Origin of the sequence: Prosthecomicrobium pneumaticum (assembly GCF_014199915.1) — a bacterium.
In the GTDB taxonomy this organism is placed as follows: Bacteria; Pseudomonadota; Alphaproteobacteria; order Rhizobiales; family Kaistiaceae; genus Prosthecomicrobium; species Prosthecomicrobium pneumaticum.
The window spans coordinates 1-54,770 of record NZ_JACHOO010000005.1 but is presented as its reverse complement, the minus strand read 5'-3'; the positions used below and the strand labels follow the sequence as shown (position 1 = coordinate 54,770).

54 protein-coding genes and 1 tRNA gene (1 of these 55 running past the window's edge) are annotated in these 54,770 nt (G+C 69.9%); 26 read left to right on the top strand and 29 right to left on the bottom strand.

All coding sequences use genetic code 11. The features are described from left to right. Positions 1–249: the beginning of a 2-oxo-tetronate isomerase gene (otnI, locus tag GGQ63_RS12505; protein WP_183856325.1), read on the bottom strand. 531 nt of this gene lie to the left of the window's left edge; the window shows 249 of its 780 coding nt (coding positions 1–249); the start codon lies at positions 247–249; the stop codon falls past the left edge of the window. Then, on the bottom strand, positions 249–1,175 hold the full coding sequence (gene ltnD, locus GGQ63_RS12500) for an L-threonate dehydrogenase (protein WP_183856323.1): 927 nt from the start codon (positions 1,173–1,175) through the stop codon (positions 249–251). The genes otnI and ltnD overlap by 1 nt, the downstream gene beginning before the upstream one ends. A 232-nt stretch (positions 1,176–1,407) precedes the next feature. On the opposite strand from ltnD, the gene otnK reads away from it, so the two are divergent. Both otnK and otnC read left to right on the top strand, forming a co-directional pair. Further along, the gene (gene otnK, locus GGQ63_RS12495) at positions 1,408–2,673 is read left to right on the top strand and encodes a 3-oxo-tetronate kinase (RefSeq protein ID WP_183856321.1); all 1,266 of its coding nucleotides are present in this window, start codon (positions 1,408–1,410) and stop codon (positions 2,671–2,673) included. Beyond that, positions 2,670–3,314 (top strand): 3-oxo-tetronate 4-phosphate decarboxylase, encoded by a 645-nt coding sequence (otnC, locus tag GGQ63_RS12490; RefSeq protein ID WP_183856319.1) that lies wholly within the window; start codon positions 2,670–2,672, stop codon positions 3,312–3,314. The genes otnK and otnC overlap by 4 nt, the downstream gene beginning before the upstream one ends. 49 nt (positions 3,315–3,363) lie before the next feature. Here otnC and GGQ63_RS12485 read toward each other — a convergent pair whose 3' ends face one another. From GGQ63_RS12485 to GGQ63_RS12450, 8 genes are all read right to left on the bottom strand, one after another. Then, on the bottom strand, positions 3,364–4,113 hold the full coding sequence (locus GGQ63_RS12485; RefSeq protein WP_183856317.1) for an SDR family oxidoreductase: 750 nt from the start codon (positions 4,111–4,113) through the stop codon (positions 3,364–3,366). 43 nt (positions 4,114–4,156) lie between these two features. Then, complete coding sequence (locus GGQ63_RS12480; protein ID WP_183856314.1) at positions 4,157–4,918, bottom strand: SDR family NAD(P)-dependent oxidoreductase; 762 nt, start codon at positions 4,916–4,918, stop codon at positions 4,157–4,159. A 25-nt stretch (positions 4,919–4,943) separates the two neighbouring features. Beyond that, the gene (denD, locus tag GGQ63_RS12475) at positions 4,944–5,930 is read right to left on the bottom strand and encodes a D-erythronate dehydrogenase (RefSeq protein ID WP_183856312.1); all 987 of its coding nucleotides are present in this window, start codon (positions 5,928–5,930) and stop codon (positions 4,944–4,946) included. Positions 5,931–5,954: 24 nt separating this feature from the next. Next, the gene (locus tag GGQ63_RS12470; RefSeq protein ID WP_183856310.1) at positions 5,955–7,892 is read right to left on the bottom strand and encodes a D-apionate lactonase family protein; all 1,938 of its coding nucleotides are present in this window, start codon (positions 7,890–7,892) and stop codon (positions 5,955–5,957) included. Then, positions 7,889–8,866: an ABC transporter permease gene (locus tag GGQ63_RS12465; protein ID WP_183856308.1), complete on the bottom strand. Its 978-nt coding sequence runs from the start codon at positions 8,864–8,866 to the stop codon at positions 7,889–7,891. Before GGQ63_RS12465 ends, GGQ63_RS12470 begins: the two co-directional genes overlap by 4 nt. 17 nt (positions 8,867–8,883) lie before the next feature. After that, complete coding sequence (locus tag GGQ63_RS12460) at positions 8,884–10,782, bottom strand: sugar ABC transporter ATP-binding protein (RefSeq protein WP_183856305.1); 1,899 nt, start codon at positions 10,780–10,782, stop codon at positions 8,884–8,886. Positions 10,783–10,882: 100 nt separating this feature from the next. Further along, a complete protein-coding gene (locus GGQ63_RS12455) occupies positions 10,883–11,866 on the bottom strand; it encodes a substrate-binding domain-containing protein (protein WP_183856303.1) in 984 nt (327 codons plus the stop codon). Positions 11,867–11,942: 76 nt separating this feature from the next. Then, positions 11,943–12,674 carry a FadR/GntR family transcriptional regulator gene (locus tag GGQ63_RS12450; RefSeq protein WP_183856301.1) on the bottom strand — a complete coding sequence of 244 codons (732 nt, stop codon included), beginning with the start codon at positions 12,672–12,674 and terminating at the stop codon, positions 11,943–11,945. Positions 12,675–12,938: 264 nt separating this feature from the next. Here GGQ63_RS12450 and GGQ63_RS12445 point away from each other — a divergent pair, with 264 nt between their 5' ends. The 11 genes from GGQ63_RS12445 (at position 12,939) to GGQ63_RS12395 (ending at position 23,819) form a co-directional block, all read left to right on the top strand. After that, entirely contained in the window at positions 12,939–13,202 is a 264-nt protein-coding gene (locus GGQ63_RS12445; RefSeq protein WP_246429766.1) for a hypothetical protein, read from the top strand. Positions 13,203–13,346: 144 nt separating this feature from the next. Beyond that, entirely contained in the window at positions 13,347–14,900 is a 1,554-nt protein-coding gene (locus GGQ63_RS12440; protein ID WP_183856299.1) for a sugar ABC transporter ATP-binding protein, read from the top strand. After that, entirely contained in the window at positions 14,897–15,898 is a 1,002-nt protein-coding gene (locus tag GGQ63_RS12435; protein ID WP_183856297.1) for an ABC transporter permease subunit, read from the top strand. Before GGQ63_RS12440 ends, GGQ63_RS12435 begins: the two co-directional genes overlap by 4 nt. Next, positions 15,895–16,914, top strand: coding sequence for an ABC transporter permease (locus GGQ63_RS12430; protein ID WP_183856295.1), 1,020 nt, complete (start codon positions 15,895–15,897; stop codon positions 16,912–16,914). The genes GGQ63_RS12435 and GGQ63_RS12430 overlap by 4 nt, the downstream gene beginning before the upstream one ends. A gap of 91 nt (positions 16,915–17,005) precedes the next feature. Continuing rightward, complete coding sequence (locus GGQ63_RS12425) at positions 17,006–18,226, top strand: sugar ABC transporter substrate-binding protein (RefSeq protein ID WP_246429765.1); 1,221 nt, start codon at positions 17,006–17,008, stop codon at positions 18,224–18,226. Positions 18,227–18,289: 63 nt separating this feature from the next. Then, on the top strand, positions 18,290–19,579 hold the full coding sequence (gene hisD, locus GGQ63_RS12420) for a histidinol dehydrogenase (RefSeq protein ID WP_183856293.1): 1,290 nt from the start codon (positions 18,290–18,292) through the stop codon (positions 19,577–19,579). Positions 19,580–19,645: 66 nt separating this feature from the next. Continuing rightward, positions 19,646–20,647 carry a substrate-binding domain-containing protein gene (locus GGQ63_RS12415; RefSeq protein WP_183856291.1) on the top strand — a complete coding sequence of 334 codons (1,002 nt, stop codon included), beginning with the start codon at positions 19,646–19,648 and terminating at the stop codon, positions 20,645–20,647. Continuing rightward, the gene (locus tag GGQ63_RS12410; protein ID WP_183856289.1) at positions 20,640–21,233 is read left to right on the top strand and encodes a hypothetical protein; all 594 of its coding nucleotides are present in this window, start codon (positions 20,640–20,642) and stop codon (positions 21,231–21,233) included. Before GGQ63_RS12415 ends, GGQ63_RS12410 begins: the two co-directional genes overlap by 8 nt. Before the next feature lie 5 nt (positions 21,234–21,238). Then, positions 21,239–22,129: an N-acyl homoserine lactonase family protein gene (locus GGQ63_RS12405; RefSeq protein WP_183856287.1), complete on the top strand. Its 891-nt coding sequence runs from the start codon at positions 21,239–21,241 to the stop codon at positions 22,127–22,129. Further along, positions 22,129–23,079, top strand: a complete 951-nt coding sequence (locus GGQ63_RS12400) for a 3-hydroxyacyl-CoA dehydrogenase (protein ID WP_183856285.1) — start codon at positions 22,129–22,131, stop codon at positions 23,077–23,079. The genes GGQ63_RS12405 and GGQ63_RS12400 overlap by 1 nt, the downstream gene beginning before the upstream one ends. After that, complete coding sequence (locus GGQ63_RS12395) at positions 23,076–23,819, top strand: SDR family NAD(P)-dependent oxidoreductase (protein WP_183856282.1); 744 nt, start codon at positions 23,076–23,078, stop codon at positions 23,817–23,819. Before GGQ63_RS12400 ends, GGQ63_RS12395 begins: the two co-directional genes overlap by 4 nt. 3 nt (positions 23,820–23,822) lie before the next feature. Here GGQ63_RS12395 and trmD read toward each other — a convergent pair whose 3' ends face one another. The 11 genes from trmD to GGQ63_RS12340 all read right to left on the bottom strand — a co-directional run bounded on the left by trmD (position 23,823) and on the right by GGQ63_RS12340 (position 31,720). Continuing rightward, positions 23,823–24,512, bottom strand: coding sequence for a tRNA (guanosine(37)-N1)-methyltransferase TrmD (trmD, locus tag GGQ63_RS12390; RefSeq protein ID WP_183856281.1), 690 nt, complete (start codon positions 24,510–24,512; stop codon positions 23,823–23,825). Beyond that, positions 24,509–25,075 (bottom strand): ribosome maturation factor RimM, encoded by a 567-nt coding sequence (rimM, locus tag GGQ63_RS12385; RefSeq protein ID WP_183856279.1) that lies wholly within the window; start codon positions 25,073–25,075, stop codon positions 24,509–24,511. Before rimM ends, trmD begins: the two co-directional genes overlap by 4 nt. Before the next feature lie 20 nt (positions 25,076–25,095). Continuing rightward, a complete protein-coding gene (rpsP, locus tag GGQ63_RS12380; protein WP_183856277.1) occupies positions 25,096–25,449 on the bottom strand; it encodes a 30S ribosomal protein S16 in 354 nt (117 codons plus the stop codon). A 45-nt stretch (positions 25,450–25,494) separates the two neighbouring features. Continuing rightward, positions 25,495–27,048, bottom strand: a complete 1,554-nt coding sequence (ffh, locus tag GGQ63_RS12375) for a signal recognition particle protein (RefSeq protein ID WP_183856275.1) — start codon at positions 27,046–27,048, stop codon at positions 25,495–25,497. A gap of 225 nt (positions 27,049–27,273) precedes the next feature. Next, positions 27,274–27,624 carry a hypothetical protein gene (locus tag GGQ63_RS12370; RefSeq protein ID WP_183856273.1) on the bottom strand — a complete coding sequence of 117 codons (351 nt, stop codon included), beginning with the start codon at positions 27,622–27,624 and terminating at the stop codon, positions 27,274–27,276. Between the two features lie 129 nt (positions 27,625–27,753). Beyond that, entirely contained in the window at positions 27,754–28,260 is a 507-nt protein-coding gene (locus GGQ63_RS12365; protein WP_183856271.1) for an invasion associated locus B family protein, read from the bottom strand. Positions 28,261–28,560: 300 nt separating this feature from the next. Continuing rightward, entirely contained in the window at positions 28,561–28,929 is a 369-nt protein-coding gene (locus tag GGQ63_RS12360) for a YkvA family protein (protein ID WP_183856269.1), read from the bottom strand. 70 nt (positions 28,930–28,999) lie between these two features. Next, positions 29,000–29,296: a 4a-hydroxytetrahydrobiopterin dehydratase gene (locus GGQ63_RS12355; RefSeq protein ID WP_183856267.1), complete on the bottom strand. Its 297-nt coding sequence runs from the start codon at positions 29,294–29,296 to the stop codon at positions 29,000–29,002. Positions 29,297–29,318: 22 nt separating this feature from the next. Next, complete coding sequence (thpR, locus tag GGQ63_RS12350; RefSeq protein ID WP_183856265.1) at positions 29,319–29,861, bottom strand: RNA 2',3'-cyclic phosphodiesterase; 543 nt, start codon at positions 29,859–29,861, stop codon at positions 29,319–29,321. Between the two features lie 129 nt (positions 29,862–29,990). Then, positions 29,991–31,037: an aldo/keto reductase gene (locus GGQ63_RS12345; RefSeq protein WP_183856263.1), complete on the bottom strand. Its 1,047-nt coding sequence runs from the start codon at positions 31,035–31,037 to the stop codon at positions 29,991–29,993. A gap of 35 nt (positions 31,038–31,072) precedes the next feature. Further along, a complete protein-coding gene (locus tag GGQ63_RS12340) occupies positions 31,073–31,720 on the bottom strand; it encodes an arylesterase (RefSeq protein ID WP_183856261.1) in 648 nt (215 codons plus the stop codon). Between the two features lie 66 nt (positions 31,721–31,786). Here GGQ63_RS12340 and GGQ63_RS12335 point away from each other — a divergent pair, with 66 nt between their 5' ends. The 4 genes from GGQ63_RS12335 to GGQ63_RS12320 all read left to right on the top strand — a co-directional run bounded on the left by GGQ63_RS12335 (position 31,787) and on the right by GGQ63_RS12320 (position 36,629). Further along, positions 31,787–32,509, top strand: coding sequence for an ABC transporter ATP-binding protein (locus GGQ63_RS12335; protein ID WP_183856259.1), 723 nt, complete (start codon positions 31,787–31,789; stop codon positions 32,507–32,509). Next, entirely contained in the window at positions 32,509–35,049 is a 2,541-nt protein-coding gene (locus GGQ63_RS12330; RefSeq protein WP_183856257.1) for an ABC transporter permease, read from the top strand. The genes GGQ63_RS12335 and GGQ63_RS12330 overlap by 1 nt, the downstream gene beginning before the upstream one ends. Positions 35,050–35,255: 206 nt before the next feature. Beyond that, positions 35,256–36,029 (top strand): Bax inhibitor-1/YccA family protein, encoded by a 774-nt coding sequence (locus GGQ63_RS12325; RefSeq protein WP_183856255.1) that lies wholly within the window; start codon positions 35,256–35,258, stop codon positions 36,027–36,029. Positions 36,030–36,092: 63 nt separating this feature from the next. Next, a complete protein-coding gene (locus GGQ63_RS12320; protein ID WP_183856253.1) occupies positions 36,093–36,629 on the top strand; it encodes a GNAT family N-acetyltransferase in 537 nt (178 codons plus the stop codon). 184 nt (positions 36,630–36,813) lie between these two features. On the opposite strand, the gene GGQ63_RS12315 is transcribed toward GGQ63_RS12320, so the two are convergent. Beyond that, positions 36,814–37,230: a DUF2794 domain-containing protein gene (locus GGQ63_RS12315; protein WP_183856251.1), complete on the bottom strand. Its 417-nt coding sequence runs from the start codon at positions 37,228–37,230 to the stop codon at positions 36,814–36,816. 464 nt (positions 37,231–37,694) lie between these two features. Here GGQ63_RS12315 and htpG point away from each other — a divergent pair, with 464 nt between their 5' ends. Beyond that, complete coding sequence (htpG, locus tag GGQ63_RS12310; protein ID WP_183856248.1) at positions 37,695–39,587, top strand: molecular chaperone HtpG; 1,893 nt, start codon at positions 37,695–37,697, stop codon at positions 39,585–39,587. An 18-nt stretch (positions 39,588–39,605) separates the two neighbouring features. Here the strand turns inward: htpG and GGQ63_RS12305 are convergent, their stop codons facing one another. Next, a complete protein-coding gene (locus GGQ63_RS12305; protein WP_183856246.1) occupies positions 39,606–40,355 on the bottom strand; it encodes a DUF1223 domain-containing protein in 750 nt (249 codons plus the stop codon). 249 nt (positions 40,356–40,604) lie between these two features. Here GGQ63_RS12305 and GGQ63_RS12300 point away from each other — a divergent pair. Further along, positions 40,605–40,694 (top strand) — tRNA-Ser (locus GGQ63_RS12300). 71 nt (positions 40,695–40,765) lie between these two features. Here the strand turns inward: GGQ63_RS12300 and GGQ63_RS12295 are convergent. The 3 genes from GGQ63_RS12295 to GGQ63_RS12285 form a co-directional block, all read right to left on the bottom strand. Beyond that, complete coding sequence (locus GGQ63_RS12295; protein WP_183856244.1) at positions 40,766–42,094, bottom strand: hypothetical protein; 1,329 nt, start codon at positions 42,092–42,094, stop codon at positions 40,766–40,768. A 296-nt stretch (positions 42,095–42,390) separates the two neighbouring features. Beyond that, positions 42,391–42,783, bottom strand: coding sequence for a glycosyltransferase family protein (locus tag GGQ63_RS12290; RefSeq protein WP_183856242.1), 393 nt, complete (start codon positions 42,781–42,783; stop codon positions 42,391–42,393). Beyond that, entirely contained in the window at positions 42,780–43,016 is a 237-nt protein-coding gene (locus GGQ63_RS12285) for an O-methyltransferase (protein WP_183856240.1), read from the bottom strand. The genes GGQ63_RS12290 and GGQ63_RS12285 overlap by 4 nt, the downstream gene beginning before the upstream one ends. A 605-nt stretch (positions 43,017–43,621) precedes the next feature. Here GGQ63_RS12285 and GGQ63_RS12280 point away from each other — a divergent pair. Further along, the gene (locus GGQ63_RS12280) at positions 43,622–44,824 is read left to right on the top strand and encodes an MFS transporter (protein WP_183856238.1); all 1,203 of its coding nucleotides are present in this window, start codon (positions 43,622–43,624) and stop codon (positions 44,822–44,824) included. Here GGQ63_RS12280 and GGQ63_RS12275 read toward each other — a convergent pair. Continuing rightward, a complete protein-coding gene (locus tag GGQ63_RS12275; RefSeq protein WP_183856236.1) occupies positions 44,790–45,689 on the bottom strand; it encodes an amidohydrolase family protein in 900 nt (299 codons plus the stop codon). The two genes, GGQ63_RS12280 and GGQ63_RS12275, sit on opposite strands and share 35 nt — an antisense overlap. A 1-nt stretch (position 45,690) precedes the next feature. Continuing rightward, entirely contained in the window at positions 45,691–47,343 is a 1,653-nt protein-coding gene (locus GGQ63_RS12270; protein WP_183856234.1) for a beta-N-acetylhexosaminidase family protein, read from the bottom strand. 163 nt (positions 47,344–47,506) lie between these two features. Between GGQ63_RS12270 and GGQ63_RS12265 the strand changes: the two genes are divergently transcribed. From GGQ63_RS12265 to GGQ63_RS12245, 5 genes are all read left to right on the top strand, one after another. Next, positions 47,507–48,577, top strand: coding sequence for a Gfo/Idh/MocA family protein (locus GGQ63_RS12265; protein WP_183856232.1), 1,071 nt, complete (start codon positions 47,507–47,509; stop codon positions 48,575–48,577). A gap of 65 nt (positions 48,578–48,642) precedes the next feature. Continuing rightward, positions 48,643–49,950, top strand: coding sequence for an ABC transporter substrate-binding protein (locus GGQ63_RS12260; protein ID WP_246429764.1), 1,308 nt, complete (start codon positions 48,643–48,645; stop codon positions 49,948–49,950). Between the two features lie 127 nt (positions 49,951–50,077). After that, positions 50,078–50,953 (top strand): carbohydrate ABC transporter permease, encoded by an 876-nt coding sequence (locus GGQ63_RS12255; RefSeq protein WP_246429763.1) that lies wholly within the window; start codon positions 50,078–50,080, stop codon positions 50,951–50,953. After that, positions 50,950–51,837 (top strand): carbohydrate ABC transporter permease, encoded by an 888-nt coding sequence (locus GGQ63_RS12250; RefSeq protein ID WP_246429762.1) that lies wholly within the window; start codon positions 50,950–50,952, stop codon positions 51,835–51,837. Before GGQ63_RS12255 ends, GGQ63_RS12250 begins: the two co-directional genes overlap by 4 nt. Continuing rightward, positions 51,834–52,181, top strand: a complete 348-nt coding sequence (locus GGQ63_RS12245) for an L-rhamnose mutarotase (protein WP_183856226.1) — start codon at positions 51,834–51,836, stop codon at positions 52,179–52,181. Before GGQ63_RS12250 ends, GGQ63_RS12245 begins: the two co-directional genes overlap by 4 nt. Before the next feature lie 425 nt (positions 52,182–52,606). Here GGQ63_RS12245 and GGQ63_RS12240 read toward each other — a convergent pair whose 3' ends face one another. Continuing rightward, on the bottom strand, positions 52,607–53,488 hold the full coding sequence (locus tag GGQ63_RS12240) for an IclR family transcriptional regulator (protein WP_183856224.1): 882 nt from the start codon (positions 53,486–53,488) through the stop codon (positions 52,607–52,609). Positions 53,489–53,591: 103 nt separating this feature from the next. Between GGQ63_RS12240 and GGQ63_RS12235 the strand changes: the two genes are divergently transcribed. After that, the gene (locus GGQ63_RS12235; protein WP_183856222.1) at positions 53,592–54,680 is read left to right on the top strand and encodes a succinylglutamate desuccinylase/aspartoacylase family protein; all 1,089 of its coding nucleotides are present in this window, start codon (positions 53,592–53,594) and stop codon (positions 54,678–54,680) included. Positions 54,681–54,770: the final 90 nt, after the last annotated feature.

Sequence of the window (54,770 nt, the reverse complement as noted above, 5' to 3'; positions counted from 1 at the left end):
AAACTCCTCGCTCCGCCCCTCGAGCGCGGCGAGACCGCGTTCCCCCTTCGCCCAGTCGCCCGGCGGCAGGTTGAAGAGCGCGATCTCGATGCCGGCGGCGGCGGCCCGCTCGGCGACCGTCTCGGCCGGGAAATCATAGGGGAAGAGGAATTCGACGGCCGGGAAGCCCGCCGCCGCGGCCGCCGCGAAGCGGTCGAGGAAGGCGTGCTCGTTGAACATCATCGAGAGGTTCGCGGCGAAGCGCGGCATCAGCGGGTCTCCGTTCCGGGGGGCGTTTCGCCGGGCAGGTCGAGCCCGGCAATGCGAGCATAGAGCCGGGCGACCGAGGCGTCGTCGTCGCGCGCCATGCCGGCGGCGGCGGTGGCGACGAAGAGCTGCAGCGCCGAGGCGGCGATCGGCAGCGGGAAGCTGCCGCTGCGGCCGATATCGGAGACGATGCCGAGATCCTTGGTGAAGATCGAGACCGCGCTCTTCGGCCGGTAGTCGCCTTCGAGGATGTGCGGCACGCGGTTCTCGAACATCCAGCTCGTGCCGGCGGATTGCGAGATCACCTCGAACACCCGGTCGAGATCGAGGCCGAGGCTCTTCGCGAACACCATCGCCTCGCAGGCGGCGGCGATGTGGACGCCGGCGAGCAGCTGGTTGACGATCTTGAACGAGGCGCCGATGCCGGCCTCGCCGCCGAGCTCGTGGACGGTGGCGGCGATCGCGGAGAGGAGCGGCCGGGCCGCCTCGAAGGCCGCGGGACTGCCCGAGGCCATCACGGTGAGGGCGCCGGCTTCCGCCTTCGCGGCGCCGCCGCTGATCGGCGCGTCGAGATAGTGGAAGCCCGCCTCCTCCGCCCGCGCGGCGAAGCGGCGGGCATCGGCAGGCGCCATGGTCGCCGAGGAGACGATCAGCGCGCCGGGCGCGAGCGTCGCGGCCGCCCCTTCGGGGCCGAACAGCACCGCCTCGGTCTGCGCGGCATTGACGACGACGACGAGCGCGGCGCTCGCCCCGCGCGCGGCCTCGGCGGGCGTCGCGGCGGCGTGGCCGCCGGCGGCGGCGAGCGCGGCGCGACCCGGTTCGGCGATGTCGCAGCCGGCGACGCGGTGGCCGGCGCGGACGAGCGACAGCGCCATGCCGAGGCCCATCGAGCCCAATCCGATCACCGCGACATCGAGTGGGGAGGCCATGACGGACGATCCTTTGTGAATGACAGCGCTGTCATGCTTTTCTCGCATGCCCTCTGGCGCTCCGCAACGGCAATGTGTTAGCGCTGTCATACCCGGATTGCGAGGCGACCGCGAACCCGCGCAGGCGTCCGGCGCCGCTGCGGCGGGCCGAACGCCATGCGAGCCGTGCGAGACCGCGGAAATTCCGGCGGGTGGGCCGCGGGTCCGGCTCCCTTCCGCGAAGGAGGACAGAATGCTCTTGGGCGCGATCGCCGACGATCTGACCGGCGCCACCGACCTCGCCTTGATGCTCGCGCGCGAAGGCATGAAGACCGTGCAGGTGGTCGGCACGCCGCCGCCCGGCTTCGATCTCGGCGACGCCGAGGCGGTGGTGGTCGCCCTCAAATCGCGCACCATTCCGGCCGCCGAGGCGGTCGCGCTGTCGCTCGAGGCGGCGCGGGCGCTGCGCGAGGCCGGTGCCCGCCAGCTGATCTTCAAATATTGCTCGACCTTCGATTCGACCGAGAAGGGCAATATCGGTCCGGTCGCCGAGGCGCTGATGGATTTCCTCGGCGTGCCGCTGTCGATCGCCTGTCCCGCCTTCCCGGCCAACAAGCGCACCGTCTATCGCGGCCATCTCTTCGTCGGCGACCAGCTGCTCTCCGACAGCCCGATGAAGGACCACCCGCTGACGCCGATGCGCGACGCCAATCTGGTGCGCGTGCTGCAGGCGCAGACGCGGCTGCCCGTTGGTCTCGTGCCGCGCGAGGTGGTGGCGAAGGGCGCCGAGGGGATCCGCGCCGCCTTCGCGGCCGCCGTCGCGGAAGGTCCGCGCCTGATGATCGTCGACGCCATCGAGGACGACGATCTGCGGGCGATCGGTGCCGCAGCCGCGGAGATGGCGCTCGTCACCGGCGGGTCGGGCATCGCGATCGGCCTGCCGGAGAACTTCCGCCGCGCCGGCCTGATCGAGGGCCGAACCGGCCCCGCGAAGCTCGAGGCACCGGCCGGCCGCCCGGTGATCCTCGCCGGGTCCTGCTCGGCCGCGACACGGCGCCAGGTGGCGGCGGCGATCGCCGCCGGCCTGCCGGCCCTGAAGATCGAGCCGCTCGCCATCGCCGAGGGCCGCGAGACGGCCGAGACCGTGCTCGCCTTCATCGCGGCGGCGGGCGATGGGCCGGCGCTCGCCTATGCGAGCGATACGCCGGAGGCGGTCGCGAAGGCGCAGGCCGCGCTCGGCGTCGAGCGCGCCGGCGCGCTCGTCGAGCACCTCTTCGCCGAGGTCGCGACCCGGCTCCGGGAGAAGGGCTACACCCGTTTCCTCGTCGCCGGTGGCGAGACCTCGGGCGCGGTCGTCCAGGCGCTCGGCGTGCCGGCGCTCGCGATCGGCCCGGAGATCGATCCCGGCGTGCCGTGGACGCTGAGCCTCGGCGACGACCGGCCGGTGGCGCTCGCCCTCAAATCGGGCAATTTCGGCACCGACGATTTCTTCCTCAAGGCGTGGGGGCTCCTCGTATGACGGCGACGATCTCCGAGGAGACCCGGCTGCGCGACGCGATCGTCCGGGTCGGCGCCTCGATCTTCGACCGGGCGCTGACCTTCGGCTCGACCGGCAATATCAGCGCCCGGCTGTCGAACGGCGAACTCCTGATGACGCCGACCAACGCCTCGCTCGGCGATCTCGATGCGGCACGGCTGTCGCGCTTCACGGCGGAGGGCGTCCATGTCGACGGCGACAAGCCGACCAAGGAGGCGTTCCTGCACCGCTGCATGTATTGCGAGCGGCCGGGCGCCGGCGCCGTCGTCCACCTCCACTCGACCTATTCGGTGGCGGTCAGCATCCTCGCCGATGTCGATCCGGACGATGTCCTGCCGCCGCTCACCGCCTATTACGTGATGCGGGTCGGCACGCTGCCGCTCATCCCCTATTATCCGCCGGGCGACGAGAGCCTCGCCCGCGCGGTCGGCGAGAAGGCGAAGCACCACGGCGCGGTGCTGCTCGCCAATCACGGGCCGGTCGTGTCGGGCGCGACCCTCGCCGAGGCGCAGTATGCGACGGAGGAACTGGAGGAGACGGCGAAGCTCCATCTCCTCCTCGACGGCCGGGCGATCCGGCCGCTCACCCCTGCGCAGGTCGAAGCGCTCAAGACGAAGCGCTGAGGCGCAAGGGTTCGAAGCGGCGCCGGGGGCGCCGCCTCGGATGGATCGATCAGCCGCGGCCGACGAGCGGCATCTTGGTCGCCATGATCGTCATCTGCAGAATGTTGGTGTCGAGCGGCAGATTGGCCATGTGGACCACCGCGTCCGCGACATGGGCGACGTCGAAGGTCGGCTCGACCTTCACCGAAAGATCGGCCTGCAGCACGCCGTGCTTCATCTTCGCCGCCATCGGTGTCTCGGTGTTGCCGATGTCGATCTGGCCGCAGGCGATGTCGTATTTGCGCCCGTCGAGCGCCGTCGACCGGGTCAGCCCCAGCACGGCGTGCTTCGAGGCGGTGTAGGGCGCCGAGTTCGGCCGCGGCATCGAGGCCGAGATCGAGCCGTTGTTGATGATCCGGCCGCCGCGCGGATCCTGGTCCTTCATGATCCGGAAGGCTTCCTTCGTGCACAGGAAGACGCCGGTGACATTGGTATCGATGACCGCCTTCCATTGCTCGAAGGGCAGGTCCTCGATGTTGACGTTGGGGGCGTTGGCGCCGGCATTGTTGAAGAGCACGTCGAGCCGGCCGAAGCGGGCCGTCACCGCGTCGAAGAGGGCGCGCACCGAGTCCGGATCGCGCAGGTCGGCCGTGTGGACGAGCACCTCGCCGGCCGCTTCGTTCGCCACCTCTTCGAGCGGCTCGGCGCGCCGGCCGGTCACCGCGAGGCGGTAGCCCGCGGCCGAGAGGGCGAGCGCGACCGCCCGGCCAATGCCCGTTCCGGCGCCCGTGACGAGCGCGATCTTTCCATGGTCCGCCATCGGCGTCCTCCCCGTTCTGTTCGCCGCGCTTCGGCGGCGGCTCTCATTGCGCCAGGAAGCCGCCGTCGACCGGCAGCGTATGGCCCGTGATCATCGATGCGCCCGGCCCGGCGAGGAAGAGGATCGCCGCGGCGACCTCCTCGGGTCTGGCGAGCCGGCGGAGCGGCGTCATCGCGTGGATCCGCGCGACGAGCGCCGGATCGGCGACGAGCGGCGCGATGAAGGGGGTCTCGACATAGGTCGGGGCGACCGCATTGACCCGGATGCCGGCCTCCGCCCATTCCACCGCGAGCGCCCGGGTCATGTTGACGATCGCGCCCTTGGTCGTCTGGTAGGAAATGTTCGGATAGAGGCCGCCGCCCGAAAAGCCCATGATCGAGGAGACGTTGACGATCGCCCCGCCGGAGCCGGTGGCGATCATGTGGCGCGCGGCGATGCGGGCGGCGAGGAAGCTGCCCGTCATGTTGACCGCGACCACCTTTTCCCAGTCGGCGAGCGACAGTTCGACCGCCGACCGGCGGATCGCGATGCCGGCGCTGTTGACGAGCACGTCGAGCCGGCCGGCGCGCTCCATCACCGCGGCGAAGGCGGCTTCGAGCGCCGCCTCGTCGGCGACGTCGGCGCGGACGGCGAACGCCTCGCCGCCGATCGCCGCGAGCGTCTCGGCCGCTGTTTCGCCACGGTCGAGCACGGCGACACGCGCGCCGGCGCGGGCGAGCGCGGTCGCGCTCGCGAGGCCGATGCCGCTCGCCCCGCCGGTCACGACGGCGACCCGCCCGTCGAGCGAGAACGGATGATCGGCCATCCCTGCCTCCGCCGCGCCGCCCGGATCAGCCGATCGTGCCGCCGAGCTCGTCCTCGACATGGGCGCGGATGATGTCGTCGAACGACGTCTCCGCGACGAAGCCGAGCGATTCCGCGCGGCTCGCGTCGAAGTCGCGCGCCCAGCCGTCGACGATCTTGATGATCGTCTCGTCCGGCTCGTGCCGGATGCGCTTCACCGCCGCCTCGCCGGCGACCCGGCGCAGCGCCTCGATCTCCTCGCCGACGGTGGCGGAGAGGCCGGGCAGGCTGATGTTGCGCCGCCAGCCCATGCGCGACAGGTCGAGCGTGCCGGCATGGACGAGGAAGCCGACCGCGGCGCGCGGGCTCGCAAACCAGTGCCGCACGTCGGTCGATACCGGCAGCACGGCCTCCTGGCCGGCGAGCGGCTCGCGCAGGATGTTGGAGAAGAAGCCCGAGGCCGCCTTGTTCGGCTTGCCGGGGCGGATGCAGATCGTCGGCAGGCGAATGCCGATGCCATCGAAGAAGCCACGGCGCGAATAGTCGGCGAGGAGGAGTTCGCCGATCGCCTTCTGGGTGCCGTAGCTCGTCAGCGGCGTGGTGAAGAACTCGTCGCCGATCTTCTCGGGGAAAGGCGCGCCGAACACGGCGATCGACGAGGTGAAGACGACACGCGGCTTGTAGGGGCCCTTCAGCCCCTCCTGCCGGATCGCCTCGAAGAGATAGCGCGTGCCGTCGAGATTGATCCGGTAGCCTTTGTCGAAATCGGCTTCGGCCTCGCCGGACACGATCGCGGCGAGGTGGAAGATCACGTCCGGCCGCCTCGCGACCAGCGCCGGCGCCGCCTCGGGCACGGAAAGGTCGACGGTGAGCGTCTCGACCGCGCCCGCGAAGCCGGCCGGCGCCTGCGGCGCGACGACGTCGACGAGGGTCAGCCGTTCGATCTCGCGATCGCCGAGGCGGCCGTCCGCGGTGAGCCGGTCGGTGAGCTTGCGGCCGACCATGCCGGCGGCGCCGATGATGAGAATGTGCATGACGAGATGTCCGTGTCTGACCGATCAGGCGAGCCGCAGGCGGGCGACGGCGTAGGGCGAAAGGGTGATCTCGGCGCGGCCGTAAGGCTGCGTCGAGCGGTCGAGGGCGTCGGCGTCCTGCGCGGCGGCGACGAAGCGGTCGGCGTCGAGCAGGAAGAGATCGCGCGCAACCCCCGGCAGCGTCACGGTCTGCACCGTGCCGGTGCGGTTGGCAAGCCAGAGTTCGGTACCGTCCGCGCCCTCCGCCGCGAGCCCTTCGATCGCGCGGCCCGCCTCGACGGCGAGGAGCGGCCGGCCGGCGAGCCGGGCAAGCCCGGCGAGCACGTGGAACATCGGATAGACGCCGCCCGCTTCGTCGAAATAGGGCTGCGGCCAGGGATGCGGCCGGGAGACGAGACCGAAGGCGCCGGTCGTGCCGCCGAGCGTGATCGTCTCCGCTCCGCCGGTCGCGAAGCGGGCGAAGAAGCCGAGCACCCAGGCGGCACCGAGCAGGCCGCGATGGCGCGGGTCGTTGAAGTTCATCGCCTGGCGGATATTGCCGGGATTGGCGAGCGGCGCCTCGCCATAGGGGTTCATCCGCATGCCGATGGCGCTCGGGCCGACGGCATAGGGCGTGTCCCCGGCGATCGCCGCCGCCGACAGCGCGATCGCCGGCAGGGCTTCGAGCCCTTCTGTGATCGAGTGGTCGTCGCCGGCGTGCAGCGTCGCGGTGGTGGTGAAGCTCACGAGGTCGATCAGATCGACCGGCGGCCGCTTGCGGTTCATCTCGGTGAAAAGGCTGAACATGCCGCCGCCGAGCCGGGCACCGGGAAAGGCGGCCCGCGCCGCCGCGAAGAAGGCGCGGGGCGGCGGCGCCGGCGGCCAGACGCTGCCGGGGAGCGTGCATTTGAGGTCGGGGGCGGGCGAGACGAGCACGGTCGGAAACGGCGCGCCGAGTGCGGCGACCGTCCGACCGAGCGCGGCAATCTCCTCCGCGTAGCCGTCGACCGACTGGATCACCGCCTCGAGCCACGGCTCGGCGCCGATCGCCCGCGCCGCCGCGACGATGCCCTCGAGGGTCGCCCCGTCATGGCCGCGGGCGGGATCGTGGAGGCCGATCAGGACGCGGGCGCCGACGCGCCGCAGCACATCGGCCGCGGCGAGCGTATCGGCAATCTCGTCCGGATCGAGACCGAGGCCGAGCGGGGGCACGGTGCGGCCCGTCGGCGCGAGCGTGACGGCCGTCGGCCCGTCCGCGGTGACGCCCGCGGCGAGCGCGCCCGACACCGTCACCCGCACCGCCTGTTCGATCCGGCTGCCTTCGGCGAGCGTGTAGGGCCAGGGCAGGGCGAGCGGCCGGACATAGGTCTTGTAGGAGGCGTCGGTCCAGTTGCGCTGGTCCTCCATCTCGTAGGTGTCGCCCTCCATCCGGCAGGTGACGGAGAGGCCGGGCGCCGCCTCGTGGGTGAGCGCCCGAAGATTCATCATCGGCTGGACGGGATCGATGATCTCGGGAAAGCGCGAGGGTTCGATGGTACCGTCGACATGCTCCACCGTGACCGGGCGGCCCGAAACGCCGACGATCGGATGGAGCACGACAAAGCCGGTGCGGTTGGTCAGGAAGTCGGTCTCGGCGATGCCTTCGGCGGAGAAGGCGAGCGACCCGTCGGCCGAGCCTTCGATGCGCGCGGCATAGCGGAAGGACTGGCCGGCATCGCGGGCGAGCGCCGAATAGGTGACCGTGAAGCCGTCGGCCCGCTCCTCGACCGCGAGATCGCGGATTTCCGGATTGTAGGTGCCCCAGTTGCGGTCGCGCACGATGAAGGAGACGGCGCGGATCAGCTCCACCCCGCGATAGCGGATGTGGCGCAGATTGCCGGTGTCGAGTTCGGCGGTCAGCGGACCCGCAGCGAGGAGGCGCGGCGGGGTGACCGGCTCCTCGGTGCCGAACAGGCGGGCGGAGAGGGAGGGTCCGGCGTTCATCGGGCGGCCCTCGCGGACAGGAGGCGTTCGACGAGAAGGGCGAGGATGATGATCGTGCCGATCGCCGAGCCCTGCCAGAAGGGCGAGACGCCCATCAGGTTGAGGCCGTTGCGGATCATCACCATGATGAAGACGCCGATCAGCGTGCCGATCATCGAGCCGCGGCCGCCATAGAGGCTCGCCCCGCCGATCACCACGGCGGCGATCGCGTCGAGCTCCATCGCATTGCCCATCAAGGGGTCGGCGGAGAGCAGCTGGCTGATCGAGAAGGTGATCGCCACCGCCGACAGCGCGCCGGACAGCACATAGGGCAGGATCGAATAGAAGAGCGTGTTGAGGCCGGCGGCGCGCGCCGCCTCCTTGTTCGAGCCGACCGCATAGATCGTCCGGCCGCCCTTCGTATAGGTGAGGTACGCCCAGGCGAGGGCGTAGAGCACGACGAGGAAGAGGACGTTCGACGGCACGCCGAAGACGTTCGTGTAGACGATGTCCTGCATGCCCATCGGGATGTTGGAGATCGCCGTCTGGCCGGACAGGATGTAGGCGAGGCTGCGGCCGATCGCCATCACGCCGAGCGTCACGACGAAGGGCGCGAGGCCGAAGAAGGCGATCAGCACGCCGGAGACGAGGCCGATCCCGCCGCCCGCCGCGACCGCGACGGCGATCGCCGCCGGGATCGGCATCTGCTGGACGGCGAGGCCGAGGATGATGCCGGTCAGGCCGGCGACCGAGCCGACGGAGAGATCGATGCCGCCGGTCAGGATGACGAAGGTCATGCCGACCGCGACGATGCCGATCACCACCGACTGGTCGAGCATGTTGAAGACGTTCGCCCGGGTGAGGAAATAGGGCGACAGCAGCGACAGCGCCACGGCGATGACGAGCGCGAGCAGCAGCATGCGGACCTCGAGCCGCCGGCCGAGCGATTTCAGCCGGAAGCCGGACGGCCGATTTTCGAGGGGGACGGAGGCCATGGGCTTGGGATCCTTGGTCAAAGCGTTGCGGCCATGGTGTCGATGCGGGCGCGGATCGCTTCCGGCGACGGCAACGCCTCGCCGGAGGAGAGCGACAGGCCGACCCAGCCGAGATCGTGGCCGCGCGGGCTGGTGATCGGCACGACGAGCGTGGTGCGGCCGCCCGACGGTTCGGGTACGAAGATCGGGGCGCGCTGCGCGAGCGCGGCCGGAATGCGGGTCTCGCCGATCGCCCGCGCCTCGCCGGCCTTGAAGCCGGGATCGGCGGCGGGGTCGGCGACGACGGCGTTGAGGCAGATCAGCCGGTCGTCCTCGATCAGCGCCCAGAAGCCGGCGCCGCGATGTTCGCGCGCGAGCGCGTTGAGGAGCTCGGTGTTGCGCGCCATCGAGGTGCGCGGCGCGGCGAGCAGCGTCAGCTTCTCCTCGTCGAGCATGGCGCTCGGCAGATCGGCGATCGAGCGGCCGTCGCTCATCACCACGATCCGGTCGGAGAGGCCGAGCAGTTCCTCGAAATCCGACGACACGACGACGACGGCGACGCCGCGTGCCGCGATGTCGCGCAGCATCTGGTAGATGCCGGCGCGGGTGCCGATGTCGACGCCCTTGGTCGGCTCGTCGAGGATGAGGACGGAGGGATCGAGCAGCAGCCAGCGGGCGATGATGATCTTCTGCTGCATGCCGCCGGAGAAGTTCAGCATGGACGAATCGAGCAGACGCTCCTGCGGCAGGCCGAGGCCGGCGAGGAGTTCCTCGACCTTCTTCTCCCGTGCGCCATAGCCGCAGAGGAAGCCGCGCCGCGCCCCGAGATGGGCGAGCAGGAGGTTCTCCTTGACCGAGAGGTCGGGCACGATGTTCTGCGTCCGGCGGTCCTCGGCGACGAAGCCGAGCCCGGCGCGGATCGCCGTCTTGGGGCTCTCCGCCTTGAGCGGCCTGCCGTTGAGGCGGACCGTGCCGCCGGTCCGCGGCCTCAGTCCGAACACCGCCTCGACGGTCTCCGACCGGCCGGCGCCGACGAGGCCGCCGAGGCCGAGGATCTCGCCCTTGCGGACGCTGAACGAGACGTCGCGGACGGCCGGCGCGGAGGCGAGATGCTCGACCTCGAGCGCCACCGGAGCGGCGACGGCGGGCTTCGTCTCGGCGCGATCATAGATGCCGCCGAGCTCGGCGCCGACCATGGCGCGGATCAGCTCGGCCTGGGTGAGCTCGGCGGTCGGCTTCGCCGCCATCACGGTGCGGCCCTCGCGCAGCACGGTGACGCGGTCGGTGATCGCGAACACCTCCTCGAGGCGGTGGGAAACGAAGACGAGACCCCGGCCGGAAGCGCGCAGCCGGCTCATCACGTCGAACAGGCGCTCGACCTCGCCGGGGCTCAGCGACGCGGTCGGCTCGTCGAAGATCAGGAGTTTCGCCCGCACGCCGAGCGCCTTGGCGATCTCGACGAGCTGCTTCTGCGCCGAGGAGAGGCGGCGCACCTCCCAGTCGAAGGGCAGGCTGTCGGCCTGGCCGAGCGAGGCGAGGATCTCCTCGCCCGAGCGGCGCATGGCGCGGCGGTCGAGCCGGCCGGAGCGGCCGAGTTCGGGCAGGAAGATGTTCTCGAGCACCGAGAGATCGGGGACGAGGCTCGTCTCCTGCATGACGATGCCGATGCCGATGCGCAGGGCATCGCGCGTGCCGCGCAACCGGATGTCGTGGCCGCGATAGCGCATCGTGCCGTCCTCGAAGGCGTGATGGCCGGCGATCACCTTGGAGAGCGTCGACTTGCCCGCACCATTGGCGCCGAGCAGGCCGTGGATCTCGCCTTCGCGCAGCTCGAAATCGGCGCCGCCGAGCGCACGCGTCCGGTCGAAGGTCTTGGTGATCCCCCGCATCACGAGGAGCGGGGAAGCATCCGGCGCGGCCTGGCTCTCTGCGACCATTCGGGGCTCCTGCGGGGGAAGGGCGGCGGGCCTCCGGCCCGCCGCCATCGTCTCATGACGGAGGTTGCGGCGCCCTCTCGCGACGGCGCCGCGCCTCTCGTCAGACCTCGTTGGCGAAGACGGTCTGCTTCACCGTCGGCAGTTCCTGCTCGATGTTCGAGCTCGTCACGGCGAGGATCGGCACGGTGATCTCCTTCTCCGGCGTCTTGCCGTCGATCGCCTCGAGCATCGCCTCGCCGGAGCGCACGCCCATCAGATAGGGCTGCTGCATGCCCGACACGACGAGCTCGCCCGACTTCAGGAGATCGACGAAATCCGGGATGCCGTCGAAGGCGGCGACCAGCACTTCGCCGTCGCGGCGCGCCGCCTTGATGGCGCGCAGCGCGCCGATCGCCGGCTGGTCGGTCTGCACGAACAGGCCGCGCATGTCCGGATTGGCGGTCAGCATGTCCTGCGTGAACTTGAAGGTCTCGTCGGCGGTGTAGCTCTGCATCTGCTGCAGGCCGGCTTCCTTGCCGGTGAAGCCGCCTTCCTTGAGGCCGTCGAGGAAGCCCTTCGTCCGGGCCTGGCCGTTCTTGCGCGCCTGCGAGATGGCGACGATGCCGACCGAGCCGCCTTCCCAGCCCTTCGCCTTCAGCGCCGCGGCGAGGGCGACACCGACGTCGTGCGCGCCGCGATAGTTGTCGGAGATGATGAAGGAGGCGTAGGTGCCCGAATTGGTGCCGATGTCGGCGACCACCACCGGGATGCCGGCCCGCTCGGCGAGCTGCAGCACGCTCGGCGCGGTCGACGAATCGGTCGGCGAGATGACGATGCCGGCGACGCCGCGGGCGATCGAGTCCTGCGCGTTGCGCAGCTGCGTCTCCGGGCTGTTGCGGGAATCGAGCGCCTGGTAGCCGAAGCCCTTCGCCGTCGCGGCCGCCTCGACACCCTTCGACAGATAGCGCCAGAACGGCAGATCGAGGCCGGGCGTCAGATAGACGATGTCCTTGCCCTGCGCGGCGGCGGCGCGAAGGCCGGCGAGGCCCGTGCCGGCGGCGAGCGCGGCGGTTGCCGAGAGCTTCAGAAAAGTCCTGCGTTCCATAGTCTTCCTCCCATGCGGCGGGGCCGGAATCGGCCGCGCCGGATCAAGCGTGGTGTTCGGATGGCCGGCGGCCCCTTCAGGCCCCGTCGCCCTCCTCGATGAGGAGCTGCGTCGTCGTGTAGATGCGGCCGGTGTGGACGGCGAAGGCGGCGGCCGCCGCCTCCGGATCGTGCGCCCTCAGGGCGGCGACGATGGCGACGTGATCGGCATAGCTCGTGGCGATCGCGTCCGGCCGGGCGACGGCCCGGCGGCGATATTCCATCATGTAGCCGTAGAGGTCGGTGCTGAAATCGGCGAGCAGCGGGTTCGCCGCGGCGCGATAGACGGCGATGTGGAAGGCGCGGTCGCTGATCAGGAAGCGGACGGGATCGTCGAGCGCGCTCTTCTGCGTCGCGAGATGGCCGTCGAGAAGCGCGAGCTCACGCGGACCGATATTGCGGGCGGCGTCGGCGACCACCTGTCGCTCGATCAGCAGCCGCGCGGCGTGGACGGAATCGAGGTCGTAGGCATCGACCGCGCGGGCAGTGGCGAGACCGACGGTCACCGGGCCGACATCGGCCGAGCGCACCCTTGTGCGGGCACCATGCGAGATTTCGAGAATGCCCCGGGCGGCGAGGATCTGCACCCCGCCGCGCACCGCGTCGCGGCTGACATTGAGCGCGCTCGCCAGTTCCCGCTCGCTCGGCAGCGGGTCGCCGACCTGCAATATGCCCGATGCGATCAGCCCGGCGATCTTGTCGGCGATCACATTGGTGATCGGCCGCTTGACGATCGCTTCGCGCAGGATCGGCAGCTCGGTCAGACTCATCGGATCGCGCGGACCGGGGTCGCGTGCGCCGGAAGCCGGAGAGCCGGGATCGCGGGGGTTGCGCTGAAAGGGCATTAGCACCTGACTGGTCGGACCAGACAACCAGATCACCTAGCCGCCGGTCGGGCTCCCTGTCAAGCAACCGGCGCGCGGGTGGCGCGGCGCGACACAGGGCCGGCTCGACCTCTCCGGTGTCGTGTCCGGCGGGGCGGGAACATCCGGGGTGCCCCGGCGCTTCGAGGCGCTCCAACAGGAGCGCATGAGATGACCGACGAACTGAAGACCGCCCGCCCGACGAGCTTGATGGCCGGAGCGAAGGGATGGATGGCGGCGGCGGTGATCGCGCTTGCCGCGACGGCGACGCCGGTGGCCGCCCAGCCGGCGCCGCCCGACGACAATCCGGTCACCACCGAGGATACCGCCGTCGACATGGGCTGGCTCGGTCTCCTCGGCCTGCTCGGTCTGGCAGGCGCGCTGCCGCGGCGGCGCCATCGGGACGAACGGCGCGGCCCCGACACCCGACCCTGAACCAGCGCCCCGTCCGCCTCCCGCCCGTCCGCACTCCCGTCGCTGCGCCCCCGGTGCCCGCTTGACCGGCGGCCGGCGAGGTAGTATCGCTGAGAACGTTCTCGGAGAACGTTCTCACGAACATCCGGGCACGGGAGGAACGTCATGGTGGGAGAGTTGGCGGACGCCCTCGTCGTCGAGGGCATCGCCAAGGCCTATGGCGCGACGGTGGCGCTCGAGCGCGTCGACCTGTCGCTCAGGGCCGGCGAAGTGCACGCGCTCTTGGGGGAGAACGGCGCCGGCAAGTCGACGCTCGTCAAGATCCTGAGCGGCGTGGTGCGGCCCGATGCCGGGCGGATGACGCTCGCCGGTGCGGCTTTCGCGCCGCACGCCCTTCTCGATTCCCGCGCTGCCGGTGTCGCCACCGCCTTCCAGGAGCTGAGCCTCCTGCCCAATCTCACGGTCGCCGAAAACCTGATGATGCCGCGCATGCCGCGCGGCGCCCTCGGTCTCGCCTCGGCGCGCGCCACCCGGGCCGCGGCGCGCGACATCCTCGCCCGCTACGGCCTCTCCCGCATCGACGCCGCCGAGAAGGTCGGCGCGCTCGCCCTCGCCGAACGGCAGCGGCTCGAGATCGTGCGGGCGATGGAGCACGCCTCGAAGGTGCTGGTGCTCGACGAGCCGACCGCCGCGCTCGCCGAGGTCGAATGGCTGTTCGGCCTCGTCCGCCGGGTCACCGCCCGCGGCGTCGCCGTGCTCTACATCTCGCACCGTCTCGCCGAGGTGCGCGCGCTCTGTGCCCGCGCCACGGTGCTGCGGAACGGCCGCAGCATCGCGACCGTCGATCTCTCCGGCGCCTCCGATGCCGACATCTTCGAGATGATGGTCGGTCGCCGCGTCCGCGGTGAGCGGGCGGTGCGCGCCCGGCCGGCGGCCGACGCGCCGGCCGTGATCGCCCTCGACCGGCTCTCCGGCGGCAGCCTCAGGGAAGTCAGCCTGACGCTCGGCAAGGGCGAGGTGCTCGGCATCGCCGCGCTCGAGGGCCAGGGCCAGCGCGACCTCTTCCGCATCCTCGCCGGCCTCGCCCGGCCGAGCGGCGGCACGATCCGCATCGACGGCGCGGCGACGAGCCTGCGCAATCCGCGCGCCGCGCTGAAGGCGGGCGGCGGGCTCGCCTATGTGCCGGAAGAGCGGAAGACCGAGGGGATCCTGTCGAGTCTGACCGCGGCCGGCAACATCACTCTCCCGGTCGCCGGGCGGATCGCCCGCGGCGGCCTGATCTGGAAGGGGCTCGAGCAGGGCGCCGCCCGCCGCGTGTCCGGCCATGTCGATCTCGCCGAGCGCTATCTCGGCTTCCCCGTCGGCGATCTCTCCGGCGGCAATCAGCAGAAGGCGCTGCTCGCCCGCACGCTGCTCACCGGCGCCCGCACGCTCCTACTCTTCGATCCCACCCGGGGCGTCGATGTCGGCACCAAGCAGTCGATCTATGCCGCCATCCGCCGCTTCGCGGATGATGGCGGGTCCGTTCTCTTCTATTCGTCCGAGCTTCCCGAGGTGATCGACCTCGCCGACCGCTGCCTGGTGCTCTATGGCGGCCGGGTCTTCGCGGAGTTCGCCGGCGACGAGCTGGAGGAACATCGTCTCGTCGGCGCGCTGGTCGGCCACGCCGCCGGCCCCGGCAAGGAAGGGGCCGATGCGGCCCGGGGGGCGGCACGGTGAGCGCGGTCGGCACGGTTCACGAGGGGGCGGGCAGCCGGCGCGGCGGCATCGGTCGCGCGCTGACGGGCGGCGCGGCGATCGTCACCCTCCTCTATCTCGTCCTCTATCTGCTCTATGCGCTGTGGGAGCCGCGGGCGCTCTCCGCCTATACGTTTACGAGCCTCGTCAACAATTCCGCCCCGCTCGCCATCGCCGCGGCCGGCGAGACGCTCGTCGTGCTGTCGCGCGGCTTCGATCTCTCGGTCGCCGGGGTGATCTCGCTCACCAATGTCTTCATGGCCGTCTGGCCGCTCGAAGGGCCGGGCGGCGCGCTGTTGAGCCTTCTCGGCTGCTGCGCCATCGGCGCGGTGGTGGGGGCGGTCAATGGCTGGCTCGTCGCGGTGCTCAGGCTGCAGACCATCGCCGCGACGCTCGGCACGATGATCGTCTGCCAGGGCCTCGCCCTCGTCGTGCTCGACGCGCCGGGCGGCACGGTGGCCGACTGGGTGAGCTACGAGCTGACGGACAGCCTGTTCGGCATCGTGCCGATCGCCGGCCTCGTCGTGCTCGCCGTCGCGCTCGTCTGGCTCGTGCTGCTGCGCACCAATACCGGCGTCGGCCTTTATGCGGTGGGTGCCGACGAGCAGGCCGCGATGCTCTCCGGCGTCTCCGTCCGGCGCATCCGCTTCGTCGCCTTCATGGGTGCCGGCATTCTCTACGGCGTCGCCGGCTTCATGCTGTCGGCGCAGACGGCGACCGGCAATCCGAACGCCGGCGCCCCGCTGCTGATGCTCGTCTTCGCCGCGGTGGCGCTCGGCGGCACGTCGCTGTCCGGAGGACGCGGCGGGATGATCGGCTCGATCGTCGGCGCCGGCACGCTGATGCTCCTGCAGAAAGTGCTGTTCTCCGGCGGCGTATCGTCCTTCTACACCGGCATCTTCCAGGGCTTCGTGCTGATCGCCGCGATCCTGTTCGGCCGCGCGGTGCCGCGCCTGTTCGGAAACGGAGCGCAGAGATGAGCGCGCAAGGAAACGGGGCGGTGCGTTTCGACGGCGCCGCCGACAACCGCCGCTCCGGCGGCGTCTCGAAGGAGACGATCAATGCGATCGTCGTCTTCGCGCTCAGCATCGTGCTGATCCTCGGCTCGCGCTTCGTCAGTCCGGCGCTCGGCTCCTGGAGCCAGGTGCTCACCGTGCTGACGCTCGCCTCCTTCCTGATCGTCGTCTCCTTCGGTCAGGGCCTCGTCGTGATGATCGGCGGGCTCGATCTGTCGATCCCGGCGGTGATCACGCTCGGCGGCGTGCTGACCGCCGGCTGGGTCGGCGCCGGCAATGCCGGCGCCTGGTATCTTCTCCCGGCCATCCTCGCCCTTTGCGGCCTCGTCGGCGCGTTCAACGGCTTCGGCGTGACGGTGCTCAGGATCCCGCCCTTCATCATGACGATGGCGACCTCGATCATCCTCGCCTCGGCTGCGCTCGGCTATACGAGCGGCACGCCGCGCGGCGCCTCGCCGGAGGCCCTGACGGTTCTGATGAAGACGAGCTGGCTCGGCGTGCCGGCGGTGGTGTTCTTCGTCGTCCTCTTCGTTCTCGCCGGCTGGGCGCTGCAGAGCCGCACCGTGTTCGGCCGCCGGCTCTATGCCGTCGGCGCCAATCCGGATGCCGCCCGCGTCGCCGGCGTCTCGGTCGGTGCCGCCTCGACCCTCGCCTATGTCGCGAGCGCGGTCTGCGCCGGCTTCGTCGGCATGATGCTGGTCGGCTACGCGAACGGCGCGACGCTGCGGATGGGCGACAGCTACATGCTGCCGAGCATCGCCGCGGTGGTGATCGGCGGCTCGTCGATCCTCGGCGGCAGCGGCAGCTTCGTCGGCACGGTCGGCGGCGCCATCCTCTTGACGACGCTCGGCACGGTGATCGCCGCCATCGGCCTCGAGCAGGGCTGGCGCACCGTCATCGAGGGCGGGATCATCGTCGCCGCGCTCTTCTTCCTGCGCGAGGAACTCTTCGCCCGGCTGAGACGGCCCGGACGTTCGTGATGCCGGTCGAGAGCGGAGGGCTCGCGGCCGTGGGTGAGAACGTTCTCACCAAACCGAGGCCCCAAGGGGTCGTGATGGAGGAGACCAAGTGATGAAGAGCTGGAAGCCGGTCGCGAAAGCCGCGGCGCTGTGCACCGCGGCGATGCTGACGCTCGCCACGCTCGTCGGCGCCGCCGACGCGCAGGACAAGAAATTCAAGATCTATCTGAGCCTCAGCTACAGCGGCAACGCCTGGCAGTCCGAGGCGGCCAACATCGTCAAGGCGCTCGCCGCGACGCCGCCCTACGACCAGACGGTCGAGCTGACGGAGGTCATCTCCGGCACCGATCCGCAGGCGCAGATCTCCGCCTATGAGAGCATGATCGACGCCGGCGCCGACGGCATCATCACCTTCCCGATCTCCTCGACCGCGCTCAACCGCGTCATCAAGCGCGGCTGCAAGGAAGGCGTGCTGTTCTTCACCTATGACGCCACGGTGACCGAGCCCTGCGCCTATAACGTCAGCTACATCACCTCGGGCTTCGGCGAGAACACCGCGCAGGCGCTCGTCAACGAGCTCGGCGGCAAGGGCAAGATCTTCCTCAGCCGCGGCGTGCCGGGCAATTCGGTCGACAAGCGCCACACCGACGGCGCCATGCACATCTTCAAGCAGTATCCCGGCATCGAAGTGGTCGCCGAATACTATTCCTACTGGGACGACCGCACGACGCAGCAGGAGACCGCGAAGGCGCTCGCCGCCCATCCGGACGTCAACGGCATCTGGGCGCAGGCGGGCGAATACGGTGCCATCCAGGCGCTGATCGACGCCGGCCATGCCCTCGTGCCGATCACGGGTGAGAACTCGAACGGCCTGCGCCTCGCGCTCGCCAATCCGGACATGCAGGCGAAGGGCCTCAAGGGCGTCTCGGCCGGCTCGCCGCCGGCGCAGTCGGGCTATGCCTTCAAGCTGATGATGGAGATCCTGACCGGCAAGCGCACGCTCGAGCCGACCAACATCCAGTATGCGCTGCCCTGGGTGCCGGCCGACAAGGTGAAGGTCTGCGAGGGCGACCGCTTCGAGAACGGCTGCAACGTCTTCCCCGAAGGCAAGGTGCCGTCCTCCTTCGTCACCGAAGTGTTCAACCCCGAGCTGCTGCCGGAGCTGTCGCTCGCCTCGGCGCTCGAGGGCAAGCCGACGCCGGGCGCGACCATCCAGCCGCTGCCGGCCGATGTCGTCAAGGCGCCGAACGAGCCCGGCATCAACTGCCAGGGCTGCGAGCCGCCGGCCGATCTCTACAAGCTGACGACGGTCGAGCCGACCGTCTCTCCCTGACACGACATCGCGGGCGGCGGAGGCCGCCGCCCGCTTCCCGCATCCGTCGAGACGAGGAACAAAATGGCGAGATATCTGAAGCGCGGTCAGGATTCGAGCACGGTGGCGGCGAATGACGCGAAGGTCCGCGCCACGGTGGAAGGCCTGCTCGCCGAGATCGAGAGCCGCGGCGATGCGGCCGTGCGCGAGCTGTCCGAGCGCTTCGACAAATGGTCGCCCGCCTCCTTCCGGCTGAGCCCGGAGGAGATCGAGGCGGCGATCGCGAAGGTCTCGCCGCAGGACCTCGACGACATCCGCTTCGCGCAGGCCCAGGTCCGCAATTTCGCGCAGAAGCAGCGCGAGTGCATCAAGGACCTCGAGGTCGAGACGCTGCCGGGCGTCGTGCTCGGCCACAAGAACATCCCGGTCAATGCCGTCGGCTGCTATGTGCCGGGCGGCAAATATCCGATGGTCGCCTCCGCCCATATGAGCGTCGTCACCGCCAAGGTGGCCGGTGTCGAGCGCGTCATCGCCTGCGCCCCGCCCTTCCAGGGCGGCCCGCATCCGGCGATCGTCGCGGCGATGCACCTCGCCGGTGCGGACGAGATCTATGTGCTCGGCGGCATCCAGGCGGTCGGCGCCATGGCGCTCGGCACCGAGACGATCGCCCCTGTCGACATGCTGGTCGGCCCCGGCAACGCCTTCGTCGCCGAGGCGAAGCGCCAGCTCTACGGCCGCATCGGCATCGACCTCTTCGCCGGCCCGACCGAGACGCTCGTCATTGCCGACGAGACGGTCGACGGCGAGATCTGCGCGACCGACCTGCTCGGCCAGGCCGAGCACGGCCCGACCTCGCCGGCGGTGCTGCTCACCAATTCCGAGAAGCTCGCCCGCGACACGATGGCCGAGATCGAGCGCCAGCTCGGTGTGCTGCCGACCGCGGAGATCGCCCGCCAGTCCTGGGCGGACTATGGCGAGGTGATCGTCTGCGACAGCTATGAGGAGATGGTGAAGGAGGCCGACCGGATCGCCTCCGAGCACGTCCAGGTGATGACGAAGGACCCGGACTACTTCCTCGCCAACATGACGAACTATGGCGCGCTCTTCCTCGGCGCCCGCACCAATGTCGCCTATGGCGACAAGGTGATCGGCACCAACCACACCCTGCCGACCAAGAAGGCGGCGCGCTACACCGGCGGCCTGTGGGTCGGCAAGTTCCTCAAGACCTGCACCTATCAGCGTGTCCTGACCGACGAGGCGAGCGCGCTCGTCGGGGAATATTGCTCGCGCCTCTGCATGCTGGAAGGATTCCACGGGCACGCGGAGCAGGCGAACATCCGCGTCCGGCGATTCGGCGGCAAGAACGCCGCCTGAGCGCCGGAGCCGATCGGGCGGAGGGGGAGCATGTCGGGCGCGAGGAACAGGGACCGGAAGCCGCGGGTGACCGTCAAGGACCTCGCGCGCGACCTCGGCATGTCGGTCTCGACCGTCTCGCGAGCCTTCCACCCGCACGCCGTGATCGCGCCGCAGACGCGCGATCTCGTTCTGCAGCGGGCGGCGGAGATCGGCTATCGGCCGAACCCCTTCGCCCGCAGCCTGATCACCAAGCGCACCAGCATCGTCGGGCTGGTGGTGTCGGACATCACCAACCCGTTCTATCCCGAGGTCGTCACGCGGCTGACCGAGGACCTCAGGGCGATCGACATGAACGTCATGCTGGTCGCCGCCTCCGCATCGGGCGAGATCGACGATGCGGTGCGCCTCCTCCTCACCTACCAGCCCGATCTCGCCGTGATCCTCGCCTCGACACTGTCGACCGCGGCGCGGCGCGAATGCGACGAGGCGGGCACGCCGGTGATCTTCTTCAACCGGCTGTCGAACGACGACGACGCCTTCGGCGTCACCTGCGACAACGCCGCCGGCGGCGCGCTGGTCGCCGACTATCTGATCGACCGCGGCCACCGCCGGCTCGCCTATGTCGCAGCGCGCCCCGACGCCTCGACCAATATCGAGCGGCGCGAGGGTTTCGTGCGCCGGGCGGTCGAGCGCGGCCTCGCCTCCCCGGCGGTGATCGAGGCCGGGCTCTTCTCCTACGAGGCGGGCTATCACGCCGCGCCGGGTTTCGCCGCGCTCTCGCCGCGGCCGGACGGCGTGTTCTGCGCCAACGACATCCTCGCCATCGGCTTCATGGACGGCGTGCGCCGCGAACTCGGCCTGTCGATCCCCGACGATCTCTCGGTCGTCGGCTTCGACGATGTCGCCATGGCCGCCTGGCCCTCGCACGGGCTGACCACCGTGCGCCAGCCGGTCGAAGCGATGCTCGCGAGCACGGTCGAACTCGCCCGCAAGCTCGCCGCGCACGCTTCCACCGCCCCCTTCGTCAACCGCATCCCGCCCGCCGGCCTGGTCGAGCGGCAATCGGCGAGGACGCGCCATGACTGAGCGGCGCGCCGGGCTGGCGTTCTTCGAGCGCGCCGTGACGCTTCATCGTGCCGACTGCGCGGCGCTCGATGCCGCGCCGCGCTTCGCCGCGGACGGCTTCGGCCCGGCCGAGCGGATGGCTGCGGAGGCACGGCTCTCCGCCTATGCGGCCGCCGCCGAGCCGGTGTTCGACGCCTGCCGCCGGCTGATCGGCCAGCTCGCCGGGCTCCTCATCCTCGTGCGGGCGAGCGGCCGGCGCGAGGTGCTCGACCTGCCGGACCTGCCGATCGCCGAGGAGCGCTGGAGGGCGGCCGGCGAGCGGCTCGCCGGCCTCGCCGCGCCGGGCGGGCTCGCCGCCCACAGGGCGCGGCTCGAGGCCGCCTGGCGGCTGATCGGGGAGGGGCTCGCGAGCATCCGCCGCTTCGGCGAGCGGGCGGGGGGCGAGGCGGCGATCGACCGCGCCGCCGACGAGATCGCAGCCGCCTACCGGGCGCTGAAGACGGCGAGCGATGCGGAGGCCGGCCTCGCCATGGTCGATCTCCGCCAGGCCTGCTGCGCCTGCATGGTGCAGCCGGCCGGGGCGCGCGAAACAACGAGAAGGGAGTGAGAGAAATGGCCGACTATTCGATCTGGGTTCTCGAATACAGCTTCGTCACCAATTACCACAAGAGCGGCGTGCTCTACGGCGCCCACAATCAGGGCTACGTCAAGCTTCCCTATTGCTATGCGCTGATCAAGGGCAACGGGCGCGTCGCGATGGTCGATGTCGGCTATAACGACAAGGATTACGGCAAGGTGCTCGGCGACCGGTTCGGCGTCGAGAACTGGCGCTCGCCGGAGGTCGTTCTGGGCGGGATCGGCCTGAAGCCGGCCGATGTCGACACGGTGTTCGTGACGCACGCCCATTTCGACCATTTCGGCAATGTCGAGGATTTCCCCAACGCCACCTTCTACATCCAGGAACGCGAGATCGCGAAATGGGCCTGGGCGATGTCGCTGCCCGACCGGATGCGCTGGATGATGACGGCCGTCGATCCGGGCGACATCGTGCGCGGCCTCGATCTCGCCCGCCAGCGCCGGCTCGTCACGGTGGACGGCGCGCGCGCCGAGGTGCTGCCGGGCATCGACCTCCACGCCGCCTTCGACAGCCATACCTATGGCTCGATGTGGGTGACGGTGCGCAACGACCGGCAGGCACAGTCCTCCGACAGCTGGGTGCTCGCCGGCGACCTCGTCTATGTCTTCGACAACATCGAGGGGCCGGGCGGCGCGGTCGACGTCGCCGATCCGATCTATGTTCCGGTCGGCCTCGCGGTCGGCAGCCAGACCAATCTGGTGCTCGCCACCGAGGAGATGATGAAGCAGGTCGGCTATGAGGCCCGCCGCGTCATTCCGATCCATGAGGAGCGGCTGCGCGACCGCTTCCCCTCCCGCATCACCGCCGACGGCCTCAGGATCACCGAGATCTGCCTCGCCGACGGCGAACCCTCGCGCGTGTCGTGATGGGCGCCTTCCGCTCAATTGCCATTGTCGGGGCGGGCCTCGTCGGCTCCGGATGGGCGATCGTCTTCGCCCGCTCGGGCGCGTCGGTGTCGGTCTATGACGCCGATGCGGCGATCCGCGGCTCGGTCCTCGACCGGATCGAAGCGAGCCTCGAGGAGATGCGCGCGGTCGGCCTCGTCGAGGCGGTCGCGCCGGTCCTTGCCCGCATCACGGTCGCCGACACGCTCGCCGATGCGGTGCGCGATGCCGATTACGTGCAGGAATCGGTGTTCGAGCGGACCGACGTGAAGACGGCGATTTCGCTCGAGATCGACGCTTCGATGCGGCCCGATGCCGTCGTCGGCAGTTCGAGCTCGGGCATTCCGGCCTCCGCCTTCACCGAGGGCTGCCGCAACCGCGCGCGCTTCCTGATCGCCCATCCGGTCAACCCGCCGCATCTCGTGCCGCTCGTCGAACTGGTGCCGGCACCGTGGACCGATCCCGCCATCGTGCCGGTGCTGCGTGCCGAGATGGAGGCGGCCGGCCAGGTGGCGATCGTCGTCAACCGCGAGATCGAGGGCTTCATCCTCAACCGGCTGCAGGGCGCGCTGCTCAACGAGGCTTGGGCGCTCTACGAGTCCGGCTATGCGAGCGCCGCCGATATCGACGCCACAGTGGCGCACGGGCTCGGCCTGCGCTGGTCGTTCATGGGGCCGTTCGAGACGATCGATCTCAATGCGCCGGGCGGCGTTGCCGACTATGCCCGCCGGCTCGGGCCGCTCTATCATTCGGTGGCGCTCGACCGTACCGCGCCGCGGCCCTGGTCGGACGATCTCGTCGCCCGCGTCGAGACGGAGCGTCGGGCGCTGCTGCCGCAGGCGGATCTCGCCGCCCGGCGCGCCTGGCGCGACGCGCGCCTGATGCGCCTCGTCGCGCACAAGCGGCAGACGGCGAAGGAGGCCGGCCCATGAGGCTCGACGGCAAGGTCGCGCTCGTCACCGGCGGCGCGGGCGGCATCGGCGCGGCGACGGTGCGGACCCTCGCCGCCGCGGGCGCCGTCGTGCTCGCCGGCTACAACAGCTCGGCCGCCGCCGCCGAGGCGCTCGTCGCCGATCTGCCGGGCGCCGGCCACCGCGCGGTCGCCGCGCCGGTCACCGACAGTGCCGCGCTCGCCGCGCTCGCCGCGACGGTGGAGGCGGAGTTCGGCCGGCTCGACATCCTCGTCAACTGCGCCGGCACCACCCGCTTCGTGCCGCACGGCGATCTCGACGCGCTCGACGATGCCCTCATCGACACCATCCTCGCGGTCAATGTGCGCGGGCCGATCGCCGCGACACGGGCCTTCCGGCCGCTCCTCGCGGCGACCGGCGACGGTCTCGTCGTCAACATCTCGTCGGTCGCGGCGCAGAGCGCGATGGGCAGCAACATCGCCTATTGCGCCTCGAAGGCGGCGCTGGACAATCTGACCAAGTCGCTCGCCCGCGCGCTCGCCCCGGCGATCCGCGTCGTCTCGGTGGCGCCCGGTCTCGTCGACACCGAGTTCGTCAAGGGGCTCGACCAGGCGTGGCGCGACCGGCAGGCGGCGCTGACCCCGCTCGGCCGGCTCGCCCGGCCGCAGGAGATCGCCGATGCCGTGGTGGCGGTGGCGGCGACGCTCACCTTCACGACCGGCACGGTGATCCCGGTCGAAGGCGGACGGCTGCTCGGGTAGGGATCAGCCGCCGAGCATGTCCGGCCGGCGGGCGCGGGTGATCCGCTCGGCTTCGGCGCGGCGCCAGCGGGCGATCGCGCCGTGGTCCCCGGAGAGGAGCACGGGCGGGATCGCCCGCCCCTCCCATTCGCGCGGCCGCGTATAGTGCGGGTATTCGAGGAGACCGTTCTCGAAACTCTCCTCGGTTCCCGATTCCGCGCCGCCCATGACGCCGGGCAGCAGCCGCACCGCGGCATCGAGGAGCACCAGCGCGGCGATCTCCCCGCCCGACAGCACATAGTCGCCGATCGATACCTCCTCGAGGCCGCGCGCCTCGATCACGCGCTCGTCGACGCCCTCGAAGCGGCCGCACAGGATGACGGCGCCGGGCCCCGCGGCGAGGGTGCGGACGCGCGCCTGGGTGAGCGGCGCGCCGCGCGGCGACATCAGAAGGCGCGGCCGGGCGTCGCCTTCCGGCGTCGCGGCGTCGAGCGCCGCGGCGACGATGTCGGCGCGCATCACCATGCCCGGCCCGCCGCCGGCCGGCGTGTCGTCGACGGTGCGGTGCCGGTCCGTGGCGTGGTCGCGGATGTTGCGGGCCTCGAGCGACCAGGCGCCGGTCTCGAGCGCGCGGCCGGCGAGGCTGAGGCCGAGCGGGCCGGGAAACATCTCCGGATAGAGGGTGAGCACGGTGGCGCGGAAGGGTGCCGTCACGGCGCGGGGCCTTCGTCCGTCGCTCCGGGGTCCTCGCCCTCGTCTTCGTCCTCCGGCCGCGCCTCGCTCTCCTCGGGCGGTGCGACGACGATCCGGCCGCCGGCGATGTCGACGACGGGCACGATCGCCCGGGTGAAGGGGAGGAAGCGCGTCGTGCCGCCGCCCGGCGGCTCGATCTCGACGAGATCGCCTGCGCCGAAATCCTGGATCGCCACCACCCGGCCGAGGGCGGTGCCGTCCACCGTCACCGCGGCGAGCCCGACGAGGTCGGCGTAATAGAACTCGTCCTCCGCCTCGATCGCCGGCAGGGCCGCGCGGTCGACGAAGAGATCGAGATTGCGCAGCGCCTCGGCCGCATTGCGGTCCGCGACGCCGGTGATGCGGGCGACGAAGCCGTCGCCCTGCGGCCGGATCCCGGCGATGGCGAGCTTGCGGCCATCGCCCGTCTCGAGCGGGCCGAGCCGGGCGAGCGTCGCCGGATCCTCGGTGAAGGGCTTGACCTTCACCTCGCCGCGCACCCCGTGCGCGGCGCCGATCCGGCCGACGAGAATCCGCTCGCCCATGATGCGGCCCGGATGTCCGCTCACGCCTCGGCGGCGGCAGCGGCCTTCTTGGCGCGCTCGGCGGCGCGTTCCTGCGCCTTCTTGCCGGGCTCGGCCTTCTGCGGGTTGTTCTTGGCGGCGCGTTCGACGAGGCCGGCATCGGCGAGGAAGCGGGCGACGCGGTCGGTCGCCTGGGCGCCGACGGACAGCCAGTGCCTGGCGCGCTCCTGGTCGAGCACGACGCGGTTCGGCGCGTCCTTGGCGAGCATCGGGTCGAAGCTGCCGATCTTCTCGATGAAGCGGCCGTCGCGCGGGGAGCGGGCGTCGGCGATCACGATGCGGTAGAACGGCCGCTTCTTGGCGCCGAGCCGGGCGAGACGGATCTTGAGGGACATTTCTTCTTTCCTTTCAGAGCACTGACTGGTGCGGCCGGGAGGCCGTCATTTCTTCTTGCCGGGCAGGCCCGGCAGGCCGCCGGGCCCGGGAAGCTTCGGTCCGAGGCCGGGGAGACCGCCGGGAAGCCCGCCGGTCAGACCCTTGGGCATGCCGCCCGGCAGACCGCCGGGGCCGCCCATCTGGCGGGCGAGCTTTTCGAGCTGGGCCGGATCGACGTTCGGCATGCCGCCGGGGCCGCCCATGCCGCCGCCCATCGCGGCGCCGAGCTTGCCCATCATGCCGCCGAACAGGCCGCCCTTGCCCTTGCCCATCGCCTTCATCATGTCCGCCATCTGGCGGTGCATCTTGAGCAGGCGGTTGACGTCCTCGACGCGCGTGCCGGAGCCGGCGGCGATGCGCTTCTTGCGGCTCGCCTTCAAGACGTCCGGATTGCGCCGCTCGTCGCGCGTCATCGAGGAGATGATGGCGATCTGCCGCTTCAGCAGCCTGTCGTCGAGATCGAGCCCGTCGAGCTGCTTCTTCATCTTGGCGACGCCCGGCATCATCGAGAGCATGCCGGACATGCCGCCGAGCTTCGTCATCTGCTTCAGCTGGTCGGCGAGATCGTCGAGATCGAATGCGCCCTTGCGCATCTTCTCGGCCATCTTCGCCGCCTTCTCGGCGTCGATATTGGCGGCCGCCTTCTCGACGAGCGAGACGATGTCGCCCATGCCGAGGATGCGGTTGGCGATCCGGCCGGGGTGGAAGTCCTCGAGCGCATCCGCCTTCTCGCCCGTGCCGACGAGCTTGATCGGCTTGCCGGTGACGGCGCGCATCGACAGCGCGGCGCCGCCGCGGCCGTCGCCGTCCATGCGGGTGAGCACGATGCCGGTGATGCCGACCCGCTCGTCGAAGGCGCGGGCGAGCGTCACCGCGTCCTGGCCGGTCAGCGCGTCGGCGACGAGCAGGATCTCGTGCGGCGCGGCGATCCGCTTCACCTCGGCCATCTCGACCATCAGCGGCTCGTCGAGATGGATGCGGCCGGCGGTGTCGAGGATGACGACGTCGAAGCCGCCGAGCCGGGCCGCCTGAAGGGCGCGCTTCGCGATCTCGGTCGGGCTCTCGCCGGCGACGATCGGCAGGGTGTCGACGCCGTTCTGCTGGCCCAGAATACGGAGCTGTTCCTGCGCCGCCGGGCGGCGGACGTCGAGCGAGGCCATCAGGACCTTCTTCTTGTCCCGCTCCTTCAGCCGCCGCGCGATCTTCGCCGTCGTCGTCGTCTTGCCCGAGCCCTGCAGGCCGACCATCATGATCGGTACCGGCGCCGGCGCGTTGAGATCGATCGGCTGCGCCTCGGCGCCCAGCATCTCGACGAGCTCGTCATGGACGATCTTGACGACCATCTGGCCCGGTGTGACCGAGCGCACAACGTCGGCGCCGACGGCGCGGCTGCGCACCCGGTCGGTGAAGGAGCGCACCACGTCGAGCGCGACGTCGGCCTCGAGCAGCGCCCGGCGCACCTCGCGCATCGCCTCGCCGACATCGGCTTCGGTGAGCGCACCGCGCCGCGTCAGCTTGTCGAGGATGCCGCCGAGGCGTTCCGACAGGGTTTCGAACATCGATCTTCCTCTTCGCGTGCCGGCTCGAACCAAACGACGATCGCGCCCGCGAGCGCGACGCGCCGGCGGACGGTGACCTCCGGGATCATCGTCCCGGTCGGTGGCTCGAGGACAGGCCTCTCGCGAGATAATCCGCGGGCTCTTACGTGGAACGGCGCGCGGAGTCAATCAAGCCGCGCAGGATAGACGGCTTGCCCGCCGAACCGGCTGCGGATGCGGGGCGCCTCAGTCGATGTCGCCGCCGGCGAAAACCCGATCGACGGCGCCGAGCAGCCCCTCGAGCCCGTCGATCTGCCGCTCGAGGGCGACGAGGCGGCGCTCTCCCGTCATCAGCGACGCCTCCATCTCGTCGAGCAGCCGCTCGTCGGATGGCTCCAGCCCGCCGGTCTCGTCACGATAATCGGTCTCGATGAAGGCGGCGCGGCGGCGCGCCTCTTCGACCCGCCGCGTCAGGCCTTCGAACTCACGCCGCGCGGACTGGATCGCCGTCTCGATGGTGGCGCGCAGCGCCGCCGCGCGCTCGCTGTCGGTCTGTGCGTCGCGCTCCCGCGATCGGAACCGCTCGAACAAGGCCATGGCAGGACCTCCCGGGCGGACCGGTCCACCGCATCGCCGGTCCTTGCCCCGAGCATGGGCATTCCGGACCGGCGCGTCGACCGATTTCTGTCGGGCGGCCTCGGAGGCCGGCGCCGGGCGCTCAGCCGATCAGGGGCATTCCTTGCCGATCGCGTCGAGTGCGGCGCTGACGCCGGCGAGCGAATAGCTGTCGGTCGTCTCCGTGCCGCGGCGCGACGTGCCCTTGATCGTCAGGCTGCGGCCGCCGCGCATGGCGGCGATCAGGGCGGTCTCCTCGGCGGCGTTCTCGACCCAGGCGCCGTCATCCTTGGTGAACATCGAGAAGGTGCGGCCGTCGACATCCGCCGTCACCTTCGAGCCCTCGCGGAAGGGGTAGCCGATGATGATCGACACCTCGTTGCGAACGTTTTCGCCGGGCCGGTTGGTGACCATGAAATAGGCCGGATCGCGGTTGGCGCCGGCCGGCAGCTGGGTCTTCGGCTGCGAGGCGGCATAGCAGACCTTGCCGCGCTGGTCGGAAAACGCATAGGCGCTCCAGTCGCGGAAACTCCCGATCCGGTTCGGCGCCTGGGCGAAGGCGAACCCTGCGGAGGCTGCCAGAACGAGCGCGCCGATACCGATCCTCAGTCCGTTCATGTCGTCTTACCCTCGTGAAACGCCTTCGACAGCCTTTTGGGGGGCGCGAACGGGCCCGATGCGAGACGTCGCGAAAGGCTGCACCGGTCCGGTTACGATTCCGTAAACCATGATCGGCCGGCCGTCATCACACCGAACGGAGCGGACGACCGAAACGCCGCTTCTTCGCCTCCGAGACAGACCCGAATCGTCTGCGGCGCCGCGCGCGGCGCCGCAAATGCCCGCGGCAGGGGAGCCGGCGAAATGGGGCGACAGTGTGACTTTACGTGGCGGGAGCCGCGCAATCGGTTGCGATCGGCGTCATTCCGTGCGGAGACGGGCGAGCGCCACCCTGGCCGCTTCCTGGTGCACCGGCTTGATGTGGCCGCGCAGCATGGCGAGCGTCGCCATCAGTACGGTGGCGTCGTCGGTGAAGCCGACCACGGCGAGAAAGTCCGGCACCACGTCGAAGGGCAGCACGAAATAGGCGAGGGCGCCGATCAGGGTGGCGCGCACCCGGGTCGGCGTCTGCGGGTCGAAGGCGCAGTAATAGGCGGCGACGACATCCTCCGCGAACGGGATGGCGCTCGCCGCGCGGGCGAGCGTCTTCCAGAACTTCCGCTTCACCCGCTCTTCGCGGGCCGCCTCGGGCTCGGGCGGCAGGATCTCGCCATATCTGATCTCGTCCATGCGCTCCTCCGACACGGCGATCCCCGGCGCGTTCTCGGCAGATGGGGGGCGGTGCCGGGCCGCGCAAGCGTCAGCCGAGGGCGAGCCGCTCCATCGCTTCGGCGAGCTGGATGTCCTTCGTCGTGACCCCGCCGGCATCGTGCGTCGAAAGCGTCACCGCTACGGTACGGTAGACGTTCAGCCACTCCGGATGGTGGTTCATCGCCTCGGCGACGAGCGCAACCCGCGTCATGAAGCCGAAGGCGGCGTTGAAATCATCGAAGATGAAGGTCTTGGTGATCGCGTCCCGGTTCGCCGCCGGCACCCAGCCCGGCAGCTTCGCGAGCGCCGCCGCCCGTTCGATTTCGCTCAGAAGCGTCGCAGCCATGCCTCCTCCTTTTCCAGTGCGGTCAGGCCGCCTCGTCGAGCGGATAACTCTGTTCGACCAGATAGGGTCCGCCCCCCGTCGACGCCTTGGACGAGAACAGGACGAAGCGGGTGACCGGGAAGGGCTGGGTGAGAAAGTGCCCCCGCGTACCGAGATAGTGCGCCGCCTCGCGCGGTCCCACCCCTCTGAGACGCGCCAGCGTCACATGCGGCGTGAACCGGCGCCCTTCGGGCGGCAGGCCGATCCGCTGCATGATCCGCTCGTGCTCGGCCTGCAGTTCGGCGAGGGCACGGGAGCCCGCGACCCGCGCCACGAGCGCGTGCGGCTTCGATGACCCGAACACGTCGAGCCCGTCGAGCTGAAGCATGAATTCGGTGCGCCGCACCCGGTCGAGCGCGTCGGCGATCTCGTCGGCGGTGCGCTCGTCGATGTCGCCGACGAAGCGCAGGGTGACGTGATAATTCTCCGCGTCGATCCAGCGGGCGCCCTGGAGACCGCCGCGCAGCAGCGCGAGCCGGTCGGCGATCTCGGCGGGGATTTCGATGCCGGTGAAGAGACGGGGCATCGCGGATCCTCCCTGGCTGGCTTGCGCACCGGCGAAAGGATCGCCAGTCGCGTCTTCCGTGTAAAGCACGCTGCGGCCGTCGCTCTCGCCGCGGCGGCCGCGCTCTCTTTCAGATGGGGCGGTGCGCGCTCAGGGGCAGGGGTTGCCGCGCCACTGGTGAACCGCGTCGACGGCGGCGTCGAGTTCCGGCGTCCAGGCGATCTCGGCCGCGGCGATGTCGGTCGTCAGCTGCGCCATCGTCGTCGCGCCGATGATCACCGAGGTGACGAAGGGCTTGGCGAGGCAGAAGCGGATGGCGAGCGCGGCGGGGTCGACGCCGTGCTCGGCGGCGACCTCGAGATAGCGGTCGATCGCGTCCGCGGCGCCCGGCGTCTCGTAGCGCTGGCCGCGCTTGAAGAGCGTCGTGCGGGCACCCTCCGGCCGGGCGCCGCCCTGATACTTGCCGGTCAGATAGCCCTGCGCGAGCGGGGAATAGGCGAGCAGGCCGACATCCTCGCGCAGCGCCACCTCGGCGAGCCCGACCTCGAAGGTCCGGTTGAGGAGGTTGTAGGCGTTCTGGATCGAGACGACGCGCGGGCCGCGGCCGGCATCGGCCTCGGCGAGGAAGCGCATCGTGCCCCAGGCGCTCTCGTTCGACAGGCCGATGTGGCGGATCTTGCCCTCCTTCACCAGTTCGTCGAGCGCTTCGAGCGTCTCGCCGATCGGCACCTCGTCGGCGACCGCGTCGGGCTGGCGGAAAATGGAGGGATTGGCGCCGAACTGGGTGACCGGCCGGTCCGGCCAGTGCAGCTGGTAGAGGTCGATATAGTCCGTCTGGAGCCGGGCGAGGCTGCGCTCGATCGCCTCGCGGATATGCGCGCGGGTGAGCCGGGCGGGGCCGTTCCGGAACCAGGCCATGTCGGTGCGGCCGACCACCTTCGAGGCGAGGATGATCTTGTCGCGATTGCCGCGCGCCTTCATCCACGTGCCGATGATCCGCTCGGTCGAGCCGTGCGTCTCGGCCTTGGGCGGGATCGAATAGAGCTCGGCGGTGTCGAGGAAGTTGATCCCCTTGTCGAGCGCATAGTCCATCTGCGCGTGGCCTTCGGCCTCGCTGTTCTGCTGGCCCCAGGTCATCGTGCCGAGGCAGACCGCGGAGACGGAAAGGTCCGTCCGGCCGAGCTTCCGGTATTCCATCGTCGAGCTCCGAGATGGTCGAGGGCGGAGAGGGGCTAGCGCGCCCGCTCGATCAGCCGCTCGACGAGAGGCAGGATTCGCTCGACGATGACGCCGACGCCGTCCGGATTGGGATGCATCCCATCCGCGAGATTGAGGCCGGAAACCGTCGCCACCCCGTCGAGGAAGAACGGATATAGCAGAGCATCGTAGCGGGCCGCCAGATCGGGATAGATGGCGTCGAAGCGCTGCGCATAGTCCGGCCCGAGATTGGGCGCGGCGCGCATGCCGGCGAGGAGGACCGGCAGTCCGCGCTCCTCGAGCCGCGCCATGATCTTGTCGAGCGCGGCGCGCGGCACGGCCGGATCGAGGCCCCGCAGCATGTCGTTGGCGCCGAGCTCGACGATCACCGCATCCGCCTCCGGGCCGACCGACCAGTCGAGCCGTTCGAGACCGGCGGTCGCGGTATCCCCCGAGACGCCGGCATTGACCACCGCGACATCGTGTCCGCGCGCCTTCAGCGCCGCCTCGAGCCGGGCCGGAAAGGCGTCGGAAGGGGCGAGCTGATAGCCCGCGACGAGGCTGTCGCCGAGCACGACGAGGGTCAGCGTCTCGGCGCGAGCGGGGAGGGCGGCGCCGACCGCCGCGATCACGATCGCGACAAGGGACGCCGCCGCGGCGAGGAGAGGCTTTCTTCTGTTCATCGATCACCCATATCTGGAGCGCGCGAACCGGCCGGCGTGGCCGGGGCGGATGGAGGTGGCGGACGGATGGACGTGGCAGAGCGTGCTGGACCCGAACCGGTCGTCTCGCTGGAGGCGGTCGACCTTTCTCTCGGAACCGGCGCCGCCCGTGTCCATATCCTGAAGAAGGTGGGGCTGTCGGTCGCAAAAGGCGAGACCGTCAGTCTCGTCGGCCCCTCCGGCTCGGGCAAGTCGACCCTCCTGATGACGATGGCGGGGCTCGAGCGCGCCGATTCCGGCAAGGTGGTCGTCGCCGGCACCGATCTGACGCCGCTCGGCGAGGATGACCTCGCGCGCTTCCGCGGCCGCAATCTCGGCATCGTCTTCCAGTCCTTCCACCTGATCCCGAACATGACGGCGGTCGAGAACGTCGCGGTGCCGCTCGAACTCGCCGGCGCGCCGGACGCCTTCGCCCGCGCCGCGGAGGAACTCGCCGCGGTCGGCCTCGCCGAACGGAAGACCCACTATCCCGGCCAGCTCTCGGGCGGCGAGCAGCAGCGCGTCGCGATCGCCCGCGCGCTCGTCGTCGCGCCGAAGATCCTGTTCGCCGACGAGCCGACCGGCAATCTCGACGAGCGCACCGGCGCGACGATCGCGGACCTTCTCTTCTCCGCCTGCCGCGACCGGGGCATGACGCTGGTGCTCGTCACCCATGACGCCGCGCTCGCCCGGCGTTGCGACCGGATGGTCCGCATCCATGGCGGCACGATCGAGCCCGAGGCGGTGGCCCTGCGCCGCGAGACCGCCTGATGGCGTCCGATCTCGGTCTCGCCTTCCGGTTCGCGCTGCGCGAGATGCGCGGCGGCCTCGCCGGCTTCCGCGTCTTCCTGCTCGCCATCGCGCTCGGCGTCGCGGCGATCGCCGCGGTCGGCTCGGTGTCGCGCTCGATGACCGACGGCCTCGCTGCGGAGGGCCGCACCATTCTCGGCGGCGACGTCGCCTTCAGCCTGATCCAGCGGCAGGCGACCGATGCCGAGCGCGCCTTCCTCGCCGAGACCGGTGCGGTGTCGGAGGTGGCGGCGTTGCGCGCCATGGCGCGCCGCAGCGACGGCGCCGACGAGACGCTCGTCGAGCTGAAGGCCGTCGACGCGGCCTATCCGCTGACCGGCACGCTGACGGTCGAGAGCCCGTCCGGCCCGGTGCCGGCCTCGCTCGAACCCGGCGCCGCGCTCATTGCCGGCGAGCTGGCGGCGCGGCTCCGCCTCGCGGCCGGCGACGCGGTCGAGGTCGGGCGGGCGCGCTTCCGGGTCGCCGGGGTGATCGCCCGCGAGCCCGACGAACTCGCGACCGGCCTCGGCTTCGGTCCGCGGCTGATGATCCGCGCCGACGATCTCGCCGCGACCGGCCTCGTCGAGCCGGGCAGCCTGGTGCGCTATCTCTATCGCGTGCGGCTTCCCGGCGCGGCGGACGATGCGGCGGTGAAGGCCGTATCCGATGCGGCGAACGCGCGCTTTCCCGAGGCCGGCTGGCAGATCCGCGGCCGCGACGACGCCTCGCCGGGCCTGCGGCGCAACATCGATCAGTTCGCGCAATATCTGACGCTCGTCGGCCTCTCGGCACTGCTCGTCGGCGGCGTCGGCGTCGCGAACGCGGTCGGCGCCTATCTGGACGGCAAGCGGCGGGTGATCGCGACGCTGCGCTCGCTCGGCGCGCCGGGCGGCTTCGTCGTGCGGCTCTATCTCGTCCAGATCGCGCTGCTCGCGGCGATCGGCATCCTCGCCGGCCTCGCCGTGGGGGCTGCGATCGCCTTCTTCGCCGCCGATCTGCTCGCCGCGGCGCTGTCGCTGCCCGCCTCGGGCGGCGCCTTCCATCCCGGGGCGCTCGGCACGGCGGCGGCCTATGGCCTCGCCACCGCGCTCGTCTTCGCACTCGCCCCGCTCGGCCGCGCCCGCAGCGTGCCGCCGACCGCACTCTTCCGCGGCGGCGTCGATCCCAACCGGCGGTCGGCGCCGCGGCGCTATCTCGTCGGTGCGCTCGGCATGGCCGCCGGCCTCGCGGGTCTCGCCGTGCTCCTCGCCTACGATCGCCGCATCGCGCTCTATTTCGTCGTCGCGGCGGCCGGCGCCTTCCTGGCGCTCCGCCTTGTCGGTCTCGCCGTCACCGCGCTCGCCCGGCGCGCGCCGCGGCTCCCCTCGGCGGAATGGCGGCTGGCGATCGGCAACATTCACCGGCCCGGCGCGCTCACCGGCTCGGTGGTGCTGTCGCTCGGCCTCGGCCTCACCCTCCTCGTCACCATCGCCTCGATCGACGGCAATCTGCGCCGCCAGCTCGTCGAGGCGCTGCCGGAACAGGCGCCGAGCTTCTTCTTCCTCGACCTGCGGCGCGACGAGATGGCCGGTTTCGGCGAGCTCGTCGCCGAGCGGGCGCCCGGCGCCCGGCTCGAGACCGTGCCGATGCTGCGCGGCCGCATCGTCGCGCTGAAGGGCGAGCCGGTCGACAAGGTCGAGCCGGCCGCCGAGGCGCGCTGGGCGCTTTCGGGCGACCGGGGCATCACCTATTCCGCCACCGTGCCGGAGAATTCCCGCCTCGTCGAAGGCGAATGGTGGCCCGCCGATTATTCCGGCCCGCCGCTCGTCTCCTTCGAGGCGGAGGTCGGCCGCGGCCTCGGCCTTTCGATCGGCGATACGGTGCGGGTGAATGTGCTCGGCCGCGAGGTCGATGTGCGGGTCGCGAATTTCCGGGCGGTGCAATGGGAGAGCCTCGCCATCAATTTCCTGATGGTGTTCTCGCCCAACACCTTCGCTGGCGCGCCGCACACCGTGCTCGCCACGCTCGCCTGGCCGACCCCGCCGCCGGCCGAGACGGAATATGCGCTGATGCGCGATCTCGCGACGGCCTATCCGACCGTCACGGTGGTCCGCGTGCGCGAGGCGCTCGGCCGCATCGCCGATATTCTCGGCCAGCTGATGGCGGCGATCCGGGCTGCCTCGGCGATCGCCCTCGCCGCCTCGGTACTCGTGCTCGCCGGTGCGCTCGCCGCGGGGCACAGCCAGCGGCTCTACGACGCGGTGATCCTGAAGACGCTCGGTGCGACGCGGGCGCGGCTCGTCGGCGCCTTCGCGCTCGAATATGCGCTGATCGGCCTCGCCACGGCGATCTTCGGCGTCGGCGCCGGCGTGCTCGCCGCCTGGGGGGTGGTCTCGGGCATCATGGACCAGCCTTATAGGGTGCTGTTCGGCACGGCGACGCTCGCCGCCGTCGGCGCGGTGGCGAGCACGGTGGTGCTCGGCCTCGTCGGCACCTGGCGCCTGCTCGGACGGAAGGCGGCGCCGGTGCTGCGCGATCTCTGACCGGCCGGATCGCCGTGATGAACGCCGTCGGGCGGCACTAGGAAGCGTGCTCCGTCTCGGTTACCATCCGAGAGGTTCCGTGAGCGTCGAACTTGCGGGGTGGGTCGCGCTTCCCCATATCGTTTACGGAATCCCGTGGCGCGCCGCAGAGGCATGATGCCCGCAGGCGGTCGGCGACGCGGGTGCCCGTTTCGGAGAGGACCTCGATGGCCAATTACGACAACCGGATGACGCAATACGGCACGGCGCGTGCCGAAGTCGGCGTCGACCAGGGCCTGCGCAGCTACATGCTGCAGGTCTACAACTACATGACGATCGGCCTCCTGATCACGGGCGCCGCCGCGATCGGCGTCTTCAGGCTGTCGATCACCAACGATCCGGCCCAGGCGGCCGGGCAGGTCGGCGGCCTGATGCTGTCGAGCTTCGGCGCCACCCTGTTCGGCGGCCCGCTGATGTGGGTGGTCTTCCTCGCCCCGCTCGCCCTCGTGCTGGTGCTCTCCTTCGGCGTCCACCGCATGTCGGTCGCGACGGCGCAGGCGGTGTTCTGGGCGTATGCCGCGCTGGTCGGCGTCTCGCTCGCCTCGATCTTCATGATCTATACGGCGGAGAGCATCACCCGCGTGTTCTTCATCACCGCCGCCACCTTCGGCGCGATGAGCCTGTGGGGCTATACGACGAAGCGCGATCTGACCGGGATGGGCTCGTTCCTGTTCATGGGCCTGATCGGCATCATCATCGCCTCGATCGTCAACATCTTCCTCGCCTCCTCGGCGCTGCAGTTCGCGGTGTCGATTATCGGCGTGCTGGTCTTCACCGGCCTCACCGCATACGACACGCAGAAGATCAAGGAGATGTATTACGTCGGCGACGACGGCGCGGTGGCCGGCCGCAAGGCGATCATGGGCGCACTGACGCTCTATCTCGACTTCATCAACCTGTTCCTGATGCTGCTGCGGCTGTTCGGCTCGAACCGCGAGTAGACGGGCGAAGGTTCCATGCTATCGAGGGCGCGGCGCGAGCCGCGCCCTTTCGCTGTATGGACCATGGCCGACGACACCCTCCTCATCCGCCCCGCCCGCCCCGAAGATCTCGGCGCGATCACCGCCATCTACGGCCATGCCGTCGCCACCGGCACCGCGAGCTTCGAGCTCGATCCGCCCGACGAGACCGAGATGCGCCGCCGTTTCGACGCGCTTTCCGCCTCCGGCCATCCTTATCTCGCGGCGCTGCGGGCCGACCGTCTCGTCGGCTATGCCTATGCCGGACCCTACCGGCCGCGGCCGGCCTATCGGGCGACGGTCGAGGATTCGATCTATCTGAGCCCGTCGGCGCAGGGACAGGGCGTCGGCCTCGCGCTTCTGAAGCACCTCGTCGGAGCGGCGGAGGCGGCGGGCTTCCGCCAGATGGTGGCGGTGATCGGCGACAGCGGCCATCGTGCGTCGATCCGCCTGCACGAGCGGCTCGGCTTCCGCCTCGTCGGCACGCTCGAGAATGTCGGCTGGAAGCACGGCCGCTGGCTCGACAGCGTGCTGATGCAGCGCGGCCTCGGCCCGGCCGCCGACGCGCCGCCGGCGCGCTGAACAGCGGTCGGGGGTCCTCAGCCGACCTCACCCTCCCCAAGGGAGGAACACCGCGTGCCGTCTGATGCCGCGCTGCAAGGAAGAGAGCCTCCCTCTCCCGCTCGCGGGAGAGGGCCGGGGGGAGGGTCCTGCCGGGGTGAGGGTTCCGCCCGCCCGCGACGGAAGAGGGCCGTGTGTCGGCCGCTCAGGCGTCGACGAGCTTCGGCTTGCGGTCGACCACCCGCAGCACCTGCGCCAGATCGTGGCCGCGCTTCATCACATAGCCGCCCGGCGCGACGATGCTGTAGGCGCCCTGGCGGCGGGCGAGCGCCGGCTCCTTCTCGATCCGGTAGAGCGGCACTTCGGCAGTACGCCGGAAGACGGAGAACACCGCCTTGTCCTTCATGTGGTCGATCGCATAGTCGCGCCATTCGCCGGCGGCGACCATGCGGCCATAGACGCGCAGAATCTCGGAGAGTTCGCGGCGGTCGAAAGCGACGTCCCGGCGATGCGGGGGAGCGGCGGTCGGCGGAGCAGGTTCCGGGCGAGTTCTCGCCTCGGCGGCGAACGCGAGGATCTCCGCGCCGCCGCCCGCCCGCTCTTCCTCGCCGCCCTCGCTCATCGCAGCCTCCTCATCGACCGGGATGTCGTCGTTCCGTCATGATCGCCTTGCCCGCGCTCCGACGCAAGCGCTCCTCCGCGCCAGGTGGCGCCGTCGACGTGATTCCTCAAGTATCGGAAATCTCGAAATAAATTCCTTGTTTTTGCCGCGATTCGGACGAAGCCCGGCCCCATTGGGCGGCGACATTCGTCCTCGTCATCTCAGACGGTCCGGCTTGGCGGTGGCTTCGGACATTCTCAGCCCCCCAGCCCCCCGGGGTCGCTTCGCCGAGCCGGACCACCTTCGAAATGCATCGGTTCGATCCCCCCGAGACACGCCTTTGAGGCCGGCCCTGCCGGCCTTCTTCTTTTTCCTCCTCTCTTTTGAGCGCACCTCTTGCCGCGTCCCTCCTGCAAGGCGCCTCTTGCAAGCGCCGGCCTGAGCCGCGATATCACCGCCGCCCTTGCGTCGAGAGAGGATCGAAGATGAGCGAAACCGCCGCATCCGAAACGAAGCGTGAGACCCGCCCCTTCGAGGCCGAGGTCTCGCGGCTTCTCGCCATGATGGTCCACTCGGTCTATTCGAACCGGGACGTCTTCCTGCGCGAACTGGTGTCGAACGCTGCGGACGCCTGCGAGAAGCTGCGCCAGAAGGCGCTGTCCGATCCCGCGCTGGCGGTCGAGAGCGGCAGTCTCGCAATCACCATCACCGCCGACCCCGCCGCCCGCCGCCTCACCATCGCCGATAACGGCATCGGCATGGACCATGACGAGCTGGTCGACAATCTCGGCACGATCGCCCGTTCGGGAACGCGCGCGTTCGTCGAGAGTCTCGAGGAAGGCGCCGATTCGAACCTCATCGGCCGTTTCGGCGTCGGCTTCTATTCCGCCTTCATGGTCGCCGGCCGGGTCGAGGTCGTCTCCCGCAAAGCCGGCGCGGCGGAGGCCTGGCGCTGGACCTCCGACGGCAAGGGCAGCTTCGCCGTCGAGCCCGCCGATCCCGCCGCCGCGCCCGAGCGCGGCACGCGCGTCGTGCTCGATCTCCTCGACGATGCCGAGGATTACGCGACCGAGGCGACGATCGAGCGGATCGTCACGGCGCATTCCGCGCATGTCCCGGTGCCGATCGCGCTCGTGCTCGAAGGGGGCCTCGCCGAGAAGACGCTGACCGATGGCGGCGCGCTGTGGCGCAAGGCGAAGAGCGCCGTCACGCCGGAGGAATACCGCGCCTTCTACGGCCATGTCGGCCATGCATTCGACGAGCCGGCGCTCACCCTGCACTATCGCGCCGAGGGCCGGACGGAATATTCCGTGCTCCTCTTCGTGCCGTCGGAAAAGCCTTTCGACCTCTTCGACCCGGAGCGCCGCAACCGGATCAAGCTCTATGTCCGCCGCGTCTTCGTCACCGAGGACGCCGCGATCCTGCCGCCCTTCCTGCGCTTCGTGCGCGGGGTGATCGATTCCGAGGATCTGCCGCTCAACATCTCGCGCGAGATGCTGCAGAAGAACGCCGTGCTCGACCTGATCGGCAAGGGCGTGACGAACCGCCTGCTTTCCGAGCTCGCCAAGCTCGCCGAGAGCGACAAGCCGGCCTTCGAGAAGATCTGGACCGCCTTCGGCCCGGTCCTGAAGGAGGGGCTCTACGAGGATCCGGAGCGGCGCGACGCGCTGTTCGAGATCGTGCGCTTCCGCACCACCAAGGGCACGATGCGCAGCCTCAAGGACTATGTCGCCGATCTGCGGCCGAACCAGACCGAGATCTATTACGCGCTCGGCGCCGACGAGAAGACGATCCTCGCGAGCCCGCAGCTCGAGGGGTGCCGCGCCCGCGGCGTCGAGGTGCTCCTGCTCGCCGATCCGGTCGATGCCTTCTGGGTGCGCACCGCGCTCGGCTATGACGGCAAGCCGTTCCGCTCGGTGACGCAGGGCTCCGCCGCGCTCGATGCGATCCCGCGCGCCGAGGAGGCGGCCTCGACCGAAGCCGCCTCGGACGCCGCGGTGGCGACGCTCGGTGCGCGGCTGAAGCAGGTGCTCGGCGATGCGGTCTCGGAGGTCCGGCCGTCGACGCGGCTCGTCGATAGCCCGGTCTGCCTCGTCGCACCGGAATTCGGACCCGACCGGCATCTCGAGCGTCTGCTCGCCGGCCGCGAGGGGCCGGAGGCGCGCAAGGCCGCGCCGGTGCTCGAACTCAACCCCGGCCACCCGATCGTCGCCGCGCTCGCCGCGCGGGCCGCGCAAGGGGGAGAGGCGGCGGCGAAGGTCGACGAGACGGCGCCGGTGCTGCTCGGCCTCGCCCACGTGCTCGAAGGCGACCTGCCGCAGGATCCCGCCGGTTTCGGCAAGGCGCTCTCCCGGCTGATCGCCGATGCGCTCGCCTGAAGACGGGCGCGGCGGCCGTCAGAGCGCCTGCGGATGGTGCTCGATATGCGCCGCGCCGAGCATCCGGCCGGGCTGCCCGGCCGCCGTCTCGGTCTGCAGGAGCACGGCGCAGCCATCCGCCTTCGCCTTCCTGTATTCGCTGATCGGCAGGTCGACCGTCATCGGCCGGCCGTCCCACATGGCGATCGGCCGCAGCTTGCGCACGACGTTGTAATAGGGGAGCGTCCGGCCGCTGTTCTCGCCGCGGCCGACGGTCACCTCGATGCGGCGGTCGTAGAGCGCGAGCCACAGCGTGCCGCGGGCCGGATCGCCCGGCGGCGCGGCGCCGATCGCGACGCGGATGGCGTCGCCCGCCATCGTCACGGTGATCGGCACGGGCAGCGGTCCGCTCCGCGCGATCGCCGCATCGACCGCGGCGCGCCGGCCGCCCACCACCGGGGCGCCGCCATTCACCACCATTTGCGGCGTGAACACCTGGCGGTCGCCGCGCGCCTCGGAATAGGCGCGCTGCCGCTCGGTGAACTCCGGTTCGGACAGCGTGTCCGGCCAGCCGAGATAGTCCCAATAGTCGATCGGCAATGACAGGGCGACGATGTCGTCGCGCGCGGCATATTCGCCGAGCAGGGCATCGGCGGGCGGGCAAGACGAGCAGCCCTGGCTGGTGAAGAGTTCGACCACCGCCCGCACCGGCTCTTCGGCGAAGACCTGTGGCGGCACGAGGGCGGCGCAGAGGCCGAGTGCGACAGCCCATGTTCGTTTCGCGATCATCGCCCGAACGTCCCTCGCCCTTCTCGCCCGCCCCGCCTGAGACCGCCGCCGCGCAACCGTCGCGAAGATAGGATCGGCCGCGCCTCACTTGCGAGTCACGTTCGGGTGACGCCGGCCCGGCGCCCTGTCCTTCCCGGATCGGCGGGGCCGACCCGGCCGGCACGACGCCGGTGAAAAGCCGCGCGCATCGCTTGCCAAGCCGCGCCGGCTTCGCTATCTACGCCCCGCGCTATCCGAAGCGCCACCTGCGGAGAGGTGGCAGAGCGGTTGAATGCACCGCACTCGAAATGCGGCATAGGGGCAACTCTATCGGGGGTTCGAATCCCTCCCTCTCCGCCAGTTCGGCCCTGACTGGGCGCCGCGTGGCCGCCTCCGGGTCGGCCGAATGGCAAACTGCGCATCTTGGGTCTTCATGGCTTTGTCTCGCTGAACGGGCCGAGCTTGGCATCGGACAGGCTTTGAGCCAGGGACCGGACAAGAGCCGGTGGCCAATGAGGATTGGCCAGCTCCGCATCCGTGGCCGAATCATAGTTCGCGACCGCTTTGGCCCACCGGTCGAAGACCAGCTTTCGATCGGGCGCGGTCGCCAGCTCCGAGCGCAACGCCGTGATGTAGGAGACGAAGATGACCGCCACACATCCCGACAGCGCAAAGGTCGCCCATCTCCGCTTGCGGCTCAGATCGAGTAAGATCAGGATGATCCCAATCAGCAGGGGGGAAGCAGAGAAATAGTACCGCGAAGATGCGGCCTGTTCCACGGGCAAGGTAGAGCGTCCGACGGCGACAAGAGCGCAACTGCCGAACCCGAACAACATCAGGGAAAGTGCAAAGAACGAGCGAGCCACATCGCGTCGCGCGAGAAACGCCACCAAGCATGCCAGGACCGTCAAGATCGAGCCCGTGAGCATCAAGAGACGCACGTCCGCAGCGGAGACAGGGCCAGTGGCGGAAATGACTGCGGGAGAGAAAGAAAGCGCATTTCCCACTGCGGCGAGCATGCGCAGGACGGAATTTTCGAGGTCAACGGTCTCGCCGAGCGACCCCCTGTGCGTCATCGTATAGAGGAAGAACAATACGCCCGGCACAAAGAAGACGGCTGCTCGCACGAACATGCGATGCAAGCATAATATAAAGATGCAGCAAGGCCAGACCAAGAAACCATTTCCGAAAGAGAGGGGGGCCAGTGCCGAGGAAGAGGGGGAAAAGATCGGAGACAAGAGACCGGCTCGGGGAGCGAGGTGTGTTGCAACAATAAAGAAAAATAGCAGAGATGTTGAATTTATTAGCCATGGCGCAAGGATATTTTTCCAATTATGAAGACTAAAAACCAAAGACAAAATGCCGAGACATGCAGCAAGATAGGCTCCCCACCCGGCCTCGCGCCTCGACGTCGCAATGTAAAATGCAACCATAGCTGACGGTACTAAGAAAAATATACCAAAAATACAGTTGAATACAAAGTATATGAGAACATTGATAGCATCAATGAGCGTAAAAATCCTATAAAATATTACCGGGTGGCCCTGCTCTTCAGCGAGAAGATAAGCAAAAGACCATTCGCCGCGGGCAATTCGAATGGCATCCGGCACCGTTTGCCACTCGTCATAGTAGGGAGTGTTATTGAATATATGACCGAAATATAACAAGAGAGGCCATAAGAATAGTAATATCAAGATCGACGATAGTAGAAAAAATCCAGCCTTGTTATTGACTTCATCCGGCCTTTTGGTCTCGCTCATCTCAAGCCTCGGAAAGCGGCGCGATAGGCTTGGCGGGTGTCATAGTGCCGCGCCGACGGGATTGTCGAGACTGCGCCCCGATCCGCGCGCCCTCGAGCTTTAGGGGTGCGTCTGGAGATGCGCAGGATCCTTCGTTGATCCGATCGGCGAGACCCCGCCCGCTTGCGTGATCGCGCATCGTCCGTTCCTCGCGGCGGACGTCTACCAGGCCGTCCAGGTGATAACCGCTCCGCCCGACCGGCTCACCCTTCACGGCCGAGACGAAGCGCGAAATCGTCACGGCTTCACGCCGCCACTCATCGCACGTTCATTTCGATGAGCCGACGATAGAGGTCTTCATATCTCTTCGAGAGGTCATCGATATCATAATACCTGCCGAGTTCGGCGGCGCCTCTCGCATATCTCTTCCGGAAATCTTCATCGAGAAAACGCTCCATCGCCCCAAGAAGGCTTTCGGTGAAGGGGCCGTCGTCGGAATCGGGAGAGATCACAAGGCCCCCGGGGCTTCGCTCGTCCGGCGCGAGCATGTACGCGATCTCGCCGACGCGCGTTCCGATCACCGGACAGCCGGTCTGCAGGGCCTGAATGTTGCAGCCATACACCATGTAACGCTCGAAGAGGTCCAGTCCCGGGGATCGCGCATGCGAATAATGGGCATGATAACATTCGAGACCGAACGCCGCCTTCACGCGCTGGACGGCTTCGTCCGGAAGATCGGCGAGGCCGCTGAAGAGCTGCCGCTTTCTCGCCCGTCGTTCGATATCGGCCGCATAGTGCCGCCGTCTCGGGTTGAGCGCTGGACGGCCTCGCAGAAGGCGGTGAACGAGACGCCGGTGTGTGTCCCGAGCTCGACGATGGAGCGGGGCTTGAGCAGCGCCACGAACCAATGGGCAAAGGGGACGTGCCCCCACCAGGCGCTCATCGCGCCGGTTCGGGCCGGTGCCCAGAGAGGGGGGCTCCGTTCCAATCCGAGGAAGGGAACGAGCGAGCTCTGACCGGGCACCAAGTGTCGAACTCCCTGTGACCGGCGGTGCCTGAGCGGATCGTGCGCGCCGCACCGCATCGGGGAGGCGAAAACGCCCGCCGCCCTTCCGTTGCGGAACGATATACGTCACGCGATCCGCCGGTTCCAAGAGAAACCGGTTGAGCGAAGGCAGCGTATGAACGCGAATGGTGTCGCCCCAAGCCGGAAGGCGATCGCCGACGGTAGAGGGCGCTGATCCCGCGGCCCTGCTGAACGAGCACCTTTATCGCACGCGCCTTTCGCTCATGCGCAGGGAGCGGTGCGACCCAAGGCGTGGCGCCCAATCCAGTCCGTTCGCGAAACGCGTCCCCTGCCGCATGGCGGCGGGGCGATCGCGGTGCCGGTCCAGCGCGCCGCCGACACCCTCCCGATCGAGCCGCTCTGGGCGGATCATGTCCCGGGAGCGTCCCGGCGGGTGGCCGCCTCCGCTTCCCGCGAGGCACGCACCGTCACGCGGTTGAAATGCGGGTGTGGTCGATCGCAGCGTCATGCCCCGTGTTCCGATGTCCGAATCGCGGCTTCGCCTTCCGCTCATCGTCGCCGCCTTCGCGCTGGCGCAGGCGGTCTGCTGGGGCACGACGTTCAATCTGCCGGCTGTCGCCGGCGCCGCGATGGCCGAGGCTCTCGGGCTTTCCTACGCGGCGGTGATGGCGGGGCCGACCGTCATGCTCGTCGTCATGGCGCTCGCCGCGGTGCCGGTGCTGAGGCTCTTCGAGCGGTGGGGGATTCGCCGCGTGATGACCGCCGGGGTCGTCGTCGGGGCCCTCGGCCTCGCCGTGATCGCGGCCGCGACCGCGGCCCCGGCGTATTTCGCGGGCTGGCTCCTGGTCGGCGCCGGCGGTGCCGCGATGCTCACGACCGCGATCCAGATCGGCCTTGCGGCACTCGCCGGCACGACGGCGCGCCGCGCGGTCGGCGCCCTGATGGTGTTCGGCGGGCTCGGAACCACGCTCTGCTGGCCGGTGCTCGGGGCGCTGCAGGCGGCGTTCGGCTGGCGTTCGGCGACACTCGCCGGCGCGTTCGCGCTGCTCGCGGTGGCGGGGCCGATCTACGGATTGCTGCTGCCGCGCCGCGCCGCCGGCGGCCCGAGGGCCGAAGCGCCCGCGGCGGCAGCGATCGACCGGGCAGCCCTCGCGCTGCTCGCCTTCGCCATGGCGGCGAACGGCGTCGTCACCTGGGGGTTCTCGCTCACCCTCATCCGGCTCTTCGAGGAGCGCGGCCTCGACCACGCAACGGCGGTCGGCGTCGCCTCCTTCACGGGGCTCGCGGCCCTTTCGGCGCGGCTCGTCGACTTCGCCGCCGGCCGGCGCTGGAACAGCCTCACCACCGGCCTCGCCGCCGCGGCCTGCCTGCCGCTTTCCTTCTCGATGCTCATCTTCGGCAGCGGCACGCCCGCCGCGATCGGCTTCGTCACCCTCTACGGCCTGACGAGCGGCGTGCTCGCCGTCGCCCGGTCGACCATGCCGCTCGATCTGTTCCCGGCCGAGGCTTATGCGCGCGCCTCCTCGATGCTCGCGCTGCCGCTCAACCTCTCCTTCGCCTGCGCGCCGCCGCTGTTCGCTGCGATCCTCTCGCAGGGCGGCAGCGATGCCGCGCTCCTGATCGCCACCGGGCTGTCGCTCGCCGCGCTCGCGGCGCTCGGCGCGCTCGTCCTCCGCCACCGCCGCGCCATCAGCGAACATAGATCCGGCGGGCGTTCTCGATGAAGAGGGCGGTGCATTCCGCATCGCTGAAACCGGCGACGATCCGCTTGAAGGCGGTGTAGGTCTCGTCGAAGCCGGCGTGGAGCGCGACGACCGGATAGTCGCTCGCGAACATCGCCCGCTCCGTGCCGAACGCGTCGATGCAGGCGAGCACGACGGCGCGCAGGCTCTCCAGCGTCGGCCGCGGATCATAGGCAACGAGGTCGGAGATCTTGATCGCGACGTTCGGCTCTTCGGCGAGCCGGGCGAGGCCGGCGCGCCAGCGGGCCATGCCGTCCGCGTCGCGGTCGATCGGGCTGCCGCAATGATTGAGGACGAAGGCGATGTCGGGGAAATCGGCGGCGAGGCGGGCGGCATCCTCCGCCTGCCATGGCGTGATCATCAGGTCGAAGGAGAGGCCGTAGCGCGGCAGCAGGGCGAGGCCGCGGCGCCAGGCGGCGTCGTTCATGATGTCGCGGCGTTTCGCGAAGGCGCGGGCCGGATCGGGATGCCAGCTCAGGATCTCGCGGATGCCGACGATCCGCTCGTGCGCGCCGTGACGGGCGAGCACCGCCTCGACATCGGGGTGCGCGAGGGCGGCATGGCCGACGTAGCGGGCGGCGATGCCGTCCGGCTTGTCGAGCGCGTCGAGCCAGCGCACCTCTCCATCGGGGTCGTCCGCGTCCCAGGCGGCCTCGACATGCACGGTGGCGACGACGTCGTGTCCGGCCGCGGCGGCGCGATAGTCGGCCGGCAGCTGGTTTTGCGCGAGCGGCGGCTCGGTCGCCGCGGCGAGCCAGGCGTGCCGGCCGAGCGCGCGGTCCCAGAGATGGTGGTGCGGGTCGATGATCGGGCCGGCATAGAGCCCCTCGGCATCGCGCAGCGCCATCTCAGCGGCCCATGAAGCGGCGGCGGGCGATCTGGTCCTCGAGGCTCAGCCAGCGCCGCGCGACCGCGTCCTCCCGCGCCCCGGCGCCCGCCTCGTGCGCCATGGCCGAAAGCGTCTTCAGGCGCTCGGCCGGCAGTTCCACATTGGCATCGAGCTCCTCGGCGACGGCGACGAAGCGCTCGGCCTCGGCCGTGCCGCCGAGCATCGGGGCGGCATCCTCCGCCATGAAGGCATCCCAGGTCAGGCTCGGGTCATAGGAGAAGCGGGCGAAGGCGCGATAGCCGAGTTCGACGGTCGCGTGATAGGGCGAGGCCTCGCCCCAGACGGTCAGCCCCTTCATGCCGAGCGCCGCGCCGGTCGTCGCCATGTCGGCGAAGGCCTTGGCGTTGAAGGCGTAGCGTTCGGTGCGGCGGTCGCCGTTCCACTGGCTCGCGAACTGGCAGCGCAGGATGTTGGGCTGGGTCGGCAGGCGCTCGACATCGGCCCGCGACAGGCCCTCGCGCAGCTTCGCCCAATAGGAGCGGTTGACGGTGTGCTGGTAGATCCCGCCCGAGGGCATCGCGGCGAGCGCCTCATGGGCGGCGGGATCGAGCAGATTGTCCCATTGCAGCTCGCAATAGAGCCAAAGGTCGTCGCGCCTGGCGGACGCGGCCTCGAAGAGGCGCGGGAAATTGTCGGCCATGTCGGCGTGCGACCAGGATTCGGCGTCGCCGGCGCGGCGGCTGCCGTCCTCGCGCGCCGCGCGCCGGGCGTTGCAACGGGCGCAGCCGCAGACGCCGTAATCGCCGCTCTCGATGTTGATGCCGCCGATCGCGAAGGTCTCGGCGAGCCAGGCGACCGCATCGGTCATCCAGTCCATCGTCTCCGGCCGCGAAGGGCAGGCCGACAGCGTGTAGTCGCTGCGCGGGAAGCTCAGGGGGAAGTCGAGATCCTGGATCTGGAAGCCGATGCCCTTTTCGAGCGTTGCGGCGAAGGCCGGATTGGCGTGCAGCCAGCTGGCGAGGTTGAAGCGGTGGTCGCCCTCCCAGTAGACGCCGCCATAGGCGCCGATCGCGATGCCCGGCATGATGCGGACGCCGCGCTCGCGGGCGTAGCGGCAGAGCTCCTGCGCCGCTTCGATGCCGCCATGCGAATCGCGCAGGAAGCCATAGATGATGATCGCCGCGATGCGGTTGCGGCTGGCGAAGTCGACGGCGCGCTTGTAGTCGGCGAGGAAGCCCTCCGGCGGCTTGCCATAGGGATTGAAGACGCCGATCTCCTGATGGCCGATCTGGGACAGTTCCCAATTGGTCGAGTGGTCCCAGGTCCACCAGGCGCGATGGGCGAGGCCGGGTGCCGCGCGCCTCTCGCCGGCCGGCAGGCGATAACCACCGTCCTGCGGCCGGGCGGCGGCGATCAGTTCCTCGACGCCGTAGATGACGCCGGAGAACGGTCCGCCCGACACGGCGATCTCCGCCGGCCCGACGGAGAGGGCGAAGGCGCCCTCGGCGCGCGAAGCATCCTCGGCGAGGGTGATGCGCGGCAGCCCGTCGCCCTCCGGCACCAGATCGAGCCGGGGCAGGGCCTCGCGCAGGCGCCGCGCCGCATGCGGATGCTGCGCCGCTCCGGCGAGCACGACCCTGCCACCGATCGTCACCGTCCCGCGCTCCGTCATCCTTCCCTCCCTCGCTCCATGCGCCGTGCTTCGCGTCCGGGCCGTGTGTCGCACTTCCGGGTCCTGCCTCGCACTTCCTTGACAAGGATCGCGCATCAATTATCAAATATCAATGTCGTCTATCGTATGTGATAGTGACGACGCCGTTTCCGGGGAGACGACGATGCAGGCCGGCCTCGAACTCGCTCAAACCTGGCCGCTTCCCTCGAAGCCGCGGCCGATCACGATCATCGGTGCCGGCGGCATCGTGCGGGACGCGCATCTGCCGGCCTATCGCAAGATCGGCCTGCCGGTCGCCGGCGTGTTCGATGTCGATCCGCAGAAGGCGCAGGCGCTCGCCGCCGATTTCGGCGTGCCGGTCGTCCATCCGAGCCTCGAGGCCGCGATCGCGGCGCGGGAGCCCGACACGGTGTTCGACCTCGCCCTGCCGCCCGATGCGATCCTCGCCACCGTCGAGCGACTGCCCGAGGGCGCGGCGGCGCTGATCCAGAAGCCGCTCGGCGCCGATCTCGCCGGCGCACGGGCGATCGTCGCGGCGATCGACGCGCGAAAGATCACGGCGGCGACCAATTTCCAGCTCCGCTTCACGCCGTCCATGCTCGCCATCCGCGATGCGGTGCGGCAGGGCCTGCTCGGCGACGTGGTCGAGCTCGAGGTGCGGCTCGCCGTCTATATGCCCTGGGAGATGTGGGCCTTCATCCCGCGCATGCACGCGGTCGAGATCCCGCTCCACTCGATCCACTATCTCGACTGGATCCGCTCGATCCTCGGCGAGCCGGACAGCGTCTACGCGAAGGCGGTGCCGCATCCGCGCTATCCCGACCTCAAGGATGCGCGCAGCAGCATCATCCTCGATTTCGGCGCGAAGGCGCGCTGCTGCCTGTCGCTCAACCACACCTATAATTACGGGCCGAAGCACGTCGAGGCGACGATCCGCGTCGAGGGCACGAGGGGCTGTGCGCATCTGACGCTCGGCTATCTGATCGACTACCTGAAGCCGGTCCCCGAAAAGCTCGAGATCATCACGGAGGGCCGCGACTGGACGCCGGTGCCGCTCGTCGGAGAACGGGTGCCCGACGCCTTCGGCGCCGTGATGTCGAACCTGCAGCGCTTCGTCGGCGGCGAGGACGCCGTGCTCGACACCGACGTGCACGATTCGGTGCGCACGATGGCGCTCGTCGATGCCTGCCTGCTCGCCAGCCGCCAAGGCGGTGTCGTGCCGGAGCCGGTCTGAACTTCCGCCGACCGCCGGCGCGAGAAGAACAGCCCCGCCGGCGAAATGAGAGAGGGATGAGGGAAATGACGATGATCGAGACGACCGGCCGCCTGCGCGGTCTTCTGCGCGGCCTTTCGCTGGCCTGTGCCGGGCTTGCCCTGGCGGCGACGCTGCAGGGCGCCGTGGCCGAGGAGGTCACGACGATCCGCGTGCTCAACTGGGAGCCCGGCGGCACGAAATACTGGACCGAGCTCGTCGCGGCCTTCGAGAAGGCCAATCCCGACGTCAAGGTCGAGCTCGAGACGGTGCCCTTCGACCGCTATCCGGAGGTTCAGGGTCCCTACATCACGACGAAGAGCGGCCCCGACGTGATGGAGAACAATGCCGGTCTCGAACTGTTCGACCGGCGCGTCGCCTATGAGCCGCTGCCCGCCGACGTGCTCGACGAGGCGAAGGCACAGCTGATCACCTATAGCGGCGGCTGCCTCGGCTTCGACACCACGAAGACCTGCTACGGCCTGCCCTTCGGCTATCAGGGCAACGTCATGTACTATAACAAGGCGGTGCTGAAGGAGGCCGGGCTCGACCCCGCCAATCCGCCGAAGACCTGGGACGAGATGGACGCCGCCTGCGCCAAGGTGAAGGCGATCGGCAAGACCTGTCTGGCGCTCGGCCTGTCGGGCATCTTCCCGGCCTATTGGGACTTCCCCGAGATCGCCCGCAACTATCTGACCGAAGAGGACATGCGGGCGATGCTCTCGGGCGGCCTGCCCTGGACCGATCCGAAAATGGTCAATGTCCTGAAGGGCCTCGCCAGCATCACCGAGAAGGGCTGGGCGAACGCCTCGGCGCCGTCGATCACCATGCTGCCGGACGGCGCCGACATCTTCCAGAGCGGCAATGCGGCTTTTGCCGGCACGATCATCTCGGACGCGGTCAACTGGTCGGCCTTCGGCGCGGCGCTCGGCGACGAGAATGTCGGCGCGATGCGCTGGCCGACGCTCGTCGCCGACGCCCCGCTCGCGCAGAGCTTCTCCGGCATCGAGAGCTCGGTGTTCGGCGTCACCTCCTGGAGCAGCAAGAAGGAGGCGGCGTTCAAGTTCGTGAAGTTCATGGCGAGCACCGAGAACGCCACGCTCCTGAGCACGGTCGCCGGCGGCATCTCGCTCAACAAGAACGTCGACCCCGCGTCGCTGCCGAAGTCGGAGGCGCTGTCGCAGATCCTCGAGATCATCAAGAAGCCGACGCTTCATTCCGGCGTTCTCCTCTCCGGCCAGGAAGCGGACGCGCTCGCCCGCGGCTGGCAGGAGGTCGCGCTCGGCCGGCTGACGGTCGACGACTGGACCGCCCGCATGCAGGCGGCGCTCGAGGCGAGCCCATCGAAGCGCTGACGCCGATCCGGGGAGGCGTCGCCGCGCCTCCCCGCCCTCTTCTCCGACGAGGTCCTTCGCGATGGTCGCAGCCTCCCCTGCCGCCGCGCCGCCGCGCGTGCGCAAGACGTCGCGGAAGCGTCCGCTGATGCGCCGCGAGCTTCTGATCGGCATCCTCTTCGTGCTGCCGGGGCTGGCGCTCGCCATCCTCTTCAAGCTCGTGCCGCTCATCCGCGGCTTCGTCCTCAGCCTCTACGAGACACGGGGCTTCGAGGATCCGACCTTCGCGGGGCTCGCCAATTACCGCCGCATGATCGCCGACCCGGCGGTCGCCGATTCCTTCCGCAACGCGCTCGTCGCCTTCGCGACCCTGCCGGTGTGGATCGTGCTGCCGCTCGTGCTCGCCTTCCTGATCTTCCAGAGATCGCCGGGCTGGACGATCTTCCGGGCCGCCTTCTTTCTCCCCTACATGATCGCCCCGATCGTCGTCGGCATCATGTTCCGCCAGATCCTGGCGCCGGAGGGTCCGCTCAACGCGCTGCTCACCGCGGTCGGCCTGGCGCCGCTCGCGATCGAGTGGCTGAACGGCCCGACGAGCGCGCTGCTCTCGCTGACCGCGGTGGCGCTGTGGAGCTTCTTCGGCCTCGGCGTGCTCACCTATCTCTCGGGCCTCGCGACGCTGTCCGAGGAGGTGCTCGAGGCAGCGAGGCTCGACGGTGCCGGTTTCTGGCGCATGCTCGTTTCGATCGTGATCCCGCTCCTGAAGCCGGTGATCGGCTATTGGACGGTGCTGTGCACCTCGGGCATCCTGATCTGGATGTTCCCCCTCATTTACGCGCTGACGCGCGGCGGGCCCGGCAGCGCGACCGTGCTGCCCGAATATCTCGTTTTCACCACCACCTTCCAGTTCCTCGACCGCGGCACGGGCGCGGCGATCGGCATGGCGCTGTTCGTCTTCGTCGCGCTCGTCTCGGCGCTGGTGGTGAAGCGGATGTATGCCGAAGGAAAGGCGAAGGCGCGATGAGCGTTCGAACCTCCCCCGTCGCGGCCGCCGCGCCGGCGATGCCGGCCCGCTCCGCCCTTTTCGGCGCCTCCGCGCTCGGCCGATGGCTCGTCACCCTTCTCCTCACCGTGCTCGCGGTGGCGACGCTCTATCCGCTGTTCTTCACCCTGCTCACCTCGCTGAAGAGCCGCAGTGATTTCGCGCAGAACCCGCTCGGCTTCACCGCCGACCTGACGCTCGACAACTATGTCGCCGCCTTCGAACGGATGAACGTGCCGCGGCTGCTCCTCAACAGCGTCGTCACCACGGCCGGCGGTCTCCTGATCTCCACCGTCGCCGCGCTCTTCCTCGCCTATGCCGTGACCAAGCTGCGCATCAGGGGCGGCAATCTCATCTTCCTCTTCATCATCGCGATGCTCGTCATCCCGAGCCAGGTCATCATCTACCCGCTCTACGAAACGATCCTGACCTTCGGCATGGGCGGCACCTATCAGGGGCTGATCTTCACCTATGCCGCCTTCGGCCTGCCGCTCGGCACCTATCTGCTCGCCGCCTATTTCCGCGCGGTGCCGGACGATCTGATCGAGGCGGCGCGGCTCGACGGTGCGGGCGAACTGCGCATCCTGTTCTCGATCATGCTGCCGGTCTCGCTTCCGGCGATCGCGGCGATCTCGATCCTCAACTTCGTCTGGATGTGGAACGACCTGCTCTTGCCGCTCGTCATCATGGGCGGCTCGGACAACAAGACGCTGATGGTCGGCGTCTCGCTCCTGTCGGGCCAGTACGACGTTTCGATCCCGCTCGTCTCGGCCGGCCTCGTCATCGCGCTCGCGCCGGTCGTGCTCGTCTATTTCGTGTTCCAGCGCCAGATCCTCTCCGGCGCGATCGCGGGGGCTGTGCGATGAGCCGCGACAGCGCCCCCGGCGACTATGTGCAGTTCGTCTACCACCTGAAGCCGGGCGCCGGGCCGGAATACGACCGGCGCCACGCTGCGGTCTGGCCGGAACTGCTCGAGGCGATCGGCGCGGCGGGCATCGAGGACTATCGCATCTGGCGGCACGGCGAGATCGTCGTCGGCCGGATGCGCACCCGGCACGGCGTCGCCGCCGCGAACGCCTTCATGGCGGCGACGGCGATCCAGAAGGCCTGGACGGCCTCGCTCCTCCCGCTGTTCGAGCGCTATCAGACGGAAGACGGCGAGCCGCTCTGGCTCGACGAGGTGTTCCGCTTCGCCGGAGCCGGATCGTGACGGTGTTGCGTTCCGGCCGGGGATCCGCCGTCCCGCTCGCGGGAGAGGGCAGGGTGAGGGTCTTCCCTTCGCTCCCACCCGACGGTCCGGCTGCGGCCTCTTTCACCCTCACCCCGGCCCTCTCCCGCGGGCGGGAGAGGGGGAGGGCCGCCGCTTTGTGTGCTGGCCGATCATCTCAGCGCACAGGCCGGGGACACCCTCTCCCGCCCGCGGGAGAGGGCAGGGTGAGGGTCTTCCCTTCGTCGACACCCGGCTGTCCGGCTGCGGCCTCTTTCACCCTCACCCCGGCCCTCTCCCGCGAGCGGGAGAGGGGGAAGGCCGCCGCTTCAGCTGCCGAGCGGTCGTCTCCGTATGGCGGGCAGCCATCTCCGCTCGCCGGTCCGGCATCCCCTCTCCCGCCCGCGGGAGAAGGGGAGGCGGCCGCTTCAGCTGCCGAGCGGGAAGCGCGGGCGTTCGAGGGTGCCGCCGAGGAGGGCCGTGATCTCGGAGGCCGCCTCGAACAGAACGCGGCTCGCGGCATCGACCGGCATCCGCTCCATCGCCGAGGAGAGGAAGGGCATGGTGATCACCGCGAAGGCGAAGCCCGAGGAGGAGAGGATCGGGAAGCTCACATCGACGATGCCCTTCAGCTGCTCGCCCTCGATCATCTCCCAGCCGCGGGCGCGGATCGCCGCGACGCGGGCCTGCAGCGCGCCGATGTCGGCCTTCGGGTCCTTCTGCGCGATCGCGCCATAGAGCCAGTCCTCGACCGCCGGCTGCTGGTAGGCCATCAGGAGGCGGCCGGAGGCGGTCTTCTCGGCCGGGTTCTGCGTGCCGACGCGCAGCCGGAAGCCGAGCGGCGCCGGGCTGTCGACCTGGCTGACGACACGGATCGACAGGCCGTCGAGCACGGCGAGATGCACCGCCTGGTAGGTCTCGATCGACAGCCGGTTCATGATCGGCCAGGCGACGTCGACGAGCCGGCGGAGCGGCGGCACGCGGGAGGCGAGGTCGAACAGGCGCATCGAGAGGATCAGCGCCTCCTCGCCCGGCGGCCGGACGAGATAGCCGCGCCGCTCGAGCGCAACGACGACGCGGTAGACCTCCTGCAGCGAGCGGCCGAGGCGCTGGGCGATCTGGCTCGGCGTCACGCCCTCGGAGAGGCTGGCGAGCAGCTCGATCACGTCGAGCCCCTTCTCGAGCGCGGGCGCGCTGTAGGCGGGCTTCGGCGCGGGCGCCGGCTTCGCCGCCCCCTTCGCCCCGTCGCCATGGCCCGCCGCACCCCGCGACGCGGCCGACCGCTTCGGCTTCGCCGGCTTCGAATCCATCCGCCGCCTCCTGCTGCGCCACTCTCCGCCGGGCGGACCGGGCCGCGCAAGCCCGCCGCGCCACCGGCGCATTCCTATCAAATATAAATGGCAGATATCATAAATGATAGAAGAACGCTCTCCCGCCGCGGCGCCGGACCGTCCCGCTTCCTTCTCCTCCGCAGCGCAGGCGAAGAGGAAGGCCAGTGCCTCGACGCAGTGCACGGTGGATTTCGAGAAGGACGGCAAGCAGACCGGCTTCTTCCACCTGCCGCTCTCGGCGCATGACGACGCCTGGGGCGTGATCCGCATTCCGCTCGCGGTGATCAAGAACGGCGAGGGGCCGACCGTCATCCTCGAGGGCGGCAATCACGGCGACGAATATGAGGGGCCGATCGCGCTCGGCGAGATGATCCGCGATCTCGATCCCGGCCGCGTCTCCGGCCGGCTGATCTTCGTGCCGGCGATCAACCTGCCGGCGGTGATGGCCGCGACCCGGACTTCGCCGATCGACGGGCTCAACATGAACCGCACCTTCCCCGGCGATGCGAACGGCACGGCGACGCAGCAGATCTCGGCCTTCGTCAACGACGCGCTGTTCCCGCTCGGCGATGCCTTCCTCGATCTCCATTCCGGCGGCTCCTCGCTCGATCTGATCCCCTCCTCGGTGATCGAGCCGGTCGCCGATCCGGCGAAGCACGCGCAGAACGTCGCCGCCGTCACCGCCTTCGACGCGCCGATGATCGTCGTCATCGACAATCGCGGCGACCCGCGCACCGCCACGGCCTCGGCGGCGCGGGCGGGCCTCACCGTCGTCGGCACCGAGATGGCGGGCGGCGGGACGGTCTCGCTCGACGCGCTCGACATCTGCCGGCGCGGCACCCGCAACGTGCTCTCCCATCTCGGCGTGCTGCCGCCGGAAGACGCCGCGCCGCTCCGCCACGAGCCCAAGCTCTACGAGATTCCCGGCCAGGACGGCTTCGTGCTCGCGACCGAGGACGGCGTGTTCGAGCCCTTCCATGCCAATGGCACGCCGGTCTCGGCCGGCCAGCCGGCGGGCCGCATCCACTTCCTCAACGATCCGGCGAAGCGGCCGGTCGAACTCGCCTATGGCCATGACGGCATCCTCTATGGCCGCCGCCAGCCGGGCCGGGTGAAGCCGGGCAATTGCTGCCTCGTCGTCGCGGCGCCCTATCGGAGGGCGTTCGCATGATCGGCCTCGCGGAGATCGAGGCGGCGGCCGCGCGGCTGGCGCCCTATGTTCGGCGGACGCCGACGATCCGGGTGGAGGCGGTCGGCGAGG

Bases quoted from the DNA above. Each gene is read 5' to 3' on its own strand.
- GGQ63_RS12295 (WP_183856244.1), bottom strand. From the start codon at position 42,094: ATGAGCGAGACCAAAAGGCCGGATGAAGTCAATAACAAGGCTGGATTT.
- GGQ63_RS12485 (WP_183856317.1), bottom strand. From the start codon at position 4,113: ATGGCGGACCATGGAAAGATCGCGCTCGTCACGGGCGCCGGAACGGGC.
- rimM (WP_183856279.1), bottom strand. From the start codon at position 25,075: ATGGGCGAGCGGATTCTCGTCGGCCGGATCGGCGCCGCGCACGGGGTG.
- GGQ63_RS12450 (WP_183856301.1), bottom strand. From the start codon at position 12,674: ATGAGTCTGACCGAGCTGCCGATCCTGCGCGAAGCGATCGTCAAGCGG.
- otnK (WP_183856321.1), top strand. From the start codon at position 1,408: ATGCTCTTGGGCGCGATCGCCGACGATCTGACCGGCGCCACCGACCTC.
- GGQ63_RS12335 (WP_183856259.1), top strand. From the start codon at position 31,787: ATGGACGTGGCAGAGCGTGCTGGACCCGAACCGGTCGTCTCGCTGGAG.
- GGQ63_RS12410 (WP_183856289.1), top strand. From the start codon at position 20,640: ATGACTGAGCGGCGCGCCGGGCTGGCGTTCTTCGAGCGCGCCGTGACG.
- GGQ63_RS12355 (WP_183856267.1), bottom strand. From the start codon at position 29,296: ATGGCTGCGACGCTTCTGAGCGAAATCGAACGGGCGGCGGCGCTCGCG.
- GGQ63_RS12260 (WP_246429764.1), top strand. From the start codon at position 48,643: ATGACGATGATCGAGACGACCGGCCGCCTGCGCGGTCTTCTGCGCGGC.
- GGQ63_RS12320 (WP_183856253.1), top strand. From the start codon at position 36,093: ATGGCCGACGACACCCTCCTCATCCGCCCCGCCCGCCCCGAAGATCTC.
- GGQ63_RS12285 (WP_183856240.1), bottom strand. From the start codon at position 43,016: ATGAGCGCCTGGTGGGGGCACGTCCCCTTTGCCCATTGGTTCGTGGCG.
- GGQ63_RS12270 (WP_183856234.1), bottom strand. From the start codon at position 47,343: ATGACGGAGCGCGGGACGGTGACGATCGGTGGCAGGGTCGTGCTCGCC.
- GGQ63_RS12405 (WP_183856287.1), top strand. From the start codon at position 21,239: ATGGCCGACTATTCGATCTGGGTTCTCGAATACAGCTTCGTCACCAAT.
- ltnD (WP_183856323.1), bottom strand. From the start codon at position 1,175: ATGGCCTCCCCACTCGATGTCGCGGTGATCGGATTGGGCTCGATGGGC.
- GGQ63_RS12265 (WP_183856232.1), top strand. From the start codon at position 47,507: ATGCAGGCCGGCCTCGAACTCGCTCAAACCTGGCCGCTTCCCTCGAAG.
- GGQ63_RS12255 (WP_246429763.1), top strand. From the start codon at position 50,078: ATGCGCCGCGAGCTTCTGATCGGCATCCTCTTCGTGCTGCCGGGGCTG.
- GGQ63_RS12245 (WP_183856226.1), top strand. From the start codon at position 51,834: ATGAGCCGCGACAGCGCCCCCGGCGACTATGTGCAGTTCGTCTACCAC.
- GGQ63_RS12235 (WP_183856222.1), top strand. From the start codon at position 53,592: ATGATAGAAGAACGCTCTCCCGCCGCGGCGCCGGACCGTCCCGCTTCC.
- GGQ63_RS12425 (WP_246429765.1), top strand. From the start codon at position 17,006: ATGAAGAGCTGGAAGCCGGTCGCGAAAGCCGCGGCGCTGTGCACCGCG.
- GGQ63_RS12345 (WP_183856263.1), bottom strand. From the start codon at position 31,037: ATGGAATACCGGAAGCTCGGCCGGACGGACCTTTCCGTCTCCGCGGTC.
- GGQ63_RS12365 (WP_183856271.1), bottom strand. From the start codon at position 28,260: ATGAACGGACTGAGGATCGGTATCGGCGCGCTCGTTCTGGCAGCCTCC.
- htpG (WP_183856248.1), top strand. From the start codon at position 37,695: ATGAGCGAAACCGCCGCATCCGAAACGAAGCGTGAGACCCGCCCCTTC.
- GGQ63_RS12470 (WP_183856310.1), bottom strand. From the start codon at position 7,892: ATGAACGCCGGACCCTCCCTCTCCGCCCGCCTGTTCGGCACCGAGGAG.
- thpR (WP_183856265.1), bottom strand. From the start codon at position 29,861: ATGCCCCGTCTCTTCACCGGCATCGAAATCCCCGCCGAGATCGCCGAC.
- GGQ63_RS12315 (WP_183856251.1), bottom strand. From the start codon at position 37,230: ATGAGCGAGGGCGGCGAGGAAGAGCGGGCGGGCGGCGGCGCGGAGATC.
- GGQ63_RS12445 (WP_246429766.1), top strand. From the start codon at position 12,939: ATGACCGACGAACTGAAGACCGCCCGCCCGACGAGCTTGATGGCCGGA.
- denD (WP_183856312.1), bottom strand. From the start codon at position 5,930: ATGCACATTCTCATCATCGGCGCCGCCGGCATGGTCGGCCGCAAGCTC.
- GGQ63_RS12340 (WP_183856261.1), bottom strand. From the start codon at position 31,720: ATGAACAGAAGAAAGCCTCTCCTCGCCGCGGCGGCGTCCCTTGTCGCG.
- GGQ63_RS12400 (WP_183856285.1), top strand. From the start codon at position 22,129: ATGGGCGCCTTCCGCTCAATTGCCATTGTCGGGGCGGGCCTCGTCGGC.
- GGQ63_RS12460 (WP_183856305.1), bottom strand. From the start codon at position 10,782: ATGGTCGCAGAGAGCCAGGCCGCGCCGGATGCTTCCCCGCTCCTCGTG.
- GGQ63_RS12325 (WP_183856255.1), top strand. From the start codon at position 35,256: ATGGCCAATTACGACAACCGGATGACGCAATACGGCACGGCGCGTGCC.
- GGQ63_RS12330 (WP_183856257.1), top strand. From the start codon at position 32,509: ATGGCGTCCGATCTCGGTCTCGCCTTCCGGTTCGCGCTGCGCGAGATG.
- rpsP (WP_183856277.1), bottom strand. From the start codon at position 25,449: ATGTCCCTCAAGATCCGTCTCGCCCGGCTCGGCGCCAAGAAGCGGCCG.
- GGQ63_RS12280 (WP_183856238.1), top strand. From the start codon at position 43,622: ATGTCCGAATCGCGGCTTCGCCTTCCGCTCATCGTCGCCGCCTTCGCG.
- otnC (WP_183856319.1), top strand. From the start codon at position 2,670: ATGACGGCGACGATCTCCGAGGAGACCCGGCTGCGCGACGCGATCGTC.
- GGQ63_RS12480 (WP_183856314.1), bottom strand. From the start codon at position 4,918: ATGGCCGATCATCCGTTCTCGCTCGACGGGCGGGTCGCCGTCGTGACC.
- GGQ63_RS12430 (WP_183856295.1), top strand. From the start codon at position 15,895: ATGAGCGCGCAAGGAAACGGGGCGGTGCGTTTCGACGGCGCCGCCGAC.
- GGQ63_RS12305 (WP_183856246.1), bottom strand. From the start codon at position 40,355: ATGATCGCGAAACGAACATGGGCTGTCGCACTCGGCCTCTGCGCCGCC.
- ffh (WP_183856275.1), bottom strand. From the start codon at position 27,048: ATGTTCGAAACCCTGTCGGAACGCCTCGGCGGCATCCTCGACAAGCTG.
- GGQ63_RS12240 (WP_183856224.1), bottom strand. From the start codon at position 53,488: ATGGATTCGAAGCCGGCGAAGCCGAAGCGGTCGGCCGCGTCGCGGGGT.
- GGQ63_RS12370 (WP_183856273.1), bottom strand. From the start codon at position 27,624: ATGGCCTTGTTCGAGCGGTTCCGATCGCGGGAGCGCGACGCACAGACC.
- GGQ63_RS12395 (WP_183856282.1), top strand. From the start codon at position 23,076: ATGAGGCTCGACGGCAAGGTCGCGCTCGTCACCGGCGGCGCGGGCGGC.
- hisD (WP_183856293.1), top strand. From the start codon at position 18,290: ATGGCGAGATATCTGAAGCGCGGTCAGGATTCGAGCACGGTGGCGGCG.
- GGQ63_RS12440 (WP_183856299.1), top strand. From the start codon at position 13,347: ATGGTGGGAGAGTTGGCGGACGCCCTCGTCGTCGAGGGCATCGCCAAG.
- GGQ63_RS12275 (WP_183856236.1), bottom strand. From the start codon at position 45,689: ATGGCGCTGCGCGATGCCGAGGGGCTCTATGCCGGCCCGATCATCGAC.
- GGQ63_RS12250 (WP_246429762.1), top strand. From the start codon at position 50,950: ATGAGCGTTCGAACCTCCCCCGTCGCGGCCGCCGCGCCGGCGATGCCG.
- GGQ63_RS12465 (WP_183856308.1), bottom strand. From the start codon at position 8,866: ATGGCCTCCGTCCCCCTCGAAAATCGGCCGTCCGGCTTCCGGCTGAAA.
- GGQ63_RS12455 (WP_183856303.1), bottom strand. From the start codon at position 11,866: ATGGAACGCAGGACTTTTCTGAAGCTCTCGGCAACCGCCGCGCTCGCC.
- GGQ63_RS12360 (WP_183856269.1), bottom strand. From the start codon at position 28,929: ATGGACGAGATCAGATATGGCGAGATCCTGCCGCCCGAGCCCGAGGCG.